General features: G+C 72.4%; 40 protein-coding genes, 7 pseudogenes and 2 riboswitches (1 of these 49 running past the window's edge). Of the genes and pseudogenes, 31 read left to right on the top strand and 16 right to left on the bottom strand.

Translation table 11 applies throughout. From position 1 onward, the window contains the following. From GA0115242_RS14575 to GA0115242_RS14540, 8 genes are all read left to right on the top strand, one after another. A protein-coding gene (locus GA0115242_RS14575) for a DUF1996 domain-containing protein (RefSeq protein WP_237549051.1) crosses the window boundary here: on the top strand, nucleotides 1–71 show its end. The gene continues 1945 nt to the left of window position 1, outside the view; the window shows 71 of its 2016 coding nt (coding positions 1946–2016); the start codon falls outside the window, past its left edge; its stop codon occupies nucleotides 69–71. A gap of 168 nt (nucleotides 72–239) precedes the next feature. Beyond that, nucleotides 240–1094 (top strand): 5,10-methylenetetrahydrofolate reductase, encoded by an 855-nt coding sequence (locus GA0115242_RS14570; RefSeq protein WP_093828398.1) that lies wholly within the window; start codon nucleotides 240–242, stop codon nucleotides 1092–1094. Between the two features lie 166 nt (nucleotides 1095–1260). Next, nucleotides 1261–1455: riboswitch (cobalamin riboswitch) on the top strand. Nucleotides 1456–1675: 220 nt separating this feature from the next. Continuing rightward, nucleotides 1676–3199, top strand: a complete 1524-nt coding sequence (locus GA0115242_RS14565) for a CoA-acylating methylmalonate-semialdehyde dehydrogenase (protein ID WP_093828396.1) — start codon at nucleotides 1676–1678, stop codon at nucleotides 3197–3199. Nucleotides 3200–3204: 5 nt separating this feature from the next. Then, the gene (locus GA0115242_RS14560; protein ID WP_093828394.1) at nucleotides 3205–4353 is read left to right on the top strand and encodes an acyl-CoA dehydrogenase family protein; all 1149 of its coding nucleotides are present in this window, start codon (nucleotides 3205–3207) and stop codon (nucleotides 4351–4353) included. Then, nucleotides 4350–5435, top strand: a complete 1086-nt coding sequence (locus GA0115242_RS14555; protein WP_093828392.1) for an enoyl-CoA hydratase/isomerase family protein — start codon at nucleotides 4350–4352, stop codon at nucleotides 5433–5435. Before GA0115242_RS14560 ends, GA0115242_RS14555 begins: the two co-directional genes overlap by 4 nt. Continuing rightward, nucleotides 5432–6328, top strand: coding sequence for a 3-hydroxyisobutyrate dehydrogenase (gene mmsB / locus GA0115242_RS14550; RefSeq protein WP_093828390.1), 897 nt, complete (start codon nucleotides 5432–5434; stop codon nucleotides 6326–6328). Before GA0115242_RS14555 ends, mmsB begins: the two co-directional genes overlap by 4 nt. Then, nucleotides 6325–7116: an enoyl-CoA hydratase gene (locus GA0115242_RS14545; protein ID WP_093828388.1), complete on the top strand. Its 792-nt coding sequence runs from the start codon at nucleotides 6325–6327 to the stop codon at nucleotides 7114–7116. The genes mmsB and GA0115242_RS14545 overlap by 4 nt, the downstream gene beginning before the upstream one ends. 102 nt (nucleotides 7117–7218) lie before the next feature. Continuing rightward, nucleotides 7219–7794, top strand: coding sequence for a hypothetical protein (locus GA0115242_RS14540; protein ID WP_237549050.1), 576 nt, complete (start codon nucleotides 7219–7221; stop codon nucleotides 7792–7794). A 183-nt stretch (nucleotides 7795–7977) separates the two neighbouring features. Here the strand turns inward: GA0115242_RS14540 and GA0115242_RS14535 are convergent. Next, nucleotides 7978–8532 (bottom strand): annotated as a pseudogene (locus GA0115242_RS14535) (dihydrofolate reductase family protein); the annotation flags it as partial. A 318-nt stretch (nucleotides 8533–8850) separates the two neighbouring features. On the opposite strand from GA0115242_RS14535, the gene GA0115242_RS14530 reads away from it, so the two are divergent. Genes GA0115242_RS14530 through GA0115242_RS14515 form a run of 4 tightly spaced genes read left to right on the top strand, consistent with a single transcriptional unit; the run spans nucleotide 8851 to nucleotide 12612 of the window. Next, a complete protein-coding gene (locus GA0115242_RS14530; protein ID WP_093828386.1) occupies nucleotides 8851–9483 on the top strand; it encodes a hypothetical protein in 633 nt (210 codons plus the stop codon). Beyond that, entirely contained in the window at nucleotides 9480–10040 is a 561-nt protein-coding gene (locus GA0115242_RS14525; protein WP_093828384.1) for a hypothetical protein, read from the top strand. The genes GA0115242_RS14530 and GA0115242_RS14525 overlap by 4 nt, the downstream gene beginning before the upstream one ends. A gap of 11 nt (nucleotides 10041–10051) precedes the next feature. Beyond that, complete coding sequence (locus GA0115242_RS14520) at nucleotides 10052–11218, top strand: MAB_1171c family putative transporter (protein ID WP_093828382.1); 1167 nt, start codon at nucleotides 10052–10054, stop codon at nucleotides 11216–11218. Next, entirely contained in the window at nucleotides 11215–12612 is a 1398-nt protein-coding gene (locus GA0115242_RS14515; protein ID WP_093828380.1) for an FAD-dependent oxidoreductase, read from the top strand. Before GA0115242_RS14520 ends, GA0115242_RS14515 begins: the two co-directional genes overlap by 4 nt. Before the next feature lie 57 nt (nucleotides 12613–12669). Here the strand turns inward: GA0115242_RS14515 and GA0115242_RS14510 are convergent, their stop codons facing one another. From GA0115242_RS14510 to GA0115242_RS14500, 3 genes are all read right to left on the bottom strand, one after another. Beyond that, nucleotides 12670–13284, bottom strand: a complete 615-nt coding sequence (locus GA0115242_RS14510) for a dihydrofolate reductase family protein (RefSeq protein WP_093828378.1) — start codon at nucleotides 13282–13284, stop codon at nucleotides 12670–12672. Between the two features lie 152 nt (nucleotides 13285–13436). Continuing rightward, nucleotides 13437–14378: a hypothetical protein gene (locus GA0115242_RS14505; protein ID WP_093828376.1), complete on the bottom strand. Its 942-nt coding sequence runs from the start codon at nucleotides 14376–14378 to the stop codon at nucleotides 13437–13439. Nucleotides 14379–14472: 94 nt separating this feature from the next. Then, complete coding sequence (locus GA0115242_RS14500) at nucleotides 14473–15873, bottom strand: DUF7507 domain-containing protein (RefSeq protein ID WP_256089432.1); 1401 nt, start codon at nucleotides 15871–15873, stop codon at nucleotides 14473–14475. Between the two features lie 616 nt (nucleotides 15874–16489). Here GA0115242_RS14500 and GA0115242_RS14495 point away from each other — a divergent pair. From GA0115242_RS14495 to GA0115242_RS42465, 3 genes are all read left to right on the top strand, one after another. Then, nucleotides 16490–20797 carry a LamG-like jellyroll fold domain-containing protein gene (locus GA0115242_RS14495; protein WP_093828372.1) on the top strand — a complete coding sequence of 1436 codons (4308 nt, stop codon included), beginning with the start codon at nucleotides 16490–16492 and terminating at the stop codon, nucleotides 20795–20797. 137 nt (nucleotides 20798–20934) lie between these two features. After that, complete coding sequence (locus GA0115242_RS14490) at nucleotides 20935–27747, top strand: polymorphic toxin-type HINT domain-containing protein (protein WP_093828370.1); 6813 nt, start codon at nucleotides 20935–20937, stop codon at nucleotides 27745–27747. Further along, nucleotides 27629–28138 carry a DUF5958 family protein gene (locus tag GA0115242_RS42465; protein ID WP_370672281.1) on the top strand — a complete coding sequence of 170 codons (510 nt, stop codon included), beginning with the start codon at nucleotides 27629–27631 and terminating at the stop codon, nucleotides 28136–28138. Before GA0115242_RS14490 ends, GA0115242_RS42465 begins: the two co-directional genes overlap by 119 nt. A 155-nt stretch (nucleotides 28139–28293) precedes the next feature. Here GA0115242_RS42465 and GA0115242_RS14485 read toward each other — a convergent pair. Beyond that, a pseudogene (locus GA0115242_RS14485) lies at nucleotides 28294–29312 on the bottom strand (tyrosine-type recombinase/integrase); the annotation flags it as partial. 125 nt (nucleotides 29313–29437) lie between these two features. On the opposite strand from GA0115242_RS14485, the pseudogene GA0115242_RS14480 reads away from it, so the two are divergent. Then, nucleotides 29438–30211 (top strand): annotated as a pseudogene (locus GA0115242_RS14480) (transposase family protein). Nucleotides 30212–30223: 12 nt separating this feature from the next. On the opposite strand, the pseudogene GA0115242_RS39865 reads toward GA0115242_RS14480, so the two are convergent. Further along, a pseudogene (locus GA0115242_RS39865) lies at nucleotides 30224–30337 on the bottom strand (transposase); the annotation flags it as partial. A gap of 171 nt (nucleotides 30338–30508) precedes the next feature. On the opposite strand from GA0115242_RS39865, the pseudogene GA0115242_RS14475 reads away from it, so the two are divergent. Next, nucleotides 30509–30781, top strand: a pseudogene (locus GA0115242_RS14475) (transposase family protein); the annotation flags it as partial. Here the strand turns inward: GA0115242_RS14475 and GA0115242_RS41580 are convergent. The 5 genes and pseudogenes from GA0115242_RS41580 to aztA all read right to left on the bottom strand — a co-directional run. Next, a pseudogene (locus GA0115242_RS41580) lies at nucleotides 30778–30912 on the bottom strand (site-specific integrase); the annotation flags it as partial. The pseudogenes GA0115242_RS14475 and GA0115242_RS41580 overlap by 4 nt on opposite strands. Before the next feature lie 317 nt (nucleotides 30913–31229). Next, complete coding sequence (gene metE / locus GA0115242_RS14460) at nucleotides 31230–33545, bottom strand: 5-methyltetrahydropteroyltriglutamate--homocysteine S-methyltransferase (protein WP_093828366.1); 2316 nt, start codon at nucleotides 33543–33545, stop codon at nucleotides 31230–31232. Nucleotides 33546–33725: 180 nt separating this feature from the next. Next, nucleotides 33726–33911: riboswitch (cobalamin riboswitch) on the bottom strand. Nucleotides 33912–34107: 196 nt separating this feature from the next. Continuing rightward, nucleotides 34108–34575 carry a hypothetical protein gene (locus GA0115242_RS14455; protein ID WP_093828364.1) on the bottom strand — a complete coding sequence of 156 codons (468 nt, stop codon included), beginning with the start codon at nucleotides 34573–34575 and terminating at the stop codon, nucleotides 34108–34110. Between the two features lie 58 nt (nucleotides 34576–34633). Continuing rightward, nucleotides 34634–35050: a DUF1761 domain-containing protein gene (locus GA0115242_RS14450; RefSeq protein ID WP_093828362.1), complete on the bottom strand. Its 417-nt coding sequence runs from the start codon at nucleotides 35048–35050 to the stop codon at nucleotides 34634–34636. A 347-nt stretch (nucleotides 35051–35397) separates the two neighbouring features. Next, nucleotides 35398–36126, bottom strand: a complete 729-nt coding sequence (gene aztA / locus GA0115242_RS14445; RefSeq protein ID WP_093828360.1) for a zinc ABC transporter ATP-binding protein AztA — start codon at nucleotides 36124–36126, stop codon at nucleotides 35398–35400. Nucleotides 36127–36140: 14 nt separating this feature from the next. Here aztA and aztB point away from each other — a divergent pair, with 14 nt between their 5' ends. The 4 genes from aztB to aztD all read left to right on the top strand — a co-directional run bounded on the left by aztB (nucleotide 36141) and on the right by aztD (nucleotide 40496). Further along, nucleotides 36141–37013 (top strand): zinc ABC transporter permease AztB, encoded by an 873-nt coding sequence (aztB, locus tag GA0115242_RS14440; RefSeq protein WP_093828358.1) that lies wholly within the window; start codon nucleotides 36141–36143, stop codon nucleotides 37011–37013. Nucleotides 37014–37024: 11 nt separating this feature from the next. Then, the gene (locus tag GA0115242_RS14435) at nucleotides 37025–38260 is read left to right on the top strand and encodes a hypothetical protein (protein ID WP_256089431.1); all 1236 of its coding nucleotides are present in this window, start codon (nucleotides 37025–37027) and stop codon (nucleotides 38258–38260) included. Next, entirely contained in the window at nucleotides 38257–39213 is a 957-nt protein-coding gene (gene aztC / locus GA0115242_RS14430) for a zinc ABC transporter substrate-binding protein AztC (RefSeq protein ID WP_093828354.1), read from the top strand. The genes GA0115242_RS14435 and aztC overlap by 4 nt, the downstream gene beginning before the upstream one ends. Before the next feature lie 92 nt (nucleotides 39214–39305). Then, nucleotides 39306–40496, top strand: coding sequence for a zinc metallochaperone AztD (gene aztD, locus GA0115242_RS14425; protein ID WP_093828352.1), 1191 nt, complete (start codon nucleotides 39306–39308; stop codon nucleotides 40494–40496). Nucleotides 40497–40683: 187 nt separating this feature from the next. Here the strand turns inward: aztD and GA0115242_RS14420 are convergent, their stop codons facing one another. The 3 genes from GA0115242_RS14420 to GA0115242_RS14410 all read right to left on the bottom strand — a co-directional run bounded on the left by GA0115242_RS14420 (nucleotide 40684) and on the right by GA0115242_RS14410 (nucleotide 43690). After that, on the bottom strand, nucleotides 40684–40965 hold the full coding sequence (locus GA0115242_RS14420; protein WP_093828350.1) for a hypothetical protein: 282 nt from the start codon (nucleotides 40963–40965) through the stop codon (nucleotides 40684–40686). A 539-nt stretch (nucleotides 40966–41504) separates the two neighbouring features. After that, nucleotides 41505–43073 carry a glycerol-3-phosphate dehydrogenase/oxidase gene (locus GA0115242_RS14415; RefSeq protein WP_093828348.1) on the bottom strand — a complete coding sequence of 523 codons (1569 nt, stop codon included), beginning with the start codon at nucleotides 43071–43073 and terminating at the stop codon, nucleotides 41505–41507. After that, nucleotides 43070–43690, bottom strand: a complete 621-nt coding sequence (locus GA0115242_RS14410) for a TetR/AcrR family transcriptional regulator (RefSeq protein ID WP_093828346.1) — start codon at nucleotides 43688–43690, stop codon at nucleotides 43070–43072. Before GA0115242_RS14410 ends, GA0115242_RS14415 begins: the two co-directional genes overlap by 4 nt. A gap of 71 nt (nucleotides 43691–43761) precedes the next feature. Here GA0115242_RS14410 and GA0115242_RS14405 point away from each other — a divergent pair, with 71 nt between their 5' ends. From GA0115242_RS14405 to GA0115242_RS14370, 9 genes and pseudogenes are all read left to right on the top strand, one after another. Beyond that, complete coding sequence (locus GA0115242_RS14405) at nucleotides 43762–45354, top strand: FAD-binding oxidoreductase (RefSeq protein WP_093828344.1); 1593 nt, start codon at nucleotides 43762–43764, stop codon at nucleotides 45352–45354. A gap of 46 nt (nucleotides 45355–45400) precedes the next feature. After that, entirely contained in the window at nucleotides 45401–46312 is a 912-nt protein-coding gene (locus GA0115242_RS14400) for a YegS/Rv2252/BmrU family lipid kinase (RefSeq protein WP_093828342.1), read from the top strand. A 51-nt stretch (nucleotides 46313–46363) separates the two neighbouring features. After that, nucleotides 46364–46816 (top strand): flavodoxin family protein, encoded by a 453-nt coding sequence (locus GA0115242_RS14395; protein WP_093828443.1) that lies wholly within the window; start codon nucleotides 46364–46366, stop codon nucleotides 46814–46816. A gap of 54 nt (nucleotides 46817–46870) precedes the next feature. Then, nucleotides 46871–47647 (top strand): annotated as a pseudogene (locus GA0115242_RS42460) (serine/threonine-protein kinase); the annotation flags it as partial. 232 nt (nucleotides 47648–47879) lie between these two features. Beyond that, nucleotides 47880–48617: a hypothetical protein gene (locus tag GA0115242_RS42455; protein ID WP_346013143.1), complete on the top strand. Its 738-nt coding sequence runs from the start codon at nucleotides 47880–47882 to the stop codon at nucleotides 48615–48617. Between the two features lie 109 nt (nucleotides 48618–48726). Then, complete coding sequence (locus GA0115242_RS14385) at nucleotides 48727–49899, top strand: serine hydrolase domain-containing protein (RefSeq protein ID WP_093828340.1); 1173 nt, start codon at nucleotides 48727–48729, stop codon at nucleotides 49897–49899. 126 nt (nucleotides 49900–50025) lie between these two features. Beyond that, on the top strand, nucleotides 50026–51666 hold the full coding sequence (gene pgm, locus GA0115242_RS14380; protein ID WP_093828338.1) for a phosphoglucomutase (alpha-D-glucose-1,6-bisphosphate-dependent): 1641 nt from the start codon (nucleotides 50026–50028) through the stop codon (nucleotides 51664–51666). Nucleotides 51667–51773: 107 nt separating this feature from the next. Continuing rightward, entirely contained in the window at nucleotides 51774–52604 is an 831-nt protein-coding gene (locus GA0115242_RS14375) for a PP2C family protein-serine/threonine phosphatase (protein WP_093828336.1), read from the top strand. Between the two features lie 87 nt (nucleotides 52605–52691). Then, complete coding sequence (locus GA0115242_RS14370; RefSeq protein ID WP_093828334.1) at nucleotides 52692–53678, top strand: MASE1 domain-containing protein; 987 nt, start codon at nucleotides 52692–52694, stop codon at nucleotides 53676–53678. Between the two features lie 55 nt (nucleotides 53679–53733). On the opposite strand, the gene GA0115242_RS14365 is transcribed toward GA0115242_RS14370, so the two are convergent. Then, nucleotides 53734–54195 (bottom strand): hypothetical protein, encoded by a 462-nt coding sequence (locus GA0115242_RS14365; RefSeq protein WP_237549048.1) that lies wholly within the window; start codon nucleotides 54193–54195, stop codon nucleotides 53734–53736. A 226-nt stretch (nucleotides 54196–54421) separates the two neighbouring features. Then, complete coding sequence (locus GA0115242_RS14360; protein WP_093828330.1) at nucleotides 54422–54796, bottom strand: hypothetical protein; 375 nt, start codon at nucleotides 54794–54796, stop codon at nucleotides 54422–54424. 531 nt (nucleotides 54797–55327) lie between these two features. Here GA0115242_RS14360 and GA0115242_RS14355 point away from each other — a divergent pair. Continuing rightward, nucleotides 55328–57595 carry a M4 family metallopeptidase gene (locus GA0115242_RS14355; RefSeq protein WP_093828328.1) on the top strand — a complete coding sequence of 756 codons (2268 nt, stop codon included), beginning with the start codon at nucleotides 55328–55330 and terminating at the stop codon, nucleotides 57593–57595. Nucleotides 57596–57671 lie beyond the last annotated feature (76 nt).

Raw genomic sequence — 57671 nt, 5'->3', positions numbered from 1 at the left:
CGGTCGGCACCGTGCTGCTGATCGGCGGCCTCGTCCTGCTGACCCGCACCAGGCGCCAGTACGGGCGCTGACCCGGAAGATCCCGCTCCACGCGAGGGGCGTCCGCACCGGTTCCCCCGGTACGGGCGCCCCTCGCGCGTTCCGGGCCACCCTGGTGCACGGCCCGCGGGAGGCCCGGGAGACCATGGGGGCCACCAGCCCCGACCGGTCCGCGTGACGGCCCTGCCCGAAGGAGCACGATGAACCCCGGAACCCCGGCTCCGGTCGCGGTCCGCAGGCCGCTGCTGGAGGACTTCTCCCTGGAGATGACGGCGAAGGACGGACCCCGCCTCGAAGAGGCCCGCGCCCTCGTCCCGGCGGGCACCCGCGTCAACGTCACCTTCCTCGGCAACGAGGACCTGGAGCTGCGCCTCGCCGCCGCCCGCACCGCCGGACGGCTCGGGTACGTGCCCGTGCCGCACGTCTCCGCGCGCCGTCTCGCGTCGCGGGAGGCGCTGGAGAAGCTCCTCGCCGGACTCCGCGCCGACGGCACCGGCGGCAGCCTGCTCGTCGTCGGCGGCGACCCCGCCACCCCGCACGGCCCCTACCCCGACGCCCTCGCCGTCGTCCGCACCGGGCTGCTCGCCGAGTACGGGGTGCGGCACGTCGAGATCGCCGGATACCCCGAGGGGCACCCGGCGATCGGGGACCGCGCGCTGTTCTCGGCGCTCGCCGACAAACGGGCGGCGCTGGCCGAGCAGGGCCTGACGACCGGCGTGACCACTCAGTTCGGCTTCGACGCCGACCTCGTCCTGGACTGGATCGAGCGGATCAGGGACCGGGGGCTGCACGTGCCCGTCCGGGTCGGTGTCCCCGGCCCCGCCGGAGCCCGCCGCCTGGTCGCGTACGCGGCCCGCTTCGGCGTCGGCACCAGCGCCTCCATCGCTCGCAAGTACGGCTTCTCGCTCACCCACCTGATGGGCACCGCCGGTCCCGACCGCTTCCTGCACACCCTCGCCGAGGGGTACGACCCGGGACGGCACGGCGAGGTGAAGGTGCACTTCTACACGTTCGGCGGGCTCAGGGCGACGTCGGAGTGGATCGCCGGGTTCTGACACCGGCGCCCCGTGCGCCCCTCCGGCGCCCCCGCGCGTCGCTCACCGGCCCCGCGCCCGGACCGCGGGCCCCGCCCCGCGCCCCCGCCGCGCCCGGAAGGACTGAACCGGTCGACCCCGCTGACCTGCGAAGGCGCCGGGACGGGCGTCGGACTGGTGGATTTACTAGGACGTCCAACTATATAGTCGGGGGCAAAGGTCCGCGGTGCAGGGAAGCCGGTGTGAGTCCGGCACGGTCCCGCCACTGTGACCGGGGAGCGCGCCGTCGAACGACACGCCACTGACGAGCACCAGGTCGGGAAGGCGGACGGCGCGCGCAGATCCGGGAGTCAGGATACCGGCCGCGGAACGTTCCGTGTTGTCCACGAGGATGGAGCTGACACGCATGGCACCGGTACGCACCCGCGCTCCCGGCGGGACCCCACGACGGCACCGCCCGCCCGGCGGCCCCGCCGACACCTGACGTCCCCCGCGCCCACGCCACCAGCGTCACGCACGCCCCCGCGCGCACCGGCACACCCCCGTGCCCGCGTGCCGGGGCCGCGCGCCATCCCCGGATCACCTGACGAGAGCAGGCACCCATGATCCGTAGCAACGACCCGCGTCCGGTACGCGAGTTGACCCACTTCGTCGCAGGAGAGCGCGTCCCGGGCACGTCGGGATCCTTCGGCGACGTCCACGACCCCAACACCGGCCAGGTCCAGGCGCGGGTCCCGCTGGCGGACCGCGCCGAGACCGAGGCGGTCATCGCCGACTCCGCCGAGGCGCAGCGCGAGTGGGGCGAGTGGAACCCGCAGCGCCGGGCCCGCGTCCTGCTGCGCTTCCTCCAACTCGCCGAGAACGAACGGGACTCCCTCGCCCGGCTGCTCTCCAGCGAGCACGGCAAGACCGTCGCCGACGCCCACGGCGACCTCCAACGCGGCCTGGAGGTGGTCGAGTTCGCGGCGGGCGTGCCGCACCTGCTCAAGGGGGAGTTCACCGACAACGCGGGCACCGGCATCGACGTGCACTCGCTGCGCTCCCCGCTCGGCGTGGTCGCCGGCATCACCCCGTTCAACTTCCCCGCGATGATCCCCCTGTGGAAGGCCGCCCCCGCCCTGGCCTGCGGCAACGCCTTCATCCTCAAGCCGTCCGAGCGGGACCCCTCGGTGCCGCTGCGGATCGCCGAACTCTTCCTGGAGGCAGGCCTGCCGCCCGGCGTCCTGAACGTCGTCAACGGCGGCCGCGAGACCGTCGACACCCTGCTGGAGGACCCCCGGGTGGCGGCCCTCGGCTTCGTCGGCTCCACCCCGATCGCCGCGCACGTCTACGCCACCGCCACCGCGCACGGCAAGCGCGCCCAGTGCTTCGGCGGCGCCAAGAACCACATGATCGTGATGCCGGACGCCGACCTCGACCAGGCCGTGGACGCCCTGATCGGCGCCGGGTACGGCTCGGCGGGCGAACGCTGCATGGCGATCTCCGTCGCCGTCCCGGTCGGCGAGGAGACCGCCGACCGGCTGGTGGCCCGGCTGAAGGAGCGCATCGGCTCGCTGCGGATCGGCCGCAGCGACGACCCCCGGGCCGACTTCGGCCCGCTGGTCGGCCGGGACGCCGTCGACCGGGTCCGCTCCTACGTCGACCTCGGCGTCGAGGAGGGCGCCGAACTCGTCGTCGACGGACGGGACTTCGTCCTGGAGGGGCACGAGGACGGGTTCTTCGCCGGAGCCTCCCTCTTCGACCGGGTGACGCCCGCCATGCGCGTCTACCAGGAGGAGATCTTCGGACCCGTGCTGTCCGTCGTGCGGGCCGCCGACTACGAGGAGGCCCTGCGCCTGCCCAGCGAGCACCCCTACGGCAACGGCGTCGCCATCTTCACCCGGGACGGGGACACCGCCCGCGACTTCACCCGGCGGGTCAACACCGGCATGGTCGGCGTCAACGTGCCCATCCCGGTGCCGGTCGCCTACCACACCTTCGGCGGCTGGAAGCGCTCCGGATTCGGCGACCTGAACCAGCACGGCCCCGACGCCATCCGGTTCTACACCCGGACGAAGACCGTCACCTCGCGCTGGCCCGCCGGGCTGCGCGAGGGCGCGAGCTTCACGATCCCCACGATGGGCTGAGCGCCATGAACGGGATTCTCCTCACCGAGGACCAGCAGGCCCTCGTCGAGACCACCCTCGACTTCACCCAGGACCACATCGCCCCGCACGCCCTCGACTGGGACCGCGACAAGCACTTCCCGGTCGATGTCCTGCGCAAGGCCGCCGGGCTCGGCCTCGGCGGCGTCTACGTCCGCGAGGAGTCCGGCGGTTCGGGCCTCAGCCGCGCCGACGGCGTCCTCGTCTTCGAGACCCTCGCCTCCGGCTGCCCCTGCCTCGCCGCCTACCTCTCCATCCACAACATGGTCGCCTGGATGGTCGACCGGTACGGCGACCCCGCCCAGCGCGAACACCTGCTGCCCCGCCTGTGCGCCATGGACGACCTCGCCAGCTACTGCCTCACCGAACCCGGCGCCGGGTCCGACGCGGCGGCCCTGACCACCCGTGCCGTCCGCGACGGCGACCACTGGATCCTCACCGGTGTCAAGCAGTTCATCTCCGGCGCGGGCGTCTCCCAGCTCTACCTCGTCATGGCGCGCACCGGCGGCACGGGCCACGACGGCATCTCCGCGTTCCTCGTCGACAAGGACGACCCCGGGCTCTCCTTCGGCCCGGACGAACGCAAGATGGGCTGGCACGCCCAGCCCACCCGGCAGGTCGTCCTGGACGGCGTCCGGGTCCCCGCCGACCGGCTCCTCGGACGCGAGGGCCACGGCTTCCGCATCGCCATGAACGGCCTCAACGGCGGTCGGCTCGGCATCGCCGCCTGCTCCCTCGGCGGCGCCCGCAGCGCCCTCGACCGCAGCCTCACCCACCTCGCCGACCGGCAGGCGTTCGGCGCCCGGCTGCTCGACGCTCAGGCGCTGCGCTTCCGCCTCGCCGACATGGCCACCGAACTCGCCGCCGCCCGCGCCCTCGTCCACCAGGCCGCCCAGGCGCTGGACCGGCACGATCCGCAGGCACCGTACCTCTGCGCCATGGCGAAGCGGTTCGCCACCGACACCGGATACACCGTCGCGGACCGCGCCCTGCAACTGCACGGCGGGTACGGGTACCTGAGCGAGTACGGCATCGAGAAGATCGTCCGTGACCTGCGAGTCCACCAGATCCTGGAAGGAAGCAACGAGATCATGCGCGTCATCGTGGCCAGCGGCCTGACGGAGGCGTTCGGATGAGCCCCGCCGGACAGCCCGAACCCTCCGTCCTGGTCGCCGTCGACGGCCGGACCGGCCGGCTCACCCTCAACCGGCCCCGGGCCCTCAACGCCCTCGACCACACCATGGTCGGCCTGATCGACGAAGCCCTCACGGCCTGGGAGCACGACCCGGCCGTGCACGCCGTCGTCCTCACCGGAGCGGGCGAACGCGGCCTGTGCGCGGGCGGCGACATCCGCGCCGTGCACGACGACGCCCGCGACGGCGACGGCACCGCGGCGGCCGCCTTCTGGTACGACGAGTACCACCTCAACGCCCGCATCGCCCGCTACCCCAAGCCGTACGTCGCCGTCATGGACGGCATCGTCATGGGCGGCGGCGTCGGCGTCTCCGCGCACGGCGGGGTCAGGATCGTCACGGAACGCTCCCGGATCGCCATGCCGGAGACCAGCATCGGCTTCGTCCCGGACGTCGGCGGCACCTACCTGCTCTCCCGCGCACCCGGCGAACTCGGCACCCATCTCGCCCTGACCGGCGCCCACTTCGGGGCGGGCGACGCCGTGCTCTGCGGCCTCGCCGACCACCACGTGCCGTCCGCCGCGCTCGGCGCCCTCCTCGACGACCTCACCGCGCTGCCCGTGGCCGACGCCCTCGCCCGGCACGTCCAGCCGCCGCCCGAGGGCGAGTTGACGGCCCGTCGGGAGTGGATCGACACCTGCTACCGGGCCGACACCGTCGAGGAGATCGTCAGCCGCCTCCTCGCCCACGGCGACCCGGCGGCCAAGGAAGCGGCCGAGACGCTGCTGTCGAAGTCGCCGACCGCCCTCAAGGTCACCCTCGCCGCGATGCGCCGCGCCCGCCGCCTCGCCACCCTCGAGGAGGTCCTGGACCAGGAGTACCGCGTCTCCTGCCACGCCCTCGCCGCACCCGACCTGGTCGAGGGCGTCCGCGCCCAGATCATCGACAAGGACCGGAACCCGCACTGGTCACCGGCCCGCCTCGACGACGTCACCGACGCCGACGTGGAGCGCTACTTCGCCCCGCTCGCACCCCGTGAACTGGGCCTCTCCCGGCCCGGACCGACCCCGGAGGGCACCGCGTGAACCGGACCGTCGCGTTCATCGGACTCGGCCACATGGGTGCGCCCATGGCCGCCAACCTCGTCGGCGCGGGCCACCGGGTCGTCGGCCACGACCTGGTGCCCGCCGCCCTGGAGGGCGCCGTGGCCGCGGGCGTGCACCCGGCCGCCTCCGCGGCCGAGGCCGTCGCCGGGGCCGACATCGTGCTCACCATGCTCCCCGCGGGACGGCACGTCCTCGGCCTCTACGACGAGATCCTCGCCGCCGCCCGCCCCGGCACCCTCTTCGTCGACTGCTCCACCATCGATGTCGCCGACGCGCGCACCGCCCACCGGCGGGCCGCCGACGCCGGGATGCGCGGCCTGGACGCCCCGGTCTCCGGCGGGGTCGTCGGCGCCGAGGCCGGGACGCTCACCTTCATGGCGGGCGGCGGGGAGGCGGAGTTCGCCGAGGCGCTGCCGCTGCTCGACGCCATGGGCCGCAAGGCCGTCCACTGCGGGGACGCGGGAGCCGGACAGGCCGCGAAGATCTGCAACAACATGATCCTCGGCGTCTCCATGATCGCCGTCAGCGAGGCCTTCGTCCTCGCCGAAAGCCTCGGCCTCTCCCACCAGGCCCTCTACGACGTCGCGTCCACCGCCTCCGGACAGTGCTGGGCGCTCAGCGTCAACTGCCCGGTGCCGGGGCCGGTTCCGGCCAGCCCCGCCAACCGCGACTATGCCCCCGGGTTCGCCGCCTCCCTCATGGCGAAGGACCTCGGCCTCGCCGCCAACGCCCTGCGCGCGGGCGGAGTCCACGCCGAACTCGGCCTGCGCGCTGCCGAGTTGTACGAGGAGTACGCCGAACGCGGCGGATCCGCCGAGGACTTCTCCGGCATCGTGCGCACCATCAGGGACTGGAGCGGAGCACGCCCATGACCACACCGCCGACCGACGGCTTCGAGACCGTCCTCGTCGAACGCAGGGGCCGCACCGCCCTGTTGACCCTCAACCGGCCCAAGGCGCTCAACGCCCTGAACCTCCAGGTCATGAACGAGGTGGTGGCGGCGGCCGAGGCCCTCGACCGGGACCCGGAGTGCGGCTGCGTCGTCATCACCGGCTCGGCGAAGGCGTTCGCGGCCGGGGCCGACATCAAGGAGATGCAGCCGCAGGGGTACCTCGACATGTACCTCGCCGACTGGTTCGCCGCCTGGGACCGGCTCGGCGCGCTGCGCACCCCGACCGTCGCCGCCGTCTCCGGGTACGCCCTCGGCGGCGGCTGCGAACTCGCCATGCTCTGCGACATCCTGCTCGCCGCCGACACCGCCGTCTTCGGCCAGCCCGAGATCCGGCTCGGGGTGATCCCCGGCATCGGCGGCTCCCAGCGGCTGACCCGCGCCGTCGGCAAGGCCAAGGCCATGGAACTGGTCCTGACCGGCCGCACCATGGACGCGGCCGAGGCCGAACGCGCCGGGCTCGTCTCCCGGGTCGTCCCGGCCGACGACCTCCTCACCGAGGCGCTCGCCGTCGCCGAGACCGTCGCCGGGATGTCGCTGCCGGTCGCGATGATGGCCAAGGAGGCCGTCGCGCGCGCCTTCGAGACCACCCTCGCCGAGGGCGTCCGCTTCGAACGGCGCCTGTTCCACGCGGTGTTCGCCACCGCCGACCAGAAGGAGGGCATGAGCGCCTTCACCGAGAAGCGCCCCGCCGAGTTCCGCCACCGCTGACCCGGCGCCACCGCCGATCCTGCACCCTCGGGAGGGCCCGGCCGACCGGCCGGGACCCTCTCGCCCGGGGTCATTGTCAGTGGCTCCCTGTTCACTGGTGGCATGAACGACAAGATGCGTCACAGCGAGACACCTGCCGCGACCACTGGCACGCCCGGCACGCCCGGCACCGAGATGGTCGAGCCGTCCCGGTTCAGGATCCGGAACGTGCGGATCGACGGCCGGGGCGCCGAGGTGCGGGTTCCCTGCGGAGGCGCCTACCAGGTCACCTTCGAGCTGCTGCACGACTGCCGGCTGTGCGGCAACGCCGTCAATCAGGTGATCGTCGGCCTGGCGGGCGAGGAGCGGGCCCAGGCGTCCGTGTGGAACGGCAAGCAGCGCAGCGGCGGCGCCCTGCTGTCGGTCAACGCCGGTACCCCGGTGGCCGCGCTCGCGGAGGACAACCCGGGTCCGGCGGAGTGGGTGACGGTCTCCTGCGACATCGTCGTTCCCGACGGCCCCGGCGTCCACTCGGTGCGGGCGCGCTACGCCCAGGCCTACCAGGGGCGCCTGATGACTCCGCAGGGGCGGTCCGTCCCCCAGCCCGAGTACCAGGAGGTGCTGGGCTGGTGGAAGGTCGACCGCCCGGAGGGCCCCGGCCCGGAATCGACGATCGGCACGATAGCCGTCGAGGGGTGAGCCCAGGGGGCGGCCGCCGCCGGACGGGTCGGGGAGGGGGGCCGCTCGGCGTGCGGAGGCCGGACGCGCCGGTGCCGCCCACCGCCGGACGGCGCCCCGCTCCCCACCGCCGGGACGGCGCCCCCGCTCCCCATCGCCCCCCTCACACCGCGTCCCCCTGAGTCCCCCTGCCCGTGGGTGCGTCACGCGGTAGCGCAGGCAGAGTGTCCGTGGGCCGACGGCGCGGTGCTCGACCAGGTCGAGGTCCACCCGCCGCTCCGCCTGCGGGAAGAACGGGACGCCGCCGCCCAGCAGCACCGGATGGACCCTGGCCCGGTACTCGTCGATCAGACCCGCCGCCGCCACCTCCGCGGCGAGGGCCGCCCCGCCGATCGCGATGTCGCCCTCCCCGGGTTCGGCGCGCAGCCGCGCGATCTCCTCCGCCGGGCCGCCCGACGCCAGCCGGGCCCGGCCCCGCACGTCCGTCAGCGTGGTGGAGAACACCACCTTCGGCAGCCCGCGCCAGAGTTCGGCCCACTCGGCCGTCGAGAAGCCGAGCGCCGGGTCCTGCTCGGCGTCCTCCCAGTACAGCATCGTCTCGTAGAGCCGCCGTCCCAGCAGATGGACGCCGACCTCCCGGAGCTGGTCGGTGGCGAAACGGAACAGCTCCCCGTCGGGCTCCGTCCAGTCGAACCCACCGTCCGGCCCGACGATGTAGCCGTCGAGCGAGACGTTCATCGAATAGGTCACCTTGCGCATCGGAGGCCTTCCCTCGGCGACGGGTACAGGAGGAGGACCGCGGAACACGGCCCGACTCATCGCTCCACCGCGAGGAGATGTCCGCGACGTCACCGCGGACCCCCGGCCTCCGTGACGGACCGCCGGACGACGGTGGAGCCCGGCCCGGCCAGGCGGTCGCCGTCCGCGCCGCCGGGCGGCGGGGGAGACCCGGCCGGTCCGCAACGAATGTTCCCCGGGAGCCAACGAACGTTGAACTACCCGACCATGGGCGCGTATGTTCGACCGCGATCGGAAGTGCCCGCCCCCCCACCGGCCGCCGCCGCGGAAGGAGCACCGGTGAACGACACCCCCCGCACCCTGCGGTCGGTCCTGAACCGGATCGAGGAACTCATCGCCGCCGGGGGACACCCGCGCGAGGACGTCCTCGACGTCGCCCGCCTCTCCCACGCCACCGGCCTGAGCCGGCCGGTCGTCGAACTCCTGCTCGCCGGCGGCACCCCGCCCGGTGAACGGCCGGAGGACATGGTCCGGCGGCGCGTGCGCTTCCTGTACGAGACCCGCACCCGCCCCGAGGACCGGGTCCGCGTCGTCAAGGAGATCGCCGAGGCCACCGGCACCACCGAGACCTGGGTGCGGAAACTGATGGCGGGCGAGTCCAAGCCGAGCATCACGGCCGGTCCCGTGCTCACCCGGCACTACGGCGTCGCCGCCACCTTCCTCACGGACTCCCCCGAGGAGGCCCTGCTCAGGGAACTCCAGCTGGTCCGCGTCGACCTGGAGGCGGAGACGGACCCGGGCAAGGTGCTCAGGGAACTGGGCGTCGTGCACATGTCGGGCCGCGGCGCCGGGGCGTCCCGGTCCGACCTGGCCGCCCTCGCGCGGATGGTCGCCGACATGTCCAGGAACCTCGACGCGGTCAGGGCCGCCGTCGACAACCTGACGACCGACCCGGAGGGCCGCAAGCAGTGAAGACGGCCCGGCAGCAGAAGAGACTCATCGGCGAACTCGCCGCGGCCGTCGCCGAGGCGGTCGACGTCCCGGCCGAGCCGCGCACCGTCTTCGCGGCCCTCTGCGCCGCCATGAGCGCCCGCCGGGGCGGCCGACCGGTGGTGCTGCTCCTGCGCGAGTTCCCCGCCGAGCTGGAGAACACCACCACCGGACTCTGGCTCGACCTCAAGGACCAGGACGTCGTCGTCATCGAGGAGCGCCTCGCCCCCGACCACCAACTCGTCGTGCTGGGGCACGAACTGTGGCACCTGCACGCCGGGCACCGCGGCCACGACCTCGGCGGCGCCGCCGTCGCGGCCCGCGCGGCGATGCGCGAGCGCGTCGACTGGGACCTCGCGCGCGGCGTCGCGGCCCGCGCCCACTCGCAGGAGGCCGGCGAGGTGACCGCCGAACGCTTCGGACTGACCATGGGCGCCCGGCTGAGCGGCTGGCTCGCCGACCCCGCGCGCCCGCGGCCCGCCGACGACGTCGCCCGGCGGCTCAGCGCCTCCCTCGGCTACAACGGACCCCAGGGCTGACGACCGTGACGATGAGCAGCTCCTTCTGGGTCATCGCCGCCGTGCTCGGCGTCGGCCTCGCCTACAAGCTCCCCGCCTTCCTGCGCGGCGGACGCAACCCGCTGGCCCGGCAGGTCGCCGGACTCCTGCTGGCCGCGTGCGCCGTGTTCTTCTTCGCCGCGCCCACCACGATCGCCCGGGTCAACGACATCACCGGCGTGCCGAATGTCGCCGGCCCCGTCGTCTACACCCTGCTGACCGGGTTCTGCGCCTCCTGCCTGCTGCTGATCGTGAAGTGGCGCGGCGGCACACCGGCGAGCGTGCGGCGCGCGACCTGGCTGGTGCACGGCAGCTACGGCACCGTCATCGTCCTGCTGTGGGTGTTCTTCGCGCTCGGCGAGCACCAGGTGGAGCGGACCCGCGACCTGGACACCTACTACGCGACCACCCCGTGGATGCGGGAGATGATCCTGCTCTACCTCCTCGGCCACACCGTCGCCGTCCTGGTCACCTCGGCCCTGCTCTGGTCCTGGGAGAGCCGGGTGCGGGGCCGCCGCTGGCTGCACCTGGGCGTCGTCCTGCTCAGCGTCGGCTACGCCCTGAACCTCGTCTTCGACGGCGTCAAACTGGTCGCCGTCGTGGCCCGTTGGGGCGGTCACGACCTCGACTGGCTCAGCACCACCGCGGCGCCGCCCGTCGCCGGGGTCGCGGGCCTGGTGATCGCCCTCGGCTTCATCCTGCCGCACGCCGGGGAGCACGCCTCCCACCAGCTCGCCGACCGCCGCGAGTACCGCGACCTGCGCCCCCTCGCCGACGCCCTGTGCGGGGTGCGGTCGGCGGCGTCGCCCGTCCCCATGGGCCGGTTCACCCGCCGCGGGGTGCGGCTGACCCAGCGCAGGACCGCGATCCGCGACGCCCTGCGCCAGCTCGAACCCCACCTCGACCCCACGGTCCTGGAGAGCGCCGTGCGCGGTCACCTCGCCGACGGCAAGACGACCGAGGAGGCGCGCGTGCTCGCGGAGGCAGAGGCCGTCGTGGCCGCCGCCGCCCTCGTCGCCGTCGGCCGCACCACCGGACGCGCCGCGCCGGGCGCCGCCCTCACCAGCACCCCCCTCACCCTCTCCCGCATCCTGCGCCGTCACCCCGACCTCGACGCTGCACGCCGGAACCGGACACCAGAAGGACGCGTCGCGTCATGACCGCATCAGCCCTGCCCCGCCGCGCCATCGTCATCGGCGGAGGTCTCGCCGCCATGCTCACGGCGCAGGCCCTCTCGACCCGCATCGAGGTCGTCGTCATCGAACGCGACACCCTCCCGGAGGGGCCGCTGCACCGCAAGAACCTGCCCCAGGCGCACCACGTGCACCACCTGTGGGCGGGCGGCGCCGAGGCCATCGAGACGATCCTGCCCGGCACCCTCAAGGCGCTCACCGCCGCGGGCGCCCGCCGCATCCCCCTGACCACGGGCATGGTCGCGCTCAGCCCCCAGGGCTGGTTCCGGCGCTGGGACGAGAGCCACTACACCATCGCCTGCCACCGCGACCTCCTCGACTGGGTCGTCCGCGACCAGGTGCTCAAGGCGGACGACGGCCGCGTCACGGTGATGCAGGGCACCGAGGTCCTCGGCCTCACCGGCAGCGCCGAGGAGGTCACCGGCGTGCACATCCGGCACGCCGACGGCAGCGAGGACACCCTCTCCGCCACCCTCGTCGTCGACGCGGGCGGCCGGGGCTCGCGCACCCCCCACTGGCTGGCCGACCTCGGGGCCCGGCCGCCCGCCACCCGCAGGGTCGACTCCGGGCTCGTCTACGCCAGCGTCCTCTGCCAGGAGCCGCCCGGACTCCCGGAGTCCTGGCCCATCATCAACATCCAGGCCGCGCCCCGCTCGGGCCGCCCCGGGCAGACCGGCGTCATCCTCCCCATCGAGAACGGCCGCTGGCTCGTCACCCTCTCCGGCACCCGCGGCGGCGAACCCACCGGCGACCTCGCCGAGTTCACCGAGTTCGCCCTCGGCCTGAGGCATCCGCTCATCGGCGAACTCCTGGGCAAGGCCACCCCCCTCGGCCCCGTCCACGTCACCCGCATGACGGCCAACCACCGCCACTACTACGAGCGTTCACGGCTCCCTGAGAACCTCCTCGTCGTCGGCGACGCCGTGGCCGCCTTCAACCCCCTGTACGGACACGGCATGTCGGTGGCCGCGCAGAGCGCCCTGACCCTCTACCGGGCGGTGCGGCGACACGGCTGCGACACCCCGGGCCTCCTGCGCCGCGTCCAGAAGGACATCGCGCGCCACGTCGACACCGCGTGGACCTTCGCCGTCGGCACGGACGTCCTCTACGACGGCGCCACCGAGGGCGGCCCCACCGCGTCGGAGCGGCTCTCCGCGCGCTTCGTCGACCGCCTCACCCGCACCGCCACCGGCTCGGGACGGATGGCCCGCGCGCTCACCGACGTGATGGTCCTCCAGAAGGGCCCGCAGCGCCTGCTGCGCCCGGCCGCGCTGGTCTCCGCGGCCAGGGGGCCGCTGAAGCCCCCGCTCACCGGCCCCCCGCTGAGCCCGGAGGAGCGCCGCGCGATCGACGACGCCTGACCCGGCCCGCGCCCCGCCCGGCGCCCCGGAAGGGAACCGACGCGGGTCGCGGGTGCCTCAGCGCACGTCGTACGTCAGATGGGTCGCGTTCGGCGTCGTGATCACGTCACGCTGGACCAGCGACAGCGGGGTCCCGGCCGTGAACAGCGGGGTCCCCGCGCCCAGCACGACCGGGGCCAGATGGAGCGACAGGACGTCGACGAGCCCGGCGGTGAGCGCCGCGCCGATCGTGGCGCCGCCGCCCATGAGCACCACGTCGAGATCCCGGCCCTCGCGCGCCGAGGCCGCCTCTGCCCGCTCGCGCGCGACGGCGACCGCGTCGCAGAGCCCGGTGGTCACGAACGTCCAGTCCAGGTCGGAGCGGCGGACGGACGGCGGCGGCGCGCCCGTCACGACGACGAAGGCGGGCCTGCCCACCTCGGCCGCGCCGTAGCCGGTCGATTCGTCCCAGCCGTGCGGACCGTCGACCAGGTCGAAGAGACGGCGGCCGAGGACGACGGCGCCCGAGCGCGCGGTGGCCCCGCGCAGCAGGCGCCGTTCGACCGGGTCGTCGGAGAACGCCCAGGCGTGCAGTGCCTCCCCGCCGGTGCCGAGCCCGTTCTCCGGGCCGGGATCGGGACCGGTGACGAAGCCGTCGAGCGAGAGGGAGATGTCGGCGATGATGCGAGTCATACCAGTACAGACCCCGCCCGCCGCCCCCACTCATCGCCGCGCGCGCAGGGACCCGCCCCCGCCCCGGGCGAGCACATCGACCGGATGCGCACGGCGCGCGGAGTTGCGGGCGGAGGAGGGGTGGTGTGACGGGGAGGGCGCGTCCCCGGGGCTCACGGGCCGGTACCGTCCGCCCCCGACCCTTCCGCGGCGGTGACCGCGTCAGCGATCCGCTGCCACGCGGCCTCCCCGCCGGGCAGCGGCCAGGCCCAGGTCGGTTCCACCGCGACGTCCAGCGCCGCCAGCCGACGGGCGAGCACCGGGCCCGCGAGGGCGGCGCCGTCCGGGACGGCCGGTCCGTGCAGCGCGCGAAGTACGCTGAAGCGCGCCAGTTCCCGGGTGTGGTCACCGACGGCTTCGTCGACCCGCGTCGACAGGTCGTCGCGGGCGAGCGTGCGGTGCACCCGCAGCAGCGGCGGCTCGACCGACTCGGCGATCGCCGCGGCGAGCCGCGCGTGCCCGTCCAGCACGAGATGGCAGTCCAGGCCGCTGACCCACCACAGCAGCACGGGCGGCAGGACGCCCTCGCGCGCCTGCCCGCGGTACGCCTTCACCCGGGTGTCGTCCGCGCCGGGCATCGGGCGCAGCGGGAAGACCTTCCACGCGCCGTGGTGCTCGAACCAGTCGATGCGGCCGTCCGGATGGCCCTCGATGAGCAGCGAGCCCCAGTAGTCGGCGTGCGAGGAGCCGGGCGGCCGCCACCTCGGGAACGGAGTGACGTGGGTGAGCAGCCACCGGCCGTCGTGCAGCGGTCCCGCGGGGCCGTCGAGCCACCGCGCGAACCGGTACGCCCACCGCACCGGGCTGCCCGCCACCGCGCGGGCGGTGTCGGCGCGCAGCGGCGGGACGACGGAGCGGTGGCCGCCGGTACGGCGGAACCGCACGCCCGCGTTGCCGTCGTCGACGGAGGCCAGCAGGACGGTCCTGCCCTGCTGGGAGATCAGCAGACAGGACCCGGCGACGGACACCCGCAGCCCCGGCAGGGGCCGCTCGCGCACCTCCAGGGCCAGCCCGGCGCCGCCGCCGTCGCTCCGGGTGACGCTGCTGATGTCCATGACACCGAACCTAGCCAACGCCCGACGCCGGACGGAAGCCCGGCCCGTCCGCCCCGGAGCACCGCGGCGGACGGGCCGGAAGGCCGCGCCTCGGCTACCTTGCGGGGGAGCAGGGATCGCAGCAGAGACGGGCCCGCTCGACGCAGACGGTGACCGAGTCGGCGTTGTTCGAGGGGTCGGGGTCGCGCTCGTTCGCGGTCGCGGTCGCGGTGTTGGTCACCGACCCGGCCCGGGTGGCCTTCGCGCGCAGGGCGAGGGTGGCGACGGCGTTCGCGGCGAGCCCGCCGACGGTCCACCGTCCGGTGACCGGGTCGTAGGCGCCGGTCGAGGGTTCCGCCGAGAGGAAGGCGAGCCCGTCCGGGAGGGCGTCGGCGACGACGGTCCCGGTGGCGGCGTTGGGCCCGGTGTTGCGGACGGTGACCCGGTAGGTGACCGTCTGGCCGACGCTCACCGTGGTGGCGTCGGCCGCCTTCACGACGGCGAGGTCGGCGGCGGGTCTGACCTCGGTGACCTCCTCGTTGGAGCGTGCGGTCAGGTGCTCGGCGGTCGGACCGAGCCGGTTCTCGTACTGGGCGGTGGCGGTGTTGACGAGGCGGGTGCCACCGGCGGAGCGGTCGATGGTGACCCGGTACTCGACCGTCGTACCGGCGGGCACCGTCTCGGTGTTGAGGAGGGAGCCGCCCTGGGTGGCGGTGGCGCCGTCGCCGAGCCGGAAGACGACGCTGTCGGTGGCCGCGTCGTAGGACGCCTGGTCGTCGCCGCCCCGGTCGGTCTTGGGGCCGGAGTTGGGGCCGGTCAGGACGCGTAACGACCCGGGCAGGTAGGTGGTTCCGGCCGGGATGCCGTCGGTGAGGACGAGGGCGTCGGCCGCGCCACCGCCCTCGTTGCGCGCGGTGATGCGGTAGGTGATGACGTCACCCACCTCCAACGGGCCCGCGGGGATGGCGGACTTGGTGAGCACGACGAGCGGGGCGGTGCCGAAGAAGACGCCGTCGAGGAAGTTGCCGATGCTCCGGTTGCCGCCCGCCGCGGACACGGAACGGAAGGCGAAGCGGGTGAGGTTCTGCCCCGCGGGGACGGTGTAGGTGCCGGTGTAGTAGCCCCAGGCGGTGTTCCCGTCGGTGAACTTCCGCTGCTCGACGGCCGATCCGGGGGCGCCGATGTCCAGCGCCATGGTGTCCTGCCCCTGGCGGCCCCGGTGGTACAGACGCCAGTAGAGCTTGGTGCCGGGGGTGGTCGGCAGGTCCTGGTACAGGGTGGCGACCTCGTTCGCGTTCAACTCGGCGAACTGGAGCCCCTCGGCGGAGGGCACGCCGTTGAAGCCGGTGTGCCACAGCTCGATCATGTGGTCCGAGGCGGTGGTGCGCCAGCCGGGGACGCGTTTGGGTGCCTGGGTCTGCGAGGAGTCGGGCAGGATCTCGTAGTTGGTGACGCCGGGTTGCTCGAAGCTGCCGTTGGCGAGTGCGACCCGCAGCGGTACGGACGGTGTGGACACGGTTCTCTCCCTTGGTCTCCGGCCCTGTTCGAGGACGCCGTCGCACGAGCGCACGGATGTGCGCCGTGGCGGGCTCGTGGCCGAGAGGAGCCGGGGCCGGCCGGGGGCAGCGTGCGCGCGAGGGAGTCTGCCCCGGCAAGGGCGCTGAGGAGGTGCGGCAGCGTGTCCGCCCTCATGTCGCTGGGCTCCTACTGAGAGTTGTTGCCTCCGGCGCGCGCGGCAACCATGGCCACGGAAGCACTGGTCCACCCCACACACCCCGGCGCACGACACAGGCGCGAGCGGAGACCGACGACGCCTCGGGGTCACTCGTGGGTGGAGTTTCGACCTGGGGATTGACCCGGCGGGGAGCGGGTCGGCGCACGGATGAGCGAACCGGGTGGAGAGCAGGGAACGGGCCCAAGGAGGTGCGCGGGGGAGTGCACGCGAGGATCGCCACGACGGGACCATCGACAACAAATCATGAATATTCATCATGCAACCATCGCTAAACGTCTTGATGATCACACTGTCTTCTACGGCTTGACTCTTTAATGTCCGTTTACTGGTGATTGACCTGGCGTTCTCCGATCGTGTTAGTTATCCCAGTCTTATGTGTGGGCAATGTGAGTGGGGTATGACGGGGATGTGGGCCCGAACGCGGGGCAGAGGCAGAGCTGTTGCGGCACTGCTGGGGGTGGCGCTGACCTTCGGGATCGTTCCCGATCTGACGGAGAGGGCTGTCGCCGAAGAGACCAGTGCGCCACGTGGCGCGCAACCGGCGACGGAGACCGCAGGCCGGTCCGAGGCCGAGGCGCTGGCCGAGGCGAAGCGGACCGGGGAGCCGGTCGAGGTGTCGTCCGCGCGCGGCGAGAGCCGTGAGGTCTTCGCGACCCCTGAAGGTGACTTGGAGGCGCGCGAGTACCTCCGCCCGGTCTGGACCCGGCAGGCAGGCGGCTGGGCACGCGTCGACACCGACCTGGTGGAGAGCGGCGAGGGCATGGTCGCCGCGAAGGCGTCGACGATCGGCGTGGAGTTCTCCGGCGGTGGTGGCACCGCGCCTCTGGTGCGGATCCACCGTGCCGGGCGGGAGCTCAGCCTCTCCTGGCCCGCGCGGCTGCCTCAGCCGCGCCTGGAGGGAGCGGTGGCGACGTATCCCTCGGTCCTGCCGGACGTCGACCTGCGGATGACGGCGCAGCCGGACGGGTTCAGCCAACTCCTCGTCGTCAAGTCAGCGCAGGCGGCGGCGAGTCCGGAACTGGCGGAGCTGCGCCTGAAGCTCTCCGCCGACGGCCTCGACGTCCAGGAGACGGACGAGGGCGGTCTGCGGGCGCTCGACGCGGGCGCCAAGGGCGCGGTGTTCGAGGCGCCCAAGCCGATGATGTGGGACTCCAGCCCCGGCGAGTCCTCGTCCGGGTCGGTCCGGTCGCGGTCGGCGTCAGCCACGGGGACGAGCGCGTCGGCGCAGTCCGGCGGGAACGGCGAGCCGGGGGCGGCCGAATCCGGGAAACTGGCACCGGTCCGGGTGGAAGTGCCGGCCGGCCAGGAGGAACTGGTGCTGACACCGGACGCCGACGTGCTGAAGGGCGACGACACCACGTACCCCGTCTACATCGACCCGCAGTGGTACTCGCCGCGCGCGTCGGCGTGGACGATGGCGTCCAAGTACTGGGCGTCGTCGCCGCAGTGGAAGTTCAACGGCGACGCGGACGCCGGGCTCGGCTACTGCAACTGGTCGTACTGCAACCCCTCGGACACCAAGCGCCTCTTCTACCGTGTCCCCGTGTCGGCATTCGCCGGGAAGTCGGTCCTGTCCGCCGAGTTCGTGGTGCGCAACACCTGGTCCGCCTCGTGCTCGGCGCGCTCGGTCGAGTTGTGGCAGACCAAGGCGATCTCCTCGTCGACGACTTGGAACAGCCAGAACGCCTCCGGTTTCTGGACCAAGCAGTTGGCGTCGCAGTCGTTTGCGTACGGCTACTCGGGATGCGCCGCCAAGGACGCCGAGTTCAACGTGAAGGCCGCGGTGCAGGCGGCTGCCGACGGCAGGGACTCCACGATGACGTTCGGGCTCCGGGCGGGGAGCGAGTCGGACGCCTACGGCTGGAAGCGCTTCTCGGACAAGGCGTATCTGCGGGTCAAATACAACCGGCCGCCGCCGCAGATCAAGATGTCGCAGCTCACCATGGAGTACGGCGGCATGTGCAAGAACCCGTCGGCCGCCGCGCGGGTGCGCAGTCTGGGCACGGTGCAGGCCACCAATGTCACCGACCCGGACACCGACAACGTCGCTGTGCACTTCCAGGCCAGTTGGGACGCGGGAGACGGCAAGGGAGTCATCGCCCGTTGGATGCCGGCCGTGACCCCGTTCAAGAAGTCTGGCTCGAGCTTCCAGATCAGCCTGCCTTCCACACTCCCGGAGAACAAGCAGATCTACTGGCAGGCCCGCAGCTACGACGGAGCCCAGTACTCGCCCTGGTCGTCGGCGGGCGACCCCACGGCGTGCTACTTCGTCTACGACAGGACGGTGCCGAAGGCCCCGACCATCACGTCGGGGGAGTATCCGGCCTCCGACCCCGGGAACCCGGACGACCCGTGGTTCGACGGCGTCGGCAAGTACGGGTCGTTCGCCATCAAGGCCGCTGACAGCGATGTGACCCAGTACCGGTTCGGTGTCAACGAAGATCCCATCTCGAAGAACACCCTCGGCACGAGCGCGGGTGCGGCCAGGACCGCCGCCGTGCTGCCCGCCACGGCAGGGGTCAACCACGTCACCGCTCAGGCGTTCGACAAGGCGGGCAACGGCAGCGAGATCCGGACCTACGAGTTCCGGGTCAAGGGCGGCCAGCCCGAGCGGGCGACCTGGCAGCTCGACGACGCCGCCGGGGCCACGTCGGCGAAAGGATCGACCCCTGAACGCACCGCCGAGTTGAAGGGCGGCGCGCAACCAGGAGTGGCGGGTGCCAAGGGAACCGCAGTCTCCTTCGACGGGGTCGACGACTACGCCGTGACCGACATCCCCACCGTCGACACCTCCACCGGCTTCTCGGTGTCGGCGTGGGCGAAGCTCTCGACCGTCCCCGGACACGCCGCGATCATCGCGGCCCAGCCCGGAAACCACGCACCCGGCTTCGAGCTGTACTACTCGAACACCTACGACCGCTGGGCGTTCAACCAGTACACCTCGGACACCGCCGGCGCCGGGCTGGTCAGGGCGATGCAGCCTTCGGCAGGCGGCGCCAAGGCGGGTGTCTGGACTCATCTGGTGGGCACGTTCAGCGCGACCAGCAAGGATCTGAAGCTCTATGTGAACGGGCAGTTGGCGGGCTCGGCCACCTACGACTCGCCCTGGGACGCGCGACGGGGTCTGCAACTGGGCGCAGGTTCCTACGGCGGTGTCCCCGGATCGTTCTTCCCCGGGGCCATCGACGAGGTGCAGGTCTTCGACAAGCCGGTCTCCGCGTCCGAGGTGACCGAGCTCTACGGCAAGAACCGGATCGCCTCGGGTCGTCCGGCACGCGCGATCTTCACTCTGGACGATCCGGTCGCCGACACCACGGGGCGCCCCACCACGACGATCACGGGCGCCGCTCAGGTACCGGACGCCACGCTCTCGGGCGGCCCCTCGTTCGGGGCGGCGGGCGTGGCAGGCACCGCGCTCAGCCTGGACGGCACCGATGACTACGCCACGACCGGACGGCCCCTGCTCAACAACCAGACCAGCTTCGCCGTCTCCGCCTGGGTGAAACTGCCGAAGACGAAGCCCGATCACGCGGCCATCGCCGTCACCCAGGCGGGTACCCACAAGCCGGGTCTCGAGCTGTACTACTCCAGCGCGTACGACCGCTGGGCCGTCAACCAGTACTCCGCCGACGCCACGGACGCGACGCCGATCCGCGCCATGCAGGCCGAGGGCGTGACAGCGTTCGGCGACACCTGGACCCACCTGGTGGGCGTGCACGACCCGGTCGTCGACAAGCTGGTCCTCTACGTCAACGGTGTCGAGGCCGGATCGACGGCGCTGAAGGCCAACTGGTACGCGGGCGGCGCGGTGCAGATCGGCGCCGGCAGTTACGACGGAAAGCCTTCGTCCTTCTTCCCCGGACAGATCGACGACGTGCGCCTCTTCGATCGCTCGGTCTCCGCGGACGAGGTGGTGCAACTGTTCCGGCAGCGCCCACTGGTCAAGAGCCGCTGGACGTTCGAGCAGACCGTCGGCACCGCTCCGGTCACGGTTCCCGACGCCGCCGGGACGGCGAACGCGCTGACGATGAGGACGGGTGCGCGCCCGTCGGACTCGGGTGTCATCGGCTCCGGCGCCATGGAACTCGACGGTGTCACCGGCTACGCCTCCGCGGCCTCCGTCCCCGTGGACACCTCGGGCAGCTTCACGATGACCGCCTGGGCACAGGCCGCTGCGATGCCGGACGGCGCCGTCGCGCTGACCAGCGCCGAGGGGGGCACACGGAGTGCCTTCACGGTGCGGTTCGTCCCCAACCTCAAGGACCCCGAGAACACGCCCGGACGCTGGCAGTTGACCGTGGCCGACGAGGACGCCACCGACGCCGAGGTGGTGCGGGTCGACAACGGGGATTTCTACGACGCACGTGACTGGAACCACCTGGCCCTGGTCTACGACGGCTTCGCCAAGCAGGTGCGTCTCTACGTCAACGGAGGCCTGGCCGAGGTGGCGTGCCCGGACGCCGACGGGGACGGCGCCGGCGACAACGACGCCTGCACCGATCTGGTGCCGTGGGCCGAGAACGCCCTGGCGTTCAAGGCCACCTCGCTCCAGATCGGCCGCACCGGCATCGGCACCGGCGCGGGCTCGTATTTCCCTGGCCTGGTCGACGATGTGTGGACCTTCCAGGGCGCTCTGACCGATACACAGGTGGAGAAACTGGCCGCCAGCTGGTTCGGCCTGCCGACCGAGATCCCGGGCGGCTGACCACGGGCAGCAGAGATGTGCGGCACGGGTCGGAACCGGTGCCGCACACCTCGCCCGTGGCCACGCCCGCGCCACCCCTTCCGTAAGAGATCCGTGCCCACGTCTTCGGACCGGGCGCCCGGTGAAGAGGAATGAGCATGTACGGCAAATCGCGATCGCGCCGTGCCGTCGTCCGGCGACGCAGAGTCGCCCTCGGTGTGTCGACGGCCCTGATCGCCACGCTGTTGCAGGCAGTGACGTTCGTGTCAGCACCCGTGGCGGGTGCCGCGGACCCAAGCCTTCCCGCGGCGGTCGACCCGGATCGACCAGTAGCTGTCGATACCGGAATCAAGGCCGAGCCGCGCAGGGTGACGAGGACCCCGCGGACACCGCAGACGGCTCCCGCGGCCGCGTGGCCCGAGACGGCCTCGGCCGTGGTGCGGCTCGATGAGCCCGAAGCCAGGGCCGGCGCTCCGGTGCAGGCCGACGGGCTGCCCCTGAAGCTGAACACTCCGGCGAAGCGGGTGCGGTCCGCCACCGGCGGCCATGTCGAGGCACGCGTGCTGAGCCGGGAGACGGCGCGCAGAGCGGGTGTCGACGGGCTGCTGGTCACGCTGGAGGCGCAGGAACCCGCCGCCGCGGGTGTGGTGGGGGCCACCGTCGACTACGCCTCGTTCGCTCAATCGTTCGGAGGGGCTTACGCGTCCCGCCTCACGCTTGTCTCGCTGCCCCCTTGCGTGCTCGACTCACCCACCGTGCCGAGGTGCCGCACCGCGACCCCCGTCCCGACCTCCAACGACACCGAGGCCAAGACGCTCACCGCGTCGTCCGTGAAGGTACGGGCCGGGGCCCCGACGGTGCTCGCCGCGGTCGCCGACGACACCGGCAAGACCGGTGACTTCAAGGCGACGCCGCTGGCCGCGTCGTCGACCTGGGACACCAACCTCAACAGCGGTGACTTCACCTGGTCGTACAGCTTTCCGGTGCCCAACGTGCCGGGGGAGTTCTCGCCCGCCGTCAGCCTGTCCTACTCCTCCGGGGCGATCGACGGCCGGACCGGCAACAGCAACAACCAGTCCTCGTGGGCCGGTGACGGATTCGACCTGTGGTCCGGCTACATCGAACGCCGGTACAAGCCGTGCGCCGACGACGGTCAGAAGGCCGACGACGGTGTGAACAAGCCGGGCGACCTGTGCTGGGGCTACGACAACGCCTACATAAGCCTCAACGGCAAGAGCGGCGAACTGGTCCAGGTGGCCAAGGACGAGTTCCGGCTCAAGCAGGACGACGGCACACGCATCGACCGCCTCAAGTCCAGCAACCGCGGAAGCTCCGACGCCGACGGGGAGTACTGGCGGGTCACCGATCCTCTGGGCAACCGCTACTACTTCGGCTACAACCGGCTGCCCGGCTGGACCGAGGGCAAGGAGACCACGGACTCCACCTGGAGCGTCCCTGTCTACGGCAACGACGCCGACGAGCCCTGCCACGCCAGCACCTTCGCCGCCTCCTGGTGCCAGCAGGCGTGGCGCTGGAACCTCGACTACTCGGTGGACACCCACAGCAACGCCGTCGCCTACTACTACAACACCGAGGACAACTCCTACGGTCGCAACCTCAAGGCCTCCGACAACACCCGCTACACCCGCGGTGGTTACCTCGACCGCATCGAGTACGGACTGAAGTCCTCGTCGATGTACGGCACCAAGGCCCTGGCGAAGGTCGGCTTCACCAGTTCGGAGCGGTGCATCGCGGACGGCGCCACTGACTGCTCGTCCATCACCAAGGACGCCCCCTACTGGTACGACACGCCCTGGGACATGAACTGCAACGCGGCCACCGACTGTGACCGCTCGCGCCTCTCCCCGACGTTCTGGACTCGCAAGCGGCTCACCGGCATCACCACTCAGGTCCTCAACGCCGGCAGCTACAGCACCGTCGACTCCTGGGCGCTGAGCCACCGTTGGGGTAAGGCGGACATCGACTACCAACTGCTCCTGGATTCCGTCCAGCAGACGGGCCACGCCGCCGCGACCCCGATCACCCTGCCGAAGACCACACTGGCCTACACCCAGTTGGAGAACAGGCTGGACAAGATCGGCGACGGATACGCGCCGTTCGTCAAGGCACGTTTGTCCAGCATCGCCGACGAACACGGCGGCCAGACGGACGTCACGTACTCGGCGCCCGCCTGCGCGGCCTCCAGTCCGCCGACGCCCGAGACCAACACCAGCCGCTGTTTCCCGCAGTTGGTAGGAGGCTCGGACACGCAAGATCCGGAACTGCACTGGTTCAACAAGTACGTCGTCACCTCTGTGACCTCGACGGACCGCACCGGCCACGCCCCCGACGGTGTCACCGCCTACGAGTACCTGGACGGAGCGGCCTGGCACTACGACGACGACAACGGCCTCGTCAAGGAGAAGAACAAGACCTGGTCACAGTGGCGCGGGTACGGCCACGTAAGGGTCAAGTCCGGGGGCCAGGGCGGCGGCACCGCTCTCAAGACGCAGGAGGACAGCTACTTCCTGCGTGGCATGGACGGTGACCGCAAGAACGCGGCGGGAGGCAGCAAGTCCGTCAGCATCTCCCTCGGAGCTGACGAGGGCGAGCCGATCACTGACCACGAATCGGCGGCCGGGTTCGCCTACAGGACCGAGACCTACTCCGCGCCGGGAGGCAAGGTCCTGGAGAAGACCGTCAAGCGGCCCTGGCACCACGAGACCGGCAGACGGGAACGTTCCTGGGGCACGGTCACCTCGAACTTCACGGGAGTCGCCGAGACGCGCACGCTGACCTCGCTCGACAACGGGGCAGGAGCCAAGTGGCGCGTGGCGTCGCAGGCCATGACGTACGACACCGTGGCGGGCCGCCTCATCAGGGTGGGCGACTACGGCGAGGCAGGCGTCGCCGACAACACCTGCACCCGGAACACCTACGCGACCAACACCGACGCCAACATCCTCGGCCTGCTCTCCCGCACGGAGACCGTGTCAGGTGACTGCTCGGACACCCCGGACCGCACCAAGGACGTCCTCTCCGACGAGCGCACGGCCTACGACGGCGGCGCCTACGAGGCGGCCCCCACCAAGGGCGACGCGACGGCAACGGCGAGGATCAGCAAGCACGACGGCACCACTGCCACCTACCTGGAGTCCGGCACCACGTACGACTCCTACGGCAGGATGTCGACCAGCACGGACCTGACCGCCGACGTCAGGGCGACCGAGGGCGGCGTCCCGGTACGCACCGCGCGCAAGGACGGCGTCACCACCAGCACGGTCTACAGTCCGGGCAGCGGGTTCCCGACCACGGTCACCACCACGGGTCCGCCTGCCAACGCCTCGGACGCGGCGAGTGCGCAGACGTCCACGACCACTCTCGAGCCGCTGCGCGGTCAGCACACAACCGAAAAGGACACCAACGGCAAGGTCACGACCTTCACCTTCGACGCCCTCGGCCGCAGCGACAAGATCTGGCTCGCCGACCGCAAGACCGGGCAGCTTCCGTCCTATGACTTCGACTACTTCATCAGCGACGACAAGCCGGTGGCCGTACGCACCCTGACCCTCAACAACAACGGTGCCCAGGTTCCCTCCTGGGTGCTCTACGACGGTCAACTGCGCACGCGGCAGACTCAGGACGTGGGGCCCGCCGGCGGCGTCCTCGTGACCGACACCTTCTACGACGAGCGCGGCCAGGTCGCCAAGACGTTCGCCCCTTACTACACCGCGGTGGCCCCCAGCCGCGAACTCCTGGCACCGCAGGACGCCCTGGGAGTCGAGACCCAGACCCGGCACAGCTACGACGGGCTCGGACGCGAGACCGAGACCAGAGACATCGCCGGGAACGGAGACGGTGGCACCGTCCTGGGGATAACGCAGAGCGTCTACGGCGGTGACCGGACCACGGTCATCCCGCCCGAGGGCGGCACCGCGACCACCACTCTGACCGACGTGCGCGGCCGGGTCACCGAACTGCGTCAGCACCACACCCGCAGCGCTTCGGCGGCCTACGACACCACCACCTACACCCACAGCCTCGACGGAAACCTGAAGAAGGTCACCGATCAGGCGGGCAACGTGTGGAGCTACGAGTACGACCTGCTGGGCCGCCAGATCCGCAGTGTTGATCCGGACAAGGGGGTGACGGACACCCGCTACGACGATCGCGGGCTCGTCACCACCACCAGTGACGCCAACGGTGCCGTTCTCCACCACTCCTACGATCAGCTCGGCCGCCCCACCCAACTGCGTGACGACAACGCCACGGGAAAGCTGCGGGCCGCCTGGACCTATGACACGGTGGACAAGGCCCAGGGCCAGTTGGCCTCCGCGACCCGGTACGTCGACGGCGCCGAGTACACCAGCAAGGTCACCCAGTACGACCAGCTCTACCGTGCTCTGCGTACCTCGGTCACCATCCCGGACACCGCCGAGAACAAGGGACTGGCCGGTACTTACCAGACGGGCACCAGCTACAAGCCCTCCGGTGTCGTCGCCGGAGTCTCCTACTCGGCGGCAGGCTCTCTGCCCGGCGGTTCCTACTCCTACAGCTACGACGACACTCTCCGGCCCGTCTCGCTCCTGGGGGACGGCTTCAAGGCCGACACCAGTTACTCCCTCACCGGCAAGCCGCTGTCGTACACCTATGCCTCAACCGCCTCCGGCGCGAAGAAGACACAGGTCACCAACACCTTCGAGTGGGGCACCCAACGGCTCGCCACCTCGCGTGTCGACCGTCAGGACGTCGCGGGTGTCGACCGCTCCAACACCTACCGCTACGACCAGGCCGGCAACGTCCTGTCCGTGTCGGACGTGTCCCGCACAGGAACCGACAACCAGTGCTTCGCCTACGACTACCTGCGACGGCTCACCGAGGCGTGGACCGAGGGCGACCCCACCTGCCAGAGCACCGCGTCGGCCACGGACGTCGGCGGCCCGGCGCCCTACTGGACCTCGTACACCTACGACAAGACCGGCAACCGCCAGACCGAGACTCTTCATGACCTGACAGGTCAGACGAGCAAGGACACCCGCCTCGACTACGCCTATCCGGTCTCCTCGACGCAGCCGCACACGCTGAAGGAGTCGATCCGGACCGGTCCCACGGGCACGGTGAAGACGAGCTACACCTATGACGCCACGGGGAACACCAAGACACGAACCATCTCCGGGGACACCCAGAAGCTGGACTGGGACGCCGAGGGGCACCTGACCGGGGTCACTCAGCCGGTCGCGGGCAAGGCGGACGAGGTCACCCGCTACCTGTACGGCGCTGACGGCGAGCGGCTCATGACCCGCGGACCGGAGGAGACCACCCTCTACCTCGGGCACACCGAACTCGTCCTGACCAAGGGCGCGACCAAGGCGAAGGCCACCCGCTACATCGATCTCGGCAGCGGTAACCAAGCGGTACAGACCGACGACGGCAAGGTCGCCGTCACCATCGCGGATCAGCTCGGCACGGGGCAGCTCGCGATCGGAGTGGCCGATCTGACCATGTCGCAGCGCCGCACGCTGCCGTTCGGAGGCAACAGGGGTGCGACCGGCGGTGCCTGGCCCGGGACCAAGGGGTTCGTGGGTGGCACGGACGAGACCGACAGCACGGGCTTGACCCACCTCGGGGCTCGTGAGTACGACTCCACCACGGGCCGCTTCCTCAGCGTCGATCCGGTCATGGATCTCACCGATCCGCAGCAGATCAACGGGTACACCTACAGCAACAACAGCCCGCTCAGCTTCTCGGACCCCACGGGGCTGCGTCCCATCAGCCTCCTCTGCGGAACGAGCGGTCGCTGCAGCGACGGTACGAAGGAAACCTTCAGCCAGAACAAGAAGACCGGTGGATACGACCACAACTATTCGAAGGTCAGCCATAGCAGCCGGAACGACGGCAGCACCGTCTTCACCACGACCGAGTACACGAACGGCGTAAAGAAATCCACGTCTAGGGTCACGGTAGGAAAGAACGGAGTTGTCCGCGGGGTTCCGGACGAGGGTGAAAACCACCTCATCACGCACGGCAAGGAACTCTTCCAGTTCTTCGTCTTCGACTACAAGCTTGCAGAGCAGTGCGTCGGTGGCTTGACCTCGGAATGCGGCTGGCTCGCTGCGGACGTACCATTCTTCAAGATCTTCAAGCTGTTCAAGTTCGGTAAGATCGAGAAACTCGAGAAGCTCGCAAAGGCATGCCAGTGCTTCCTCGCAGGCACCGGCGTCCTCATGGCGGACGGTCAGACCAAGAACATCGAGGACATCAAGGTCGGAGAAAAGGTCCTCGCGACCGATCCGAGAACAGGTGAGACGAGCGAACGTGAAGTCACTGCCACTATCATCACGGACAGTGACAAGAAGTTCACCGACCTGACGATCGCGACGCCGGACGGTGGGAAGCACCTCACGGCCACCTACGAGCATCCGTTCTGGGTCATCTCGAAGCAGGACTGGGTAGCCGCGGGCGACCTCGAACCGGGCATGACCCTGCGCACCGACGACGGCGCCGGCGTCAAGATCACGGCAACGAGGCAGTACACGGCGAGCGCACGGACGTACAACCTCACTGTCGAGGGGGTGCACATGTACTATGTGCTGGCGGGTGAGACTCCGGTCCTCGTGCACAATTCGAACGGCCTGTGTGGGCCGGGGTTCAGAACTGCATCACAAGCCGGGATTAGCCCGAACGATGCACGGCGTATTCAAAATGCCGCCGATAAGGCCGGGCAGCCGGTCATTGTAGTTGGAAGCCGCGCGAACGGAAGTGCTAACTCGGCATCAGACTGGGATTACATTTTGTCTGGCCCGTCGAGGTCTCGGCATAGTCAGCAGAGCTCCCTGCCAAGGGGGACCGGGGATGGCGAAGGAAGTGGTCGAGGGCGCGACTTCTGGCAGAACTACAATCCAAGTCGGCCAGACTACGCAGAATTGGACCCGAGTAAGCCCTATGTCATATTCGAGCCCCGGAGCCGGTGATCAATTGAAAGCGTCGGAGCGAATCATCAACGAGGTTGCCCAGGGTCTCCTTGGCTTGGAGCAGGGGGTGAGCTGGTTCTCTTCCCTGGAGCAGGTCGAGCAAAAGGCGGTGCTGCATGAAGTGGTTCGCTACTCCATGCAGGCCCACGCAACGGCGGAGGACGGCCGAGAGGGCGTTTTGCGATCCGGAGTGAAGCCGACAGCGAATCCCGCTGTTCTGATCGCCAGGGAACCGCTACTCCAGCAAATGGGAAAAATCATTAACCTTCCTCAAGCTGAGTACGCGAAGGCATTCCGCGTCCTCCTTTCCACTTTCGTCGTGGCGGATACGCGGCGGAGAGAGCTGGAGTGTCGAGGAAGTTGCAGCCACGCTTGGCATAACTTGACATAGGAGTGATCGACGGGCCTTGTGGCCTCTCAATAGCGCCATCAAGTACCGGTCACTACGACTACCTGAATTCGGGTCGGCGTACAAAATGGGAGCCCCCACCAGGCACGTGCTTGGTGGGGGCTCCTGGTCGTTTGACGGCAACGGTGACGGCAACGTCAGTGGACGCTTGCCGCGGAGGGCGGGTCTTCTCGGTCGTCGTTGCCCGTGCCGAGTGCGTCGTTGAGGGGGTCGATAGCTTGGCGTTGGAGGCGGAGTCGGACGTGGGCGTAGACGCCGGCGGTGACGCCGATGCGGGCGTGGCCGAGGTGTTCTTTGATCACCACGAGGTCGACGCCTTGCTCCAGGAGCAACGTGGCGGTTAAGTGGCGGAGGCCGTGGAAGCGGATGCGTCGGAGCCCAGCCCGGGCGAGGAAGCCGCGGAAGCGGCGGTTGAGGTTGGCCGGGTCGAGAGGTCCGCCGGTGGGCGTGGTGAAGACGAGGCCGCTGTCGCTCCAGGCCGAACCGGCCTGTCCCCGCTGCCTGTTATGCCGCTCCTTGAGGGATTGGAGGCATTCAGTGGGGAGGGCGATGCGGCGTTCAGATGCCCGGGTCTTGGTGGGCAGGTGGGTGAGGCCGCCGGTTCGGGTGCGCTGGAGGTAGTGGCGGATGGCGGCCGTTCCTGCGTTGAGGAAAAGGTCCTCCCAGTGGAGGCTGAGGAGTTCGCCTTTGCGGAGGCCGGTACGCAGGGCGAGTTCGTACAGAGCGTGCAGCCGATCGGCGCGGGCAGCGTCGAGGAACTGGCGGGCCTCCGTTGCGATAAGCGGTCGGAAGCGCCTGGGCCGGTGCGCAGTGGTCTTGACGTTCCGGGCGACGATGCGGGGCAACTCGTCTTCGCGGACGGGTGTTCCAGCGCCGACTTAAGCACCGAGTGCACGTAGGTCACGGTCAAAGGTGACAGCCGCTTCTGGCAGGACTCGCCGACGGTGCAGCAGCTCTTCCGTTCCGCTTCCAACCCTTGGGTGCAGCACTGGCAAGTGGTGCGCAGGCGGTCGAGGAAGGTACGTACGTCTTTGGCGGTCAGCCGTGCGACCTTCTTGGTGCCAAGGCCGGGCATAAGGTGGAGACGGACGCAGGCGGCGTATCGGACGTGGGTGTTCTCCCGAAGCCGGTGGACAGCGACGCCATTCTGCCAGTGAGCGTTTTCAAGGTGGCCACTGATCGGGTGACGGCGGTGACGCGAACCGGGGTGCGCAACGGACAGGGCTCCTGTGCCGTTGCGAGAGGTGGTCGACGTCTCAACTCAGCAGCAAAGGAGCCCTGTTGGTTCCGTATTCTGTCGCACTCGACCTGCCCCACGCTCTGGTCGAGTGGGTCACGATACTCATCGTCACCCGTGACGGTGACCGGCATTGCAAACTCCCGCCGCACCGCCGCACCGCCGCACCGCCGCACCGCCGTGCGCTGGTCGCACTCGTGTACCTGCGCCGCCACGACATCCTCACGAGGATCGCCGCGGCATGCGACATATCCGTCGGCACCACCCATGCTTACGTCGCCGCGGTCACCGGTCTGCTCGCCGAGCAGGCGCCGGGCCTGCTGAAGACGCTCCGCGCGCCCGACCCGGACTTCGTGCTCCTGGACGGCACGCTCGCAGAGTGCGACCGCGTCGGCGACGGCAAGGCCGACTACTCCTCGAAACACAAGCGGCACGGGGTGAACGTGCAGGTCGTCACGGACCCGGCCGGCGGGATTCTGTGGCTGTCGCCGGCACTGCCGGGCCGGACCCACGATCTGACGGCCGCCCGCACCCACAAGATCCCCCGGATCTGCGCGCGCCAGGGCGTTCCGATCCTCTCCAACATGGCCTACATCGGCGCGGGCGAGTGGGTCACCACAGCCAAGCGCCGCCCGCCAGGCGGTGAACTCACCCTCACCGCGCGAACCGTGAACCGGGCCTTGTCCGCGGCCCGGGCACCCGTCGAACGAGGCATGGCACGGCTGAAGTCCTAGCAGATCTTCCGCAGATCCTGCGTCAGCCCCAGCCGCATGAGCGGCATCACCAAAGCAGTCCTCACCCTGGAGAAGCAACGCTGAAAACGCTCAGTGTTTGGCACCCGCGCCGCCGTCCCCGGCCCACAACCCGAGGATCTCCCTCTGGCCTTCGGTGGTGACGGCCAGGGCCACGTAAATCGGCCGGTTGGCGCTATCCCGGATGGCCACATGGCCCATGCGCCCGTTGGCGTACTCGACATAGATTGAACCGGCCTGACGCCCAGAGAGGGACGCCCACCGAAGATCCCGGATGTCAGTGAGCCTCTTTCATCCTGTGCTGGAGGGTGAAATGGGCTGGTCGGCGGTGGTGGTGACTAGGCAGGGCCCCTCGTCGTTGGCGTGGTGATTCCACTCATCACACCGGCGACCGAAGGGGTCCTGTTGGTTCTGTATCCTGCCACGCTCGACGTCCCGCATGAGCTTGTTGAGCATGTCGCCTGGCTGCTGTAGGAGCAACGCCGGACCCTTAACACCCGCTGGCGCAAGCTCGGCTGCTTTAAGCAGGCACTGCTGGCGCTGGTCCATCTGCGTAAGAACGAGACGTTCGCGCAGCTCGGAGCCGGTTTCGGGATATCGCAGGCCACCGCCTGGCGGTACGTGGACGAGGTCTTGATCACGACGAGGTCGATGCCTCGCTCCAGGAGGAGGGTGGCGGTCGAGTGCCGGAGGGCATGGAAGCGGATCACTCGAAATCCGGCGCCTTCGAGGAGGTGGCGGGAAGGACGTGTGAGGTCGGTGGGATCGAACGCTAGGGGATCTCGTGAGAGTTCAGTGCGTGTCGCGGACCACGTGGGTTCCCGGGCCGGAGTACGAGACCATCACGTGGGGTGAGCTGCTTCCCATGCTCTCCGCCTTGGCTGAACACTTCGCCCTGGGGCTGCAGGCGATCGGATCCGCGCTGTCGGAGGTCGCGCCTTTCGTCGGCTGGCTGGAGGGCCAGGGGGTTGGCCTCCAGCGGTTCCACCGCGCACCCCGCCTCGTGCGCCGGTAGTCCGGGAACGACGGCCCGGGGGCGGGGCCGGAGCGGTGAGGCTCCGGGCCCGCCCCCGGTGCTGCCGGGCTACGACGGGAGTTCCGCCCGTACCGTCCTCGCCGCCGTGACCAGGTTCTCCAGGGACGCCCTCGTCTCCGGCCAGCCGCGGGTCTTCAGGCCGCAGTCCGGGTTCACCCAGAGGCGTTCCGCGGGGATCGCCTCCAGGCCCGTGCGCAGGAGCTGGGCCGCCTCCTGGGTGCTCGGCACCCGGGGGGAGTGGATGTCGTACACGCCCGGTCCCGCCTCACGCGGATAGCCGTGCGCCGCCAGTTCGCGGGCCACCTGCATGTGCGAGCGGGCCGCCTCCAGGCTGATGACGTCCGCGTCCAGGTCGTCGATCGCCTGGACGATGTCCCCGAACTCCGCGTAGCACATGTGCGTGTGGATCTGCGTGTCCGGACGCACCCCCGCGGTGGTCAGCCGGAACGCCTCCGTCGCCCACGCCAGGTACCCGGCCCGGTCGGCCTCGCGCAGCGGCAGCGTCTCGCGCAGCGCCGGTTCGTCGACCTGGATGACCGACGTGCCCGCCGCCTCCAGGTCGTTCACCTCGTCGCGCAGGGCGAGGGCGACCTGGCGGGCCGTCTCGCCCAGCGGCTGGTCGTCGCGGACGAACGACCAGGCCAGCATCGTCACCGGCCCGGTCAGCATGCCCTTGACCGGACGGTCCGTCAGGGACTGGGCGTACGTCGTCCACCGCACCGTCATCGGCTCGGGACGCGAGATGTCCCCGGCCAGCACCGGCGGGCGCACGTAGCGCGTGCCGTAGGACTGCACCCAGCCGTGCCGGGTGGCGAGGTAGCCGGTGAGCTGCTCCGCGAAGTACTGGACCATGTCGTTGCGTTCGGGCTCGCCGTGCACCAGGACGTCGATGCCGGTCTTCTCCTGGAAGGAGACGACCTCCTGGATCTCCGCCCTGATCCGCTCCTCGTACCCCGCCGTGTCGATCCGGCCCGCGCGCAACGCGGCCCGCGCGGTGCGCAGTTCACCGGTCTGCGGGAACGATCCGATGGTCGTCGTCGGCAGCAGCGGCAGCCCGAGGTGGGCGCGCTGCGCGGCCGTCCGCTCGGCGTAGGGCTGCGAGCGGCGCGCGTCGCTGTCGGTGACGGCCGCGGCCCGCGCCCGCACCGCCGGGTCCCGCGTGATCGGCGACGACGCGCGGGACGCCAGGTCCGCCCGGTTCGCGGCGAGTTCGGCGGAGACGGCGTCCGTGCCGTGCCGCAGCCCCTTCGCGAGGGTGACGATCTCGGCGGTCTTCTGCCGGGCGAAGGCCAGCCAGCGCAGGATCTGCGGCTCGATGTCCCGCTCCACCGCGGCGTCCAGCGGCACGTGCAGCAGCGAGCAGGACGCGGCGACGTCGACCCGGTCCGCCAGACCCAGCAGCGTGCCGAGGGTGGACAGGGACGCGCCGAGGTCGTTGACCCAGATGTTGCGGCCGTTGACGACACCGGCGACCAGCCGCTTGCCGGGCAGTCCGCCGACGGCGGCGAGCGCGTCCAGGTTGGCCGCGGCGGCCTCCGTGAAGTCCAGCGCGAGCCCCTCGACGGGCGCCTTGGCGAGGACGGGCAGCGCGTCGCCGAGCCGGTCGAAGTACGACGCCACCAGCAGCTTCGGCCGGTCGGTGAGGCCGCCGAGGTCACGGTAGGCGCGCGTGGCGGCGTTCAGCTCGGCCGGGGTGCGGTCCTGGACCAGGGCGGGCTCGTCGAGCTGCACCCACTCGGCGCCCGCAGCCCGCAGCTCGGCGAGGACCTGGGCGTACACCGGCAGCAGCCGGTCGAGCAGGGTGAGCGGCTCGAAGTCGGCGGCCACCCCGGGCGCGGGCTTGGCCAGCAGCAGGTAGGTGACGGGGCCGACCAGCACCGGACGGGCCGTCAGACCCAGCGCCAGCGCCTCCTTCAACTCGGCCACCTGCTTCGCCGGGTCGGCGGCGAACTCCGTCTCGGGGCCCAACTCCGGCACCAGGTAGTGGTAGTTGGTGTCGAACCACTTGGTCATCTCCAGCGGCGCGACCTCCTGGGTGCCGCGCGCCATCGCGAAGTAGCCGTCCAGCGGATCGGCGGCGACGGCGTCCCGGTGCCGTTCGGGGATCGCGCCGACCATGACGGTGGTGTCCAGGACGTGGTCGTAGTACGAGAAGTCGCCCGTGGGCACCTCGTCGACGCCGGCCTCGGCCAGCTGGTTCCAGTTCGTACGGCGCAGGTCGGCGGCGGTGGTCCGGAGGGCGTCGGCGTCGACGCGGCCCTTCCAGTACCCCTCGACGGCCTTCTTGAGCTGCCGGTCCTGCCCCTGACGGGGGTAGCCGTACACGGTGGCCCGTGCTGCCGCGGCTGCGGGCTTGGTGGTCACGGAGATCTCCTTCGCGAGACGAATCCCTGAGATCCCGGTGAGGGATCGCGGACGCGAAGGGTGGCCGACCGGACGGCCCCGACGTCGCGCGGCACAGCGCTGTCGTCCGTTCGGTCCTGCTCGCCGACCCGCCCACGAGGTCACCGGAATGTCCGCGCGCGAGTCGTCGCGCACGGGCAGTGGCAGGTCTTCGGACTCGCGGGCACGTCCTCCCGGAGGAGGGCACCTACTGGCCGTCGCTTCCCAGACCCGGCCGGGCCCAGTGCGTATGACGGCGGTCGTTCCCGCTCACCGCTGCGGGGCAGTCCCGGATTCCCACCGGGTTCCCTCTTGCGACGCATCCCGCCTGGCGGACGGGGCGAACCAGCTGCGCGGACCAGCCTAGACGCCCGCCGACGCGCGCGGTGCGTGCCGTCCACGATGCGGATGGTGAGGAGACCCACGCCGGGAGGGGGCATGGGCCCCGGGACGGCCGGGAAGCAGCGGGCCCGCCTGACCGACATCGGCCCAGGTCAGCCCGGCGTCACACCGGTGCGGCCCTCCGAGGTTCCGCCGACGCGCGTCAGTCCTCGCGCTCCGCCGCCGTGACGATGCCGTACGTCACCAGCCCGTACAGCAGGTGCGGCACCACGTCCGACGTCCAGTCCTTCGGCGACCAGGTGGTCGGGTCGCTCACCCCGAGCCGGGCCATCGGCAGGTCGGTCGCGGTCATCGCGAGGAGCCCGGTGGCCAGGCCGCCCAGCCACCACGGCATCCGCACCCCGGCCCGGCGCAGCGCCGAGACGGCCGCCCCGGTGCCGCAGCCGACGACGATGCCCGACAGGGCGCCCAGCCCGGAGAGCCGGTTGTCCAGGTCGCCCTTCGGGTCGGGCACCGGGTACCCGATGTCCTGGGCGATCCGCTCCACGACCTGTGCCGGGGCCTCGCTCGAGGGTCTTCCCCGCCAGGCCATGTCGGCGTAGGTCACCGCGTTCAGTACGGTCGTGCCGGCCGCGCCGGCCATGCCACCACGCACGATGCTCTCGATCATGCCCGGCCGAGTTCCCCCGTCGGCCGTTTCCGAATCAGCCGTCGCGGCCGGTCCGCGGCTACCGCATCGCGACCAGCACGACGGAGCCGAGCACGCTGGTCGTCACGAAGTACGGCGCGTTGAGGACGCCGTAGTAGAGCGGGCGCGGGAAGTTCGGGTTGATGGCGATCTGGAACGTCATCGCGCCCAGGTAGCCGACCCCGACGAGGAGCCCGAAGACGACGGCGTCGCCGATGCCGGTGATGTCGAGCGCCTCGATGAGAACGGCGCTGGTCAGCACGGTCACCAGGGTGCACAGCAGCGGTCCGGCCACCGTGACGGGCGTCGGCGCGGGCGGCTGCGCGCCCTCCCGCCCGAGGGCGACGGCGTACGGCTTGGCGATCACGACGGCGAACCACACTCCGGCGATCAGGAACGACGCGACCGCCGCGATCGCGAGGGCGGCCCAGTTGATGTCGGCGAGGACGGAGAACACGCGAAGACCCCTTGCAGGCGAGCGGCCCCTGCGGCCGCTGACAGAAGGAGTCTCGACGGGGTGGAGGACAGGTTGTGTCCGCTACCGCTCGCCCTCCGACAGCCCCCGTCGAGCAGCCACCCGCCGTCCACCCGCCTCGGCCCGCCGACCCCCGGGCCCCCGCCCGGCCACGTCTCGCTCATCTACTCCGCCCCTCCCGTATCCCGGGCTCCCGGCCCGGCCACTTCTCGCTCACCTACTCCGCCCCTCCCGCACCCCGGGCCCCTCCCGCACCCCGGGCCCCTCCCGCACCCCGGGCCCCGCCCGGCCATGGGCCCACTCACCCACCCCGGCCGCTGCACCCCCTCTCACCAAGGAACCCCACCCGCGTCGAGCACCTCGTCCGGTGTGCCGCGGGCGGTGAGGCGGCCCTCGCGCAGGAGCAGGCAGGTGTGTGCCGCGCGGGCCGCCTCCAGGTCGTGGGTGGCCTGCACGACGGTCGTGCCGTCGGCGACCAGTTCGGTGAGCAGGGCCGCGATGCCCGCCCTGGCCTCCGGGTCGAGCCCTGTCGTCGGCTCGTCCAGGAGCAGCAGGTCCGAACCCTGGGCGATCCCCTGTGCCATCAGGGCGCGTTGACGTTGCCCGCCCGACAGCTCGCCCAGTTGCCGCCCGGCCAGGTCGGACACGGCCAGCCGTTCCATGGCCGCGTCCACCACGTTCCGGTCGTGCCGGGTCAGCCGCCGCCACGGGCCCCGCTCCTGCCACCGTCCCATCTCGACGGTCTGCCGCACCGTCAGCGGGAGTTCGTCGCCGACGGTCGTGCGCTGCGGCACGAACGCCGGGGGGCGGCCGCCGATGTGCCGGAGCTGTCCCGCCGTGGCCGTGATCACACCGGCGAGCACGCCGAGCAGCGTGGACTTGCCGCTGCCGTTCGGTCCGACGAGCGCAGTCATCGTCAACGCCGGTATGTCAGCGGTGAGTTGACGCAGGACCGGGGTTCCGGAGTAGCCCGCCTCCAGGCCGGTGAACCGGACGCGGACGCCGTCGTCGTCGCCGTCGGACGGACCGACGGGGTGTTTGTTGAACATGATTGTCATTGTAGGGTCAGCGTATGGAGTGGTTGACGGACCCCTTTGAGGTGACCTTTGTGCAAAGGGCCTTGTGGGGCGGGTTTCTGGTGTCTGCGATCTGTGCCCTGGCGGGCACCTGGGTGGTGCTCAGGGGGATGGCTTTCCTCGGCGACGCCATGTCCCACGGGCTGCTGCCCGGGGTCGCGGTGGCGGCGCTGCTCGGCGGGAACCTGCTGGTCGGGGCCCTGGTGAGCGCGGCGGTCATGACGGCGGGCGTCACCGCCCTCGGCCGCGCCCCGCGGCTCTCCCGGGACACCGGCATCGGTCTGCTCTTCGTCGGCATGCTGTCGCTCGGCGTGATCATCGTCTCGCGGTCGCAGTCCTTCGCCGTCGACCTGACCGGCTTCCTCTTCGGCGACGTCCTCGCCGTCCGTGAGGACGACCTGGTGCTGCTCGGCGCGGCGCTGCTGCTGGCGCTCCTGGTGTCGCTCCTCGGCCACCGGGCCTTCCTCGCCCTGGCGTTCGACCCCCGCAAGGCCCGCACGCTCGGACTGCGCCCGCGCCTGGCCCACGCGGTGCTGCTCGGGCTGCTGGCGCTCGCCATCGTCGCGTCCTTCCACATCGTGGGGACCCTGCTGGTCCTCGGCCTGCTCATCGCACCGCCCGCCGCCGCCCTGCCCTGGGCGCGTGGGGTGCGCGGGGTGATGGCCCTCGCCGCGCTGCTCGGCGCGGGCGCCGTGTTCGGCGGGCTGCTGCTGTCCTGGCACCTGGGCACCGCGGCCGGGGCGACCGTCGCCGCCCTCGCGGTCTGCTTCTTCTTCCTCTCCCACCTGGCCTCGGCCGTCCGCCACCGGCGCCGTTCCGGCCGTGCCGACGTCCCCGAGCCCGCCCTCCGACCGATCGAGACCCGATGAGGCGAAATCCCGTGCCCGTCCGACCCACCGTCCTCGTCTGGACGCCGGTCCTGCTGACCGCCGTCCTGCTGAACACCGGCTGCGCGGGCCCGGACGACACCCCGTCCGCGGCCCCGGCCTCCTCCTCGCCCGTCCCGCACGGCTATGTCGAAGGCGCCGAGGAGGCTCCCGAGCAGCAGTCCCGGCTGCTGCTCGGCGACGCCGGCAGCGGCGCCACCCGGGTCCTCGACCTGATCACCGGGAAGGTCGTCGCCTCAGGGAAGGCCGGGGGCATCGACGGCATCGCCACCGACGGCCGGTTCGGCTACCTGCCCGGTAGCACCGGGACCAGGGTCGTCGACACCGGCGCCTGGACGGTCGACCACGGCGACCACGTCCACTACTACCGGACGAAGACCCGCACGGTCGGCGACCTCGCGGGCGGCACCGGCGCCCGGGTGCACGGCGACGCGGGCGTGACCGTCGTGACCGGGGCGGACGGCAGGGCGCGCGTCCTGCGCAGGGCCGACCTCGACGCGGGCCGCACCGGCACCCCCACCGCGCTCACCGGCACCTACGCCGGGGCCGTGGTGCCCTACGCGGAACACCTCGTCGCCGTCGAGGCGGACCCGGGCGGGGACACGGACCGTCCGGCGGTCGTCGTGCTCGACCGCGCGGGCAGGCCCGTCGCGTCACCCGGCGCCGTCTGCGAGGACCCGAGGGGCGAGGCGGTCACCCGGCGGGGCGTCGTGCTCGGATGCGCCGACGGCGCGCTCCTCGTCCGGGAGGACGACGGCCGGTTCACCGCCGAGCGCATCCCCTACGGGCGGGACGTGCCCCGCGCGCAGCGGGCCGCCGCGTTCCGCCACCGGCCCGGCAGCACCACCCTCACCGCCCCCGCCGGGAAGGACGCCGTCTGGACCCTCGACGTCACCGCCCGCACCTGGAAGCGGATACCGACCGGGCCCGTCGTCGCCGTCAACACCGCGGGCGAGGGCTCCCCGCTGCTCGTCCTGGAGTCGGACGGCGCCCTGCACTCCTACGACAGCGCCGACGGCCGTGAACTCGCCGTCACCGCACGGCTGGTGAAGGAGCCCGGCGGACCGGGCGGGGCGGCCCCCGTCATCGAGATCGACCGCAGCCGCGCCTACCTCAACGACGCCGAGGGCAGACGCGTGCACGAGATCGACTACCTGGACGACCTGCGGGTCGCCCGGACCTTCGACCTCGATCTGCGGCCCTCCCTGATGGTGGAGACCGGCCGATGAGCGCGCGGGCGCGGACGGCGCGGATACGCGCGCTGGTCCTGACCGTGATCAGCCTCGTCTCCCTCGGCACGGTCTCCGGCTGCGCGCGCGGCGACGCACCGGCCCGGATCGTGGTGACCACCAACATCCTCGGTGACGTCACCCGCGAGATCGTCGGCGACGAGGCCGAGGTGAGCGTCCTCATGAAGGCCGACGCCGACCCGCACTCCTTCGGCGTCTCGGCCGTCCAGGCGGCCGAACTGGAACGCGCCGACCTGGTCGTCTACAACGGGCTCGGCCTGGAGGAGAACGTGCTGCGGCACGTGACGGCCGCCCGCGAGTCCGGCGTGCCCGTCTTCGAGACCGGCCGGGCCGTCGACCCCCTGACCTTCGGCACCGGCGGCGAGGGCGACCCGGCGGCGGAGGCCGGGCGGCCCGACCCGCACTTCTGGACCGACCCCGACCGGATGCGCACGGCCGTCGGCCTGATCGCCGACCAGGTCGTCGAGCACGTCGACGGCGTGGACGAGCGGACCGTGCGGAAGAACGCCGAGCGCTACGACGCCCGCCTGCGCGACCTCACCGCCTGGATGGAGAAGTCCTTCGCGGCGATCCCCGAGGACCGGCGCTCCCTGGTCACCAACCACCACGTCTTCGGCTACCTCGCCGACCGCTTCGGACTGCGGGTCATCGGCGCGGTCATCCCCAGCGGCACCACCCTGGCCTCGCCCAGCTCCTCCGACCTGCGCTCCCTCGTGCTCGCCATGGAACGGGCGCACGTGCGGACCGTGTTCGCCGACTCCTCCCGGCCCACCCGGCTCAGCGAGGTGCTGCGCCAGGAGACGGGCGGCCGGGTGCGGATCGTCGCCCTCTACTCGGAGTCCCTGACCGGCAGCGGCGGGGGAGCCCCCACCTACCTGGACATGATGCGCGCCAACACCGGCGCCATCGCCGACGGCCTGACCGGCGGCTGAACGGATCTCCCCGGCGGACCCGCGACCCGGGCCGCCGACCACCCCACCCACCCCGACACCGCGCCCCCGTGGCCGGAGAGGAAGACACCCGGATGAACCAGTCGATACGCGGCAGGAACCTCACGGCGGCGGCGCTGGCCCTGGCCGCGACCGTCGCGCTGACCGCCTGCGGCGCGGAGACCGAGGCCGCGTCCGACGCGCGGCCCGCGAAGGCCACGCCCGCCCCCGTCGCCGACCCCGTGGTCGCCTCCTTCGACGGCGGCCTCTACGTCCTCGACGGCGACACCCTCAAGCTCCGCAAGACCGTCGAGCTGTCCGGCTTCAACCGCGTCAACCCGGCCGGAGACGACGAGCACGTCGTCGTCTCCACCGACAGCGGCTTCAAGATCATGGACGCCACCCGGCAGACCTTCACCGGCGTCGAGTTCCCGGGTGCCAAGCCCGGCCACGTCGTCCGGCACGCCGGCCGCACCACCCTCTTCTCCGACGGCACCGGCAAGGTCACCGTCTTCGACCCGGACGCTCTCGACGGCGACCGCAAGCCCGACAGCCGCACCTACACCTCGGCCGAGCCGCACCACGGCGTCGCGCTCGAACTGGCCGACGGCAGGCTCCTGTCCACCCTCGGCACCGAGGAGAAGCGCACCGGCGCCCTCGTCCTGGACAAGGACGGACGGGAGATCGACCGGGCCGAGAACTGCCCCGGCGTGCACGGCGAGGCCGCCGCCGAGGGGGAGGCGATCGCCGTCGGCTGCGAGAACGGCGTACTCCTCTACCGGGACGGGAAGTTCACCAAGGTCGACGCCCCCGACGACTACGGGCGCATCGGCAACCAGGCGGGCAGCGACGCGTCCCCGGTGCTCCTCGGCGACTACAAGACCGACAAGGAGGCCGAGTTGGAGCGGCCGACCCGGGTCTCGCTGATCGACACGGAGAAGGCGAAGCTGCGGCTGGTCGACCTCGGCGCCAGCTACTCCTTCCGCTCGCTGGGCCGCGGCCCCGAGGGCGAGGCGCTGGTGCTCGGCACCGACGGCGTCCTGCGCGTCCTGGACCCGGCGACGGGCACGGTGCGCGAGAAGATCAGCGCGGTGGCCGCCTGGCAGGAGCCGCTGGACTGGCAGCAGCCCAGGCCCGCCCTCTTCGTGCGCGCGCACACGGCGTACGTCTCCGAACCCGCGAAGCGCGCGCTGCACGCGTTCGACCTGCGGTCGGGCGAGAAGGTGGCCTCGGTGACCCTGCCGAAGAGCACCAACGAGCTCTCCGGAACGGTCGCGGGCCACTGAGCGCCTCCGGCCGCCGCACCGGCACCCCCGCCGGTGCGGCGGCCGGACGCCCGGTCCGCAGGCGCCGTGACCGACCGCGGTCACGGTGAGGAGCGCCCGGCTCGTGTGCCGTACCCGGTGGCGGCGGCCACCGGGGCGTGCGACGACGGCCCGCCGGTGACGGGGACCACCGGCGGGCCGTCGGCGTTCAGACCTCGGGGCGTGAGTGTCTGACGGCCTGCCTGACCTCGGTCTCGACCGTGTCGCGCGGCCGTCCCTCGTCCTTCGCGTACTCGGCGACCGTCGACTGGACCTCGCGGGCCAGGTCGCGCCAGGCACGCCACGCGGTCTCGTACGTGTCGGACTGCTGTCCGCTCCAGCCGCCCTGGTGCGTCGGCGGCCCGTAGGAGGCGCGCAGCTCCTCGACCCGGGTGTGGGCCTGGTCGGCGGCGCGCTGCTTCTCCACCAGTTCGTCGAAAGTGTGTGTCATATGTAATGACCATAAGGACGGTTCCGCGGTCCCGCGCGTCGAGCACGACGACGCGGGCCGAGCGCCGCCGGGCACCGGGTCCGGAACACGTGCGGGAGCCGACGCGCCCGCTGGTCAGGGACGCGTGCGGGAGCCCGCGTGCCCGCTGGGGCATGGGGCTCGGGAGCCCGCCGGTCCGCCGACGGCACGCGGGACGGGAACACCCCGCCCACCGGCCAGGCACCGGACCGTGGTCCCACCCCCTGGCCGGGCGCTCGGCGGAGCCCCTGTCCGTCAGGCGCTCGCCGGGAGCCCCCGCCCGTTGGTCGGACGTCGGACGGGAGCGCCCTCCGCTGCCGGTCAGGCGCCGGACCCGGGCCCCGTCTACCGGCCGGACGCCGGTTGGGAGCGCCCCGCCCGCTGGCCAGGCGCTTGCTCGGAGCCCCTGCCCCCTGGCCGGGGGTGGACCGGAGCACCTGCCCCTGCGGGCGTCCGACCGGCGCCCCCGCCTCCCTGATCCCCCCACCCCTCGACCCGCCCGCCCTCGACGCCCCCGGCGCTCAGTTCCCCGGTGTCGGCGTGGATGTCAGTGCCGTCTCCGTCGCGGGCAGGGCTGCCGTTCTGTCGGTCTCGACCAGGCCGATGCGGGTGCGGCGGTCGAGCAGGTCGGCTGCGTCCAGGGCGCCCTCGTGGCGGACCGCCCAGAGCAGTTCGGCGACGGTGACCTGGCCGCCGGGGTGCGCCCGCTCGGCGAGCCGGGGATCGGCCTCGGCCAGGGCCCGCACCGCCGGTGCCTCGGTGCCGTACCGCCGGACCAGCCGGGCGGGCGCCCGGAGCGCGGCGAGGACCTCCGGCCGGGCGGCGCCGACCAGCGGGAGCGCCGTCGTCCTGGACGGCCCCGCGGCCAGGCCGCGGACGCGGACCGCCGTGTCGACGGCGTCCTGCGCCATCCGCCGGTAGGTGGTGAGCTTGCCGCCGACCACGGTGACCACGCCGTCCGGTGAGGTCAGCACCGCGTGCCTGCGGGAGATGTCGGAGGTCTTGGCCCGGCCGCCGTCCCGTCCGGGCCGCCCGGTGTCGAGCAGCGGGCGCAGTCCGGCGAAGGCGCCCACCACGTCCGCCCGGCGCACCGGGGTGTCGAGGACGGAGCCGAGGACGTCGAGCAGGAACCCGATGTCCGCCTCCGGCACCTCGGGCACGTCCGGGACCGGGCCGGTCACCGGCTCGTCGGTGAGGCCGACGTAGACCCGGCCGTCGTCCTGCGGCAGCACCAGCACGAACCGGTTGCTCTCGCCGGGGACCGGGATGTGCAGCCCGGCCGGGAGCGGGCCGATGGCCTCCGCGCGCAGCACCAGATGGGTGCCGCGCGAGGGCCGCACCCGGATGCCGTCGACCAGGCCGCCCGCCCAGACCCCGGACGCGTTCACCACCGCGCGGGCGCGTATCTCGCCCTCCTCGCCGGTGAGTTCGTCGCGGACGCGGGCGCCGGTCGCCGTCAGTCCGAGGGCCCTGACCCGGGTGAGGATCCGGGCGCCGTGTCCGGCGGCGGTGCGGGCGAGGGCGGTCACCAGACGGGCGTCGTCGGTGAGTCCGCCGTCCCAGGACAGCAGGCCGCCGCGGAGGCCGCCGGTGCGCAGGGCCGGGGCGAGGTGCCGGGTCTCCACCGGGGAGAGGCGGCGCGGCGGGGGCAGGGTGGCGCGGGCGGTGCGGGCGGCGAGGCGCAGTCCGTCACCGGCCCGGAACCCGGCCAGCGTGAGCGCCGCCCGGCCCCGGGAGACCAGCGGGGTCAGCGGCAGCACGAAGGGCTGGGCGCGGACCAGGTGCGGGGCGGTGCGCTCCATCAGCACGCCCCGTTCGACGGCGCTCTCGTGCGCCACGTCCACCTGGCCCGAGGCGAGGTACCGCAGGCCGCCGTGGACGAGTTTGCTGCTCCAGCGGGAGGTGCCGAAGGCCAGGTCGTGGGCGTCGATCGCGGCGACGCGCAGACCCCGGGCCGCCGCGTCGAGGGCGGCACCGGTGCCGGTCGCGCCGAGGCCGACGACCAGGACGTCCACCGCGGGACCGCCGACGGTGGCGGCCAGTTCGCGCGAGCGGCGGGCCGCGGAGAGCGAGGATCCGGGGCGGTTCACGGGGCGAGGCTCCTCTCCAGGACGGAACGCAGCTCCCCGAGAAGGGCCTCGGCGGACAGCTCCGGGTCCGACGCGTCGGTCATGGTGCGCAGGGACAGGGCGAACGACTGCACGGTCAACAGCAGTGCGCGGGCCTGCCGTTCGGGGTGTCCCGACCGTACCGAGCCGTCCGCGTGCCCCTCCCGCAGCGCCCCGGAGAGCAGCGCGAGCAGCGCCTCCTGGCTGGCGCCACGCCGGTCGAGGACGTACGGCAGCAGCAGTTCGGGATCGACGTCGACGATCTTGCGGAAGAGGGGGTGGGCGCGGAAGGAGCGGACGCCGTCCACCAGGCCGGTCACCAGCAGGTCACGGGCGGCGGTGCCGGGGGCGCGCTCGGGCAGGGCGCCGGTGGCGACGGCGATCCACTCACGGGTCATCAGGTCGCCGACCAGGGAGCGGACGTCGGGCCAGCGCCGGTAGAGCGTCATCCGGGAGACGCCCGCCCGCCGGGCCACGTCGGTGAGGGTGGTGCGGCGCACCCCGACGGCGAGGACGCAGTCGCGGACGGCGTCGAGGATCGGGTCGTTCTCGGAGGCGCTTCCCGCGCCCTCCGGATGGTTGTGACGAATAGGCGTCATGTGTCACAGTGTAACGCCCCTGAGGCCGCCAGCGGCCCCGACCGCCGACACGACCCGTGAGGACGACCGCGATGGACATGCTCTGGAGCGGCTGGGGCGACCCGGCCGAGGCCGCACCGCTCCCGGAGACGGTGACCGGACTGCTGCGCGACCTGCTCGGGGTCAGGCCCCGTGCCGCCGGACCCCGCGCCCTCGCCTCACTCGACGTCCCCGCGCCCGACCTGCCCGACGCCGTCCTGGACGACCTGACCACCGCCGTCGGCGGCGCCGACCGGGTCCGCACCGACGCCGAGACCCGTGTGCGGCACACCCGCGGCAAGTCCACCCCCGACCTGCTGCGCATCCGCGACGGCGACCTCTCCGACGTCCCGGCCGCCGTCCTGCTGCCCGAGGACCACGACGACGTCCTCGCCGTCCTGCGGACCTGCGCGCGCCACGGCCTGCCGCTGGTGCCGTTCGGCGGCGGCACCTCCGTCGTCGGCGGCCTCGCCCCCGCCCGCCGCGGCCCCTTCGCCGCCCTCGACCTGCGCCGGATGGACCGCCTCCTGGCCGTCGACCCGGTCTCCCGCACCGCCACCCTCCAGCCGGGTCTGCGCGGCCCGCGCGCCGAGGAACTGCTCGCCGCGCACGGCTTCACCCTCGGCCACTTCCCGCAGTCCTGGGAGTGGGCCACCATCGGCGGGTTCGCCGCCACCCGCTCCAGCGGCCAGGCGTCCGCCGGGTACGGACGCTTCGACGAGATGGTCCTCGGCCTCACCCTCGCCACCCCCGAGGGCACCCTCGACACCGGCCGAGCCCCGCGCTCCGCCGCCGGACCCGACCTGCGCCAGCTCCTGCTCGGCTCCGAGGGCGCGTTCGGCGTCCTGACCTCGGTGACCGTCCGGGTCAGGCCCGTCCCCGAGGTCCGCCGCTACGAGGGCTGGCACTTCGCCTCCTTCGAGGAGGGCGCCGCCGCCCTGCGCCGCCTCGCCCAGGACGGCCCCCGCCCCACCGTGCTGCGCCTGTCCGACGAGACCGAGAGCCTGGTCGGCCTCGCCCAGCCCGAGGGGATCGGCGCCGCCGAGCCGCCCGCCGCGGGCTGCACCGCCGTCGCCGGGTACGAGGGCACCGCCGAGGACACCGACCACCGGCAGCGGCACGCGGCCGCCGTGCTGCGGGCCTGCGGCGGCACACCGCTGGGCGGGGAACCGGGGGAGCGCTGGGCGCACGGCCGCTACACGGCGCCCTACCTGCGCGACGCGCTCCTCGACGCGGGCGCCTTCGCCGAGACCCTGGAGACGGCGGCCTTCTGGTCCCGGGTGCCCGAGCTGTACGCCGCCGTCCGCGCCGCGCTCACCGGCACGCTCACCGAGGCGGGCACCCCGCCCCTGGTCATGTGCCACATCTCGCACGTCTACGAGAACGGCGCCTCCCTCTACTTCACCGTCGTCAGCGCCCAGGGCGACGAACCCCTCGCCCACTGGGCGCGCGCCAAACGCGCCGCGAACGACGCGATCCTCGCCGCCGGTGGCACCATCAGCCACCACCACGGCGTCGGCACCGACCACCGCGACGCCTACCTCGACGAGGCGGGCCCGCTCGGGATCGGGGCGCTGCGCGCCGTGAAGCGGCGGCTCGACCCGGCGGGTGTCCTCAACCCCGGTGTCCTGCTGCCCCTCGACTGACCACCACCGCCCGCCCCCGACTCCGCCCGCCCCTGGAGGCGCACCGATGCGACAGTTCACCGCCGTCGTCAACCCCACCGCGGGCCGAGCGGCCGGTGCCGCCGCGCTGCTCGCCGTCGCCCGGCGGCTGCGGGAGGCGGGCGCGGAGCTGGAGACCGCCTACAGCGGCAGCCTCGACCACGCGAAGGACCTCGCCCGCGAGGCCGGGGCGCGGGGCCGGGTGGTGCTCGCCGTCGGCGGCGACGGCATCGCGGGCGGCATCGGCGGCGCCCTCAGCGGCACCGGCGGCGTCCTCGGCCTGGTCCCGGCCGGACGCGGCAACGACTTCGCGCGCGCCCTGCGACTGCCGTCCGACCCCGGGGAGTTGGCGGACGTCCTGCTGCACGGCACCCCGCGCCCGGTCGACACCGTCGAGGTCAGCTCCGCCGTCCACGACCGCGCCGTCGTCCTCGGCAGCGTCTACGCCGGGGTCGACGCGCTCGCCAACCTGCACGCCAACCGGTCCCGGCTGCTGCGCGGCGCCGCCTCCTACTACGCGGGCGGCCTGCGCGCCGTCGCCACCTGGCGGGCGGCCCGCTACCGGGTCACCGTGGACGGCACCGAGCACCCGCACACCGGCTACACCGTGGTCGCCGCCAACTCCGGCTACTACGGCTCCGGCCGGGCCGTCGCCCCCGACGCCCGGGTCGACGACGGACTCCTGGACGTCGTCCTGATCCGCGACGCGCCCCGCCGCCTCTTCTTCGCCCTGATGAACGACCTGACCACGGGCGCCCACGTGCACCGGCCCCAGGTGGAGATCCTGCGCGGCCGCGAGGTCCGCATATCCGCCGACCGGGAGATCCCCTACGGCGCGGACGGCGAGGTCGACGCCGTCCTGCCGGTGACGGCCAGGGTGCTGCCGGGCGCCCTGCGCGTCCTGTACGGCACCCCGCGGCCGCCCGGAACCCGCCCCTGACCAGGGACGGTCCGGACACGTCCGCGCGCACCACCCCTTAGAGTGCTCGGCGTGCCCACCCTCCTGATCGTCCATCACACGCCCTCCCCGAACTGCCAGGCGCTCCTGGAGGCCGTCGTCGCCGGGGCCACCGCGCCGGAGATCGAGGGCGTCGACGTCGTCCGCCGCCCCGCCCTCTCGGCCACCGCCTCCGACGTCCTGGCCGCCGACGCCTGCCTGCTGGGCACCCCGGCCGCCATCGGCTACATGTCCGGCGCCCTCAAGCATTTCTTCGACCAGGTCTACTACCCGTGCCTGGACGCCACCCGGGGCCGCCCCTACGGCTGCTGGGTGCACGGCGGCAGCGACGTCACCGGCGCCGTGCGCGCCGTCGGGTCGATCGCCGGGGGCCTCGGCTGGCGGGCGGCGGCCGCACCCGTGACCGTCACCGGCACCCCGTCCCGGCAGGACCTGGAGTCCTGCCGCGAGCTGGGAGCCGTCCTGGCCGCGGGCCTGACGGACTGACAGGTCGCGCGCCCCGCCCGCGGCGCCCGCACCACCCGGGGGTGCCCGCACCCGATGTCCGAGCCAGGCTCTAAGCTCCTCGCCATGAACGAGGGGGACAGCGGCAGACGCGTGGTCGACGGGCGCTTCGCACTGGAGGCGAGGCTCGGCGGCGGAGGCATGGGCACCGTGTGGCGGGCCAGTGACCTGCTGCTGCACCGCAGCGTGGCCGTCAAGGAGGTCAGGCCCGCCGACCCGGGCCTCGCCGAGTACGACCCGGCGTCGGCCAGGTCGCTGCGCGAACGCGTGCTGCGCGAGGCCCGCGCGCTGGCCAGGGTCCAGCACCCGAACGTGGTGACGATCCACCACATCGTCGACGGCGGCGAGGGCACCTACCCGTGGATCGTCATGGAACTGGTCGAGGGCGGCTCGCTCGCCGACCGCCTCGCCCGCGGCCCGATGTCACCCGCCGAGGCGGCCCGGGTCGGCCGGGGCGTCCTGGACGCCCTGCGCGCCGCCCACGCCACCGGCGTCCAGCACCGCGACGTGAAACCGGCCAACGTCCTGCTGCGCACCGACGGCAGGCCCGTCCTCACCGACTTCGGCATCGCCGCGATCCGCGAGTCCACCGCCCTCACCGCCACCGGCTCCATCATCGGCACCCCCGACTACATGGCCCCTGAGCGGGTGATCGGCGAGGCCGGGGGACCGGCCGCCGACCTCTGGTCCCTCGCGATGATGCTCTACGAGGCCGTCGAGGGACGGCACCCGCTGCGCCGGGGGACGACGCTCGCGACGCTCGCCGCCGTCATCCGCGAGGAGGTCCCGCCGCCCGCGCGGGCCGGAGCGCTGGCCCCGGTCCTGCTGCGGCTGCTGGTGCGCGACCCGGCCGCCCGCCCGGACGCCGGGACCGTCGACCGGATGCTGGCCGCCGTCACCGACCCGGCACCCCGAGGACCGGCCCCCGGCGCCCACGCCTGCTCCGGGCCGCGCCGACGCGCCGCCCGCGCCCACCACGGGACCCCACCAGCCGCTCACCTCCTACCCCCTGGCGCCCCCGGGACAGCCGCCCGCGTCCGGCCCCGTGCCCCTGGTCACCTTCGTGCCGCCGCCCCCCGCCCGGCGCCCGGGACGGGTGCGGCGCGCGCTGATCGCCTCCGGGGCCGTGGGCGCCGTCGTGGTCGGCGGCGTCCTCTACACGGTGCTGCCGGACGACCACGGCAAGGGCAACTCCGCCTCACCCGGCTCCGGGGCGAGCACCTCGCCCGGCGCGAGCACCGGCAAGCGCACCCCGTCCACCGGCTCGGACAAGGGCGGCTCCACCGCGAGCCCGAAGGCGACCGCCTCCGAAGCCGCCGCCACGACGTACGGACTGCTCAGCCCCGACGGCATCAGGACCGCGATCAAGGCGATCCAGAAGGACACCGGCCGGACGATGTTCACCGACCTCACCGTCTACCCCGAGTTCGTCTCGGTGCGGGCGATGGTCTCCGGCAGCAGGAACCGCTACGACACCTACACCTACCGCACCGGCAGCGGCGTCACCAAGGGCATCATCAGCGGCAGCCTCTCCGGCGACGAGAAGGCCACGGATCTCAAGGAGTACGACTGGGACACGGTGCCCGCGCTGCTCGCCAAGGCCGAGAAGGACCTCAAGGTCAGCAAGCCGACCAACCGCTACCTGGTGCTCCGGGAGGCGGACAGCACCTTCGGCACCCCGGCCGGGATGATGATCTACCTCACCAACGAGTACCAGGAGGTCGGCTACCTGATCGCCGACCCCAAGGGCAAGCTCGTCGAGGAGCGCCCGTTCGACGACTGACCGTGCGCGCAACGGTCGTTGGGCCGGTTGCAGCAGCGGGGGAGGCCGACGCGGCGGCCGCGGGACAGGCTGGCCCTGCCCGCACCGCCCCGCCGCTCCCGGAGACCCGATGCCCCGTCGCGCCACCCCCTCCCGCACCCGACTGACCGCCGTCTGCGCCGTCGCCGCCTGCCTCACCGCCCTCGCCCCGGCCACCGCGCGCGCCGCCGCCCCCGCCGACCCGTCCGACGGCCGACTCCAGCGGCTGGCGCGGGAGTTCGTCGGCGCCCCCGACGGACCGCCGGGACTCATCGCCGTCCTGCGCGACGAGAAGGGCACCCGGGTCGTCCGCGCGGGCACCGCCGACCTCGCCACCGGCCGCCCGCCCCGCACCGGCGACCACATGCGCATCGCCAGCACCGCCAAGGCGTTCAGCGCGGCCGTCGCCCTCAGCCTGGTCGACCGTCAGGCCCTCGGCCTCGACGACACCGTGGGCCGGCGCCTGCCCGAGCTGCCCCGCGCCTGGCACCGGGTGACGCTGCGCCAACTGCTCCAGCACACCAGCGGCCTGCCCGACTACACCCTCAGCCCCGCCTTCGTGCGCCAGGTCACGACCGACCCGCACCACCGCTTCGACTCCCGCCGCCTCCTCGACTACGTGGCGGGCGACCCCCTCGGCTTCCGCCCCGGCAGCCGCTACCGGTACTCCAACTCCGACAACATCGCCGTCGCCCTGATGGCCGAGTCCGCGACCGGGACGCCGTACGAGGAGCTGCTGAAGATCCTCGTCGACCGGCCGCTCGGGCTGCGCGACACCACCCTGCCCCAGGGGTACCGGCTGCCCCGGCCGTACCTGCACGGCTACGACGTCGCACCGCCCGCCGCCCCCGAGGACGTCAGCGAGGTGCTCGGCGCCTCCGGGGTGTGGGCCTCCGGCGGGATCGTCTCGACGCCCGCCGACCTGACCCGCTTCGTCCGCGGCTACACCGGCGGCGCCCTGTACGGCGCCCCCGTGACCCGGGAACAGCGCCGCTGGATCGCCGGTGCCTCCGAGCCCGCGGGACCCGGACGCAACGCCGCCGGGCTCGGCCTCTTCCGCTACGGCACCCGGTGCGGGACGGTCCTCGGCCACACCGGGAACTTCCCCGGCTACACCCAGCTGATCGCCGCCACCCCGGACGGCCGCCGCTCGCTGACCTTCTCCGTCACCCGGCAGATCAACGAGTCCACCGCCCCCGACCTGCTGCGCCGACTCCGCGCCGTCCAGGAGGACTTCGTCTGCGCGCTGCTCAACCGCCGCTGACAGCAGCGCCGTCACCCCCGCCGTGCGCGCGGGTCCCGGCCGCCGGGGGCCACTCGCGGCGGTCAGGGGTGACGGGGGAGGATGACGGGGCAACCGATGTGAACGACCGAGTGGAGGAGCGGGCAGATGCAGCACGAGCGAGCGGGCCGTCCCGCGGGAGCCGAGGACCTCGTCGACGTGGCCCGGCTGGTCACCGCCTACTACGCACTGCGCCCCGACCCCGCGGACCCCGGCCAGCGCGTCGCCTTCGGCACCTCGGGGCACCGCGGCTCGTCCCTGGCGACGGCGTTCAACGACGACCACATCGCCGCCACCAGCCAGGCCATCTGCGAGTACCGGGCCCGCCAGGGCACCGACGGGCCGCTGTTCCTGGGCGCCGACAGCCACGCCCTGTCCGAGCCCGCCCGGGTCACCGCCCTCGAGGTGTTCGCCGCCAACGGGATCACGGTCCTCGTCGACGACGCGGACGGCTACACGCCCACCCCCGCGGTCTCGCACGCGATCCTCACCCACAACCGGGGCCGCGCCTCCGGCCTCGCCGACGGCGTCGTCGTCACCCCCTCGCACAACCCGCCCGGCGACGGCGGCTTCAAGTACAACCCGCCCAGCGGCGGCCCGGCCGGGTCCGACGCCACCTCGTGGATCCAGGACCGGGCCAACGAGCTGATCGCCGCGGGCCTCAAGGACGTCCGCCGCGTCCCGTACACCCGCGCCCTGGCCGCCCCCACCACCGGCCGCCACGACTTCCTCGGCGCGTACGTCGCCGACCTGCCGAACGTCCTCGACCTCGACGCGGTCCGCGCCGCCGGGGTCCGCATCGGCGCCGACCCGCTCGGCGGTGCCTCCGTCGCCTACTGGGGCCGGATCGCCGAGGAGCACCGCCTCGACCTCACGGTGGTCAACCCGCTCACCGACCCCACCTGGCGGTTCATGACGCTGGACTGGGACGGCAAGATCCGCATGGACTGCTCGTCGCCGTACGCCATGGCCTCCCTCATCGGGCAGCGCGACCGGTTCCAGATCGCCACCGGCAACGACGCCGACGCCGACCGGCACGGCATCGTCACCCCGGACGCCGGTCTGATGAACCCCAACCACTACCTGGCCGCCGCCATCGCCTACCTCTACCGGCACCGCGAGCAGTGGCCGGCCGGCACCGGCATCGGCAAGACCCTGGTGTCGTCCTCCATGATCGACCGGGTCGCCGCCGACCTGGGCCGCCCGCTCGTCGAGGTGCCCGTCGGCTTCAAGTGGTTCGTCGACGGGCTGGCCGACGGCTCCCTCGGCTTCGGCGGCGAGGAGTCGGCCGGGGCGTCCTTCCTGCGCCGGGACGGCTCGGTGTGGACCACCGACAAGGACGGCATCCTTCTCGCGCTGCTCGCCTCGGAGATCCTCGCGGTGACCGGGAAGACGCCGTCCGAGCACTACGCGGCGCTCACCGGCCGGTTCGGCGACCCCGCCTACGCGCGCATCGACGCCCCCGCGACCCGCGAGGAGAAGGCGCTGCTCGGGAAGCTCTCGCCCGCGCAGGTCGGGGCCGACACCCTCGCCGGGGAGGCCGTCACCGGGGTGCTCACCGAGGCGCCCGGCAACGGTGCCCCGATCGGCGGAATCAAGGTGACGACGGAGAACGCCTGGTTCGCGGCCCGGCCCTCCGGCACCGAGGACGTCTACAAGATCTACGCCGAGTCCTTCCAGGGCCCCGACCATCTGCGCCGGGTCCAGGACGAGGCCAAGGACGTGGTGCGGGCCGCGCTGGGCGGCTGACCGGGCGACGGGGGCCGGTGGACACGGGGTCCGCCGCCCCGTGTCCCGTTTGTAAGGAAAGAGGATGATCTAACCTGAGAGGGCAACCGTCCCCGCCGGAGTGATCAATGTCCCGCAAGGGTCCAACGGACGACGGCGACGAGCTGCTGGCCAGGCTCGGATCGCTGACCGCCCAGGCACGCGAACTCGCCGAGCTGCAACGCTCCCGGGTCGAGCTGGCCGTCGCCCTCCAGCGCGGCATGCTCCCCCGGGACCTGCCCGGCGTCCTCGGCGTGCGCCTGGCCGTCCGCTACGCCCCCGCCAACCACGGCCTCAACGTCGGCGGGGACTGGTACGACGCCTTCACCATGCCCGACGGACGGATCGGCCTGTCCATCGGCGACGTCCAGGGCCACAACATCGAGGCCGCCGCCTTCATGGGCCAGGTCAGGGTCGGTCTGCGCGCCCTGGCCTCGGTCACCAGCGAGCCAGGCGAACTCCTCGCCAGAACCAACGACCTGCTGCTCTCGCTCGGCACCGACCTCTTCGCCACCTGCACCTTCATCCGCCTCGACCCGGCCACCGGCGTCCTGGAGAGCGCCCGCGCGGGCCACATACCGCACATCTGGGCCACCGCCGACGGCAGGGCGGGCGTCGACGACGGCGAGGGCGGCCCGCCCCTCGGCGTCGGCCGGGGCATGGAGTACCCCGTCACCCGTCACCGGCTCACCACCGGAGGCGTCTTCGTGCTGCTCACCGACGGCGTGGTCGAAGGCCCCTCGCTCAGCCTCGACGAGGGCCTCGGCCAGGTGGTGCGGCTGGCCGGGATCGCCGCCGTCGCGGGCCTGGAGGCGGGCACGCTCGCCTCCAGCGTGATCAGGATGGCCGAGACGGTCGGCCACGAGGACGACGCGGCGGTCCTGGTCGTCCGCCACGACGGGCTCACCGCCGGCACCTGACCCGCGTCGCCCGGACGGCGGACACCGGGGCCGCCGACCGGGCCGCTCGTGTGGCCGACCGCGGGCGGCCGGTGTCTGATGGCTGCTGTGGTGGATACCCAGCAGCTGCGGCGACCGGTCGTGTTCGCCGTCCAGACGCTGACCGTCGCCGCCTGCTACTTCGCGGCCGGACGGCTCGGACTGGTGCGCCAGCTCACCGTCGAGGGCGCCGTGGTCACCCCCATCTGGCCGCCCACCGGAGTAGCCGTCGCCTGCCTCCTCCTGTACGGCCTGCGGAGCTGGCTCGGCATCGCCATCGGCGCCCTGCTGGTCGTCTGGTCGATCATCACCCCCGGCCCCTCCGTGATCGGCACCGTCGTCGGCAACACCCTCGCCCCCGTCTGCGCCTGCCTCATGCTGCGCAGGGTCGGCTTCCGCATCAACCTCGCCCGGCTGCGCGACGGCGTCGCCCTGGTCTTCCTCGGCGCGCTGGGCGCCATGCTGATCAGCGCCACCATCGGCGCCGGACTGCTCGTGCTCACCGGCAAGCTGGACCCCGGCGGCTTCTGGGCCGTCTGGCTCGCCTGGTGGGTCGGCGACGCGATGGGCGTCCTGCTCGTCACCCCCGTGCTGCTGCTCGCCCTCGGCGTCCGCGCCCGCCCCGACCTGGGCCGCTGGAGGGAGGCGCTCGGTCTGACGCTCATCGTCTGCGTCCTGGTCCCGGTCGCCACCCGGTCCACCCTGAGCCTGCTCTTTCTGATCTACCCGCTGCTGATCTGGGCGGCGCTGCGCTTCCAGCTCGTCGGCAGCATGCTCTGCGCCCTGTTCGCCTCCGTCATGACCACCGACGCGGCGACCGGCGGATCGGGCCCGTTCGTCCACCTGACCAGCGTCGAGGTGATGATCAAGCTCCAGGCGTTCAACGGCACCATGGCCCTGACCGCGCTGCTGCTCTCCGCGCTCATCGCCGAGCAGCGCAACACCCGGCGCTCGGTGGAACACGCCTGCGAGGAGCTGATGGAGGTCCTCGACCACCTGACGGCCGGGGAGACGCCGCAGGGACGGCCGCCTCCCGCGCGCCGTCCCCGGACGTGATCGTTCCTGCTTCCTGCCACCCGTTCTCGCACGTGCCGCCGAGGCGGCGTCCGCGTCAGCGCCCGAGCGGCAGGGTTACCGACTGCTGGTAGACCGAGGGCCGCTCGCCCGGGTAGGTCAGGGTCATCTGCGTGAAGACCGCTCCCTGGCCGCGGTTCTTCCACGGCTGGGTGTTCGCCAGGCGCACCACCACGGGGTACGAGTGGAAGGTGCCCGCCGCGCAGTAGGGCTTGCAGTCGTTGACCACGTTCACGCCCTCGCCGCGCGCTCCGTTCGGGCCCCAGCGTGTCCAGTGCAGCGACTCCAGCCTGCTGTTGCCGTCGCCGCAGGCGATGATCAGGGCGGTGGGGCGGACGGTGGACTGGTTCTGGCAGTCCACCAGCACCGGGTTCCGGTACCGCTGGTGGCTGACGTGGGCGGAGGCCGGCGTCGCCGTCGTGGCGGCGAAGGCAGGTGCCGCGGAGGCGGCGAGCGACGCGCCGCAGCAGAGGGCGACGGCCGTGGTGAGTGTGCGCATGACCATATTCGCTCCCGGCCCGTGCCTCGCGGCACCGGCGGTAGTCCGATCGTGGTTCCGACGCTAAGGCCGGGCGCGGTCCCGCACCACTCGAACGGAGCAGGGCGCCGGGCCGCCGCCCGCGCCCGCCCCGCGCGGCGGCCGGGCGACCGGGCCGCCGGGGTGACCTGAAGAAGTCTTCACAGCGCGGACGCCCGGCCCGGCGGGGCGGAACGCGGGGCCGGGACTAGATCTCCAGTTCGCCCTCGACGCGGCGGAGCTGGTGGCGGGCCATCGCCAGGTTCGAGCGGCTCTTGTCGACGACCAGGTACAGGAACAGCCCGTTCCCGTCGCGTCCGGTCACCAGCCGGATCAGGTGGTACTGGGCGTCGAGGGTTATCACGATGTCCTCGATGCCACTGGTGAGGCCGAGGTGCTGCATCGTGCGCACCTTGGCGCGGACCACGTCGGTGTTCCCGGCGGCGGCGATGTTGAGGTCCAGGTCCTTGCTCCCGCCCAGCGTGCCCAGGGCCATCCCGCTGGTGTAGTCGACCACGGCCACCCCCAGCGCTCCCTCGACGGAAGTCATCAGCTCCTTCATCGACACTTCCACGTTCGCCATGGAACCTCCCCTTGGTCGTCGGCTGCGGTGCCCCGGCGGTGGCCGGACCACCTCGTGCCGGGACGGTAGGCATGCCGAACCGGCATATGCCGAACGTCTTCGGGACTGGCGGAGGTTGGTCGGAACGTGGCGTCAAGTGACCGTTCCGATGTCGTGAAGTGGCCTTCTGTAGAAGGAAGTTGGCGACCTGTGCCCGGCCGTGCCCGAACCGCCGGTTCCGGTCATCGGATCGCCGAACGCGCAGCGCGGAAGCGCCAATTCCAGCCGTTATCTTGTCGCCTTCATGACAATCCTGTGGGCGGGATGTCAGTCTTCTGTCCGCGAGTTCACCTCGCATACACAACCCCCACACCTCGCGCATCCCCCACCTCCTCCCGCCCCCCACCTCCTTTCCCGCGCGGCCGGGCCCGCGGACGCCTCCCGGTGTCCGCCCGTGCCGCGTGCCGCACCCGCGTGCCGTCGGACGGCCACCCCCGGCCGACCGCTCTTCCCGGCCTCCATCCGAGGCCGACCGCAGCGAAGGAGAACACCTTGTCGCGGCAACACCGTCCCTCACACCGTTCCAGATACGCGCTGACCCTCGCCCTCACCGCCATCGGCACCCTGCTCGCCACCGGCGTCCAGACCGGCACCGCGGGCGCGGCCCCGGCCGCCCGCGACACGATCCGCGCCACCCCGAGGGCGGGCGCCGCCCCGGCCCACCTCACCCCGGCCCGGCGCGCCACCCTCATCAAGGGCGCCACCGCCGACGCCGCCGCCACCGCCAGGACCCTCGGGCTCGGCGCCAAGGAGAAGCTCGTCGTCAAGGACGTCCTCCAGGACGCCGACGGCACCGTCCACACCCGCTACGAGCGGACCTACGCCGGGCTCCCCGTCCTCGGCGGCGACCTGGTGGTGCACGTCAGGAACGGCAGGACCACCACCTCCGAGGCGACCGACGCCACGGTCACCGTGCCGACCCTCACCCCGAAGGTCAGCGCCGCCACCGCGCGGGGCAAGGCGCTCGCCGCCGCGAGGAAGGCCGACGCGCAGGACGCCGCGATCGACACCGCGCCCCGTCTGGTGGTCTGGGCCGGGGACGCCGACCGGCCCACCCTCGCCTGGGAGTCCGTGGTCGGCGGCCTCCAGCACGACGACACCCCGAGCGAGCTGCACGTCGTCACCGACGCGGCCACCGGCAAGGAGCTGTTCAGCTACGAGGGCGTCCAGACCGGCACCGGAACCGGCCAGTTCAGCGGCACGGTCCCGCTGAGCACCACGCTCTCCGGATCCACGTACCAGCTCGTCGACGGCGACCGGGCGGGCCACCGCACCTACGACCTCAACCAGGGGACGTCGGGCACGGGCACCCTCTTCACCGATGACAACGATGTCTGGGGTGACGGCACCCAGAGCAACCGGCAGACCGCCGGCGTGGACGTGGCCTTCGGCGCCGCGGCCACCTGGGACTACTACAAGGACGTCTTCGGCCGCAACGGCATCCGCAACGACGGCGTCGCCGCGTACAGCCGGGCCCACTACGGCAACAACTACGTCAACGCCTTCTGGTCCGACTCCTGCTTCTGCATGACCTACGGGGACGGCTCGGGCAACACCCACCCGCTGACCGCCCTGGACGTCGCCGCGCACGAGATGAGCCACGGCGTCACCAGCGCGACCGCGGGCCTGACCTACTCCGGCGAGTCGGGCGGCCTGAACGAGGCGACCTCCGACATCTTCGCCGCCGCCGTGGAGTTCCACGCCGACCTGCCCGCCGACGTCCCGGACTACTTCGTCGGCGAGAAGATCGACATCAACGGCAACGGCACCCCGCTGCGGTACATGGACAAGCCGTCGCGGGACGGCACCTCCCGCGACGCGTGGGACGCCTCGCTCGGCGGCATCGACGTGCACTACTCGTCCGGTCCCGCCAACCACTTCTTCTACCTGCTGTCGGAGGGCAGCGGCGCCAAGACCGTCAACGGCGTCGCCTACGACAGCCCGACCTCCGACGGCCTCCCGGTCACCGGGATAGGCATCGAGAACGCCCAGCAGATCTGGTACCGGGCGCTCACCACGTACATGACGTCGTCGACCAACTACGCGGGCGCCCGCACCGCCACCCTCCAGGCCGCGGCCGACCTGTTCGGCGCCTACAGCCCGACCTACCTCGCGGTCTCCGACGCGTGGGCCGGGATCAACGTCGGCCAGCGGATCGCGGAGGGCGTCAACATCGCCGCGACCGCCAACCAGACGAGCGGTGTCGGTGACGCCGTCTCGCTCCGGGTGGAGGCGTACACCACCCACACCGGCTCCGCGCTGACCTACGAGGCGACCGGCCTGCCCGACGGGCTCGCCATCGACGCCGACGGCCTGATCACCGGCAGCCCGACCACGGCCGGCACCAGCACCGTCTCCGTGACGGTGACCGACGGGACCGGCTCCACCGCGACCCGCTCCTTCACCTGGCGGGTGGCCCACCTCTACGCCAACGGCACCCGGATCGACATCCCCGACGCCGGAGCGGCCGTGGAGTCCCCGGTGACCGTGTCCGGGCGCGGCGGCAACGCCTCGGCGACCACCGAGGTCTACGTCAAGATCGTGCACACCTACCGGGGCGACCTGACCGTCGACCTCGTCGGGCCGAACGGCACGGTCTACTCCCTGCTCAACCGCAGCGGCGGCTCCGCCGACAACGTCGACCAGACCTTCACGGTCGACGCCTCGGCCCAGCCCGTCGACGGCACCTGGAAGCTGCGGGTCCAGGACCGGGCGTCGATCGACGTCGGCTACCTGGAGAAGTGGTACCTGATCCCCTGACGGTCCCGGGGGATCCCCTGACGGACCCCGAGGGTTCCTGACGGTCCCCGAGGCCCCGGCGGTCCCCGGCGGACCG

Source organism: Streptomyces sp. SolWspMP-5a-2, assembly GCF_900091845.1.
Taxonomy (GTDB): Bacteria; Actinomycetota; Actinomycetes; order Streptomycetales; family Streptomycetaceae; genus Streptomyces; species Streptomyces doudnae.
Note: the sequence above shows the minus strand (reverse complement) of the source record. Positions and strands in the feature narration are given on the sequence as shown.

What these genes read in the sequence shown, in the direction of transcription:
- GA0115242_RS14570 (WP_093828398.1), top strand. Translation starts at nt 240, where the DNA reads ATGAACCCCGGAACCCCGGCTCCGGTCGCGGTCCGCAGGCCGCTGCTG.
- GA0115242_RS14565 (WP_093828396.1), top strand. Translation starts at nt 1,676, where the DNA reads ATGATCCGTAGCAACGACCCGCGTCCGGTACGCGAGTTGACCCACTTC.
- GA0115242_RS14560 (WP_093828394.1), top strand. Translation starts at nt 3,205, where the DNA reads ATGAACGGGATTCTCCTCACCGAGGACCAGCAGGCCCTCGTCGAGACC.
- GA0115242_RS14555 (WP_093828392.1), top strand. Translation starts at nt 4,350, where the DNA reads ATGAGCCCCGCCGGACAGCCCGAACCCTCCGTCCTGGTCGCCGTCGAC.
- GA0115242_RS14545 (WP_093828388.1), top strand. Translation starts at nt 6,325, where the DNA reads ATGACCACACCGCCGACCGACGGCTTCGAGACCGTCCTCGTCGAACGC.
- GA0115242_RS14540 (WP_237549050.1), top strand. Translation starts at nt 7,219, where the DNA reads ATGAACGACAAGATGCGTCACAGCGAGACACCTGCCGCGACCACTGGC.
- GA0115242_RS14520 (WP_093828382.1), top strand. Translation starts at nt 10,052, where the DNA reads ATGAGCAGCTCCTTCTGGGTCATCGCCGCCGTGCTCGGCGTCGGCCTC.
- GA0115242_RS14515 (WP_093828380.1), top strand. Translation starts at nt 11,215, where the DNA reads ATGACCGCATCAGCCCTGCCCCGCCGCGCCATCGTCATCGGCGGAGGT.
- GA0115242_RS14510 (WP_093828378.1), bottom strand. Translation starts at nt 13,284, where the DNA reads ATGACTCGCATCATCGCCGACATCTCCCTCTCGCTCGACGGCTTCGTC.
- GA0115242_RS14505 (WP_093828376.1), bottom strand. Translation starts at nt 14,378, where the DNA reads ATGGACATCAGCAGCGTCACCCGGAGCGACGGCGGCGGCGCCGGGCTG.
- GA0115242_RS14495 (WP_093828372.1), top strand. Translation starts at nt 16,490, where the DNA reads ATGACGGGGATGTGGGCCCGAACGCGGGGCAGAGGCAGAGCTGTTGCG.
- GA0115242_RS14490 (WP_093828370.1), top strand. Translation starts at nt 20,935, where the DNA reads ATGTACGGCAAATCGCGATCGCGCCGTGCCGTCGTCCGGCGACGCAGA.
- GA0115242_RS42465 (WP_370672281.1), top strand. Translation starts at nt 27,629, where the DNA reads ATGGCGAAGGAAGTGGTCGAGGGCGCGACTTCTGGCAGAACTACAATC.
- GA0115242_RS14455 (WP_093828364.1), bottom strand. Translation starts at nt 34,575, where the DNA reads ATGATCGAGAGCATCGTGCGTGGTGGCATGGCCGGCGCGGCCGGCACG.
- aztA (WP_093828360.1), bottom strand. Translation starts at nt 36,126, where the DNA reads ATGACAATCATGTTCAACAAACACCCCGTCGGTCCGTCCGACGGCGAC.
- aztB (WP_093828358.1), top strand. Translation starts at nt 36,141, where the DNA reads ATGGAGTGGTTGACGGACCCCTTTGAGGTGACCTTTGTGCAAAGGGCC.
- aztC (WP_093828354.1), top strand. Translation starts at nt 38,257, where the DNA reads ATGAGCGCGCGGGCGCGGACGGCGCGGATACGCGCGCTGGTCCTGACC.
- aztD (WP_093828352.1), top strand. Translation starts at nt 39,306, where the DNA reads ATGAACCAGTCGATACGCGGCAGGAACCTCACGGCGGCGGCGCTGGCC.
- GA0115242_RS14420 (WP_093828350.1), bottom strand. Translation starts at nt 40,965, where the DNA reads ATGACACACACTTTCGACGAACTGGTGGAGAAGCAGCGCGCCGCCGAC.
- GA0115242_RS14410 (WP_093828346.1), bottom strand. Translation starts at nt 43,690, where the DNA reads ATGACGCCTATTCGTCACAACCATCCGGAGGGCGCGGGAAGCGCCTCC.
- GA0115242_RS14405 (WP_093828344.1), top strand. Translation starts at nt 43,762, where the DNA reads ATGGACATGCTCTGGAGCGGCTGGGGCGACCCGGCCGAGGCCGCACCG.
- GA0115242_RS14400 (WP_093828342.1), top strand. Translation starts at nt 45,401, where the DNA reads ATGCGACAGTTCACCGCCGTCGTCAACCCCACCGCGGGCCGAGCGGCC.
- GA0115242_RS14385 (WP_093828340.1), top strand. Translation starts at nt 48,727, where the DNA reads ATGCCCCGTCGCGCCACCCCCTCCCGCACCCGACTGACCGCCGTCTGC.
- pgm (WP_093828338.1), top strand. Translation starts at nt 50,026, where the DNA reads ATGCAGCACGAGCGAGCGGGCCGTCCCGCGGGAGCCGAGGACCTCGTC.
- GA0115242_RS14375 (WP_093828336.1), top strand. Translation starts at nt 51,774, where the DNA reads ATGTCCCGCAAGGGTCCAACGGACGACGGCGACGAGCTGCTGGCCAGG.
- GA0115242_RS14365 (WP_237549048.1), bottom strand. Translation starts at nt 54,195, where the DNA reads ATGCGCACACTCACCACGGCCGTCGCCCTCTGCTGCGGCGCGTCGCTC.
- GA0115242_RS14360 (WP_093828330.1), bottom strand. Translation starts at nt 54,796, where the DNA reads ATGGCGAACGTGGAAGTGTCGATGAAGGAGCTGATGACTTCCGTCGAG.